At 71.2% G+C, this 57671-nt stretch carries 48 protein-coding genes and 1 tRNA gene (2 of these 49 only partly in view); 2 read left to right on the top strand and 47 right to left on the bottom strand.

The features are described 5' to 3' along the window. On the top strand, nucleotides 1-263 hold the final stretch of the coding sequence (locus RKD05_RS15915) for a zinc-binding dehydrogenase (RefSeq protein ID WP_424711315.1). 826 nt of this gene lie to the left of the window's left edge; the window shows 263 of its 1089 coding nt (coding positions 827-1089); its start codon lies off the left edge, out of view; it ends in the stop codon at nucleotides 261-263. A 52-nt stretch (nucleotides 264-315) separates the two neighbouring features. Here the strand turns inward: RKD05_RS15915 and RKD05_RS15910 are convergent, their stop codons facing one another. The 5 genes from RKD05_RS15910 to polA all read right to left on the bottom strand — a co-directional run bounded on the left by RKD05_RS15910 (nucleotide 316) and on the right by polA (nucleotide 7989). Next, nucleotides 316-1083 carry an SGNH/GDSL hydrolase family protein gene (locus RKD05_RS15910; RefSeq protein ID WP_424711314.1) on the bottom strand — a complete coding sequence of 256 codons (768 nt, stop codon included), beginning with the start codon at nucleotides 1081-1083 and terminating at the stop codon, nucleotides 316-318. 41 nt (nucleotides 1084-1124) lie between these two features. Further along, complete coding sequence (locus RKD05_RS15905) at nucleotides 1125-2465, bottom strand: MFS transporter (protein ID WP_424711313.1); 1341 nt, start codon at nucleotides 2463-2465, stop codon at nucleotides 1125-1127. Beyond that, complete coding sequence (locus RKD05_RS15900; protein ID WP_424711311.1) at nucleotides 2462-3520, bottom strand: LLM class flavin-dependent oxidoreductase; 1059 nt, start codon at nucleotides 3518-3520, stop codon at nucleotides 2462-2464. Before RKD05_RS15900 ends, RKD05_RS15905 begins: the two co-directional genes overlap by 4 nt. 106 nt (nucleotides 3521-3626) lie before the next feature. Then, entirely contained in the window at nucleotides 3627-5303 is a 1677-nt protein-coding gene (locus tag RKD05_RS15895) for a DUF885 domain-containing protein (RefSeq protein ID WP_063258680.1), read from the bottom strand. A 46-nt stretch (nucleotides 5304-5349) separates the two neighbouring features. Further along, nucleotides 5350-7989 carry a DNA polymerase I gene (gene polA / locus RKD05_RS15890; RefSeq protein ID WP_424711310.1) on the bottom strand — a complete coding sequence of 880 codons (2640 nt, stop codon included), beginning with the start codon at nucleotides 7987-7989 and terminating at the stop codon, nucleotides 5350-5352. A gap of 59 nt (nucleotides 7990-8048) precedes the next feature. On the opposite strand from polA, the gene RKD05_RS15885 reads away from it, so the two are divergent. Then, complete coding sequence (locus tag RKD05_RS15885; protein WP_424711308.1) at nucleotides 8049-8483, top strand: hotdog fold thioesterase; 435 nt, start codon at nucleotides 8049-8051, stop codon at nucleotides 8481-8483. Between the two features lie 64 nt (nucleotides 8484-8547). Here the strand turns inward: RKD05_RS15885 and RKD05_RS15880 are convergent, their stop codons facing one another. The 42 genes from RKD05_RS15880 to alaS form a co-directional block, all read right to left on the bottom strand. Next, a complete protein-coding gene (locus RKD05_RS15880; protein WP_022877510.1) occupies nucleotides 8548-9168 on the bottom strand; it encodes an ANTAR domain-containing response regulator in 621 nt (206 codons plus the stop codon). Nucleotides 9169-9291: 123 nt separating this feature from the next. Next, nucleotides 9292-9374: transfer RNA gene (locus RKD05_RS15875), tRNA-Leu, on the bottom strand. Nucleotides 9375-9446: 72 nt separating this feature from the next. Continuing rightward, entirely contained in the window at nucleotides 9447-10892 is a 1446-nt protein-coding gene (pyk, locus tag RKD05_RS15870; RefSeq protein WP_424711306.1) for a pyruvate kinase, read from the bottom strand. Nucleotides 10893-10947: 55 nt separating this feature from the next. Beyond that, nucleotides 10948-12414: a glutamate synthase subunit beta gene (locus RKD05_RS15865; RefSeq protein ID WP_424711304.1), complete on the bottom strand. Its 1467-nt coding sequence runs from the start codon at nucleotides 12412-12414 to the stop codon at nucleotides 10948-10950. Further along, a complete protein-coding gene (gene gltB, locus RKD05_RS15860; protein ID WP_424711303.1) occupies nucleotides 12407-16984 on the bottom strand; it encodes a glutamate synthase large subunit in 4578 nt (1525 codons plus the stop codon). Before gltB ends, RKD05_RS15865 begins: the two co-directional genes overlap by 8 nt. 52 nt (nucleotides 16985-17036) lie before the next feature. Beyond that, complete coding sequence (gene lgt, locus RKD05_RS15855; protein ID WP_022877506.1) at nucleotides 17037-18041, bottom strand: prolipoprotein diacylglyceryl transferase; 1005 nt, start codon at nucleotides 18039-18041, stop codon at nucleotides 17037-17039. 10 nt (nucleotides 18042-18051) lie between these two features. Then, nucleotides 18052-18843: a tryptophan synthase subunit alpha gene (gene trpA / locus RKD05_RS15850; RefSeq protein WP_424711302.1), complete on the bottom strand. Its 792-nt coding sequence runs from the start codon at nucleotides 18841-18843 to the stop codon at nucleotides 18052-18054. Continuing rightward, complete coding sequence (gene trpB / locus RKD05_RS15845) at nucleotides 18840-20174, bottom strand: tryptophan synthase subunit beta (RefSeq protein ID WP_424711301.1); 1335 nt, start codon at nucleotides 20172-20174, stop codon at nucleotides 18840-18842. The genes trpA and trpB overlap by 4 nt, the downstream gene beginning before the upstream one ends. Then, entirely contained in the window at nucleotides 20171-20947 is a 777-nt protein-coding gene (gene trpC / locus RKD05_RS15840; protein ID WP_424711300.1) for an indole-3-glycerol phosphate synthase TrpC, read from the bottom strand. The genes trpB and trpC overlap by 4 nt, the downstream gene beginning before the upstream one ends. A gap of 2 nt (nucleotides 20948-20949) precedes the next feature. After that, on the bottom strand, nucleotides 20950-21180 hold the full coding sequence (locus tag RKD05_RS15835; RefSeq protein ID WP_424711299.1) for a DUF6704 family protein: 231 nt from the start codon (nucleotides 21178-21180) through the stop codon (nucleotides 20950-20952). A gap of 110 nt (nucleotides 21181-21290) precedes the next feature. Further along, nucleotides 21291-21878 carry a Trp biosynthesis-associated membrane protein gene (locus RKD05_RS15830; protein WP_424711297.1) on the bottom strand — a complete coding sequence of 196 codons (588 nt, stop codon included), beginning with the start codon at nucleotides 21876-21878 and terminating at the stop codon, nucleotides 21291-21293. After that, nucleotides 21878-22225: a phosphoribosyl-AMP cyclohydrolase gene (gene hisI, locus RKD05_RS15825; protein ID WP_022877499.1), complete on the bottom strand. Its 348-nt coding sequence runs from the start codon at nucleotides 22223-22225 to the stop codon at nucleotides 21878-21880. Before hisI ends, RKD05_RS15830 begins: the two co-directional genes overlap by 1 nt. Beyond that, nucleotides 22222-22986 carry an imidazole glycerol phosphate synthase subunit HisF gene (gene hisF / locus RKD05_RS15820; RefSeq protein WP_424711295.1) on the bottom strand — a complete coding sequence of 255 codons (765 nt, stop codon included), beginning with the start codon at nucleotides 22984-22986 and terminating at the stop codon, nucleotides 22222-22224. Before hisF ends, hisI begins: the two co-directional genes overlap by 4 nt. Beyond that, on the bottom strand, nucleotides 22986-23828 hold the full coding sequence (gene hisG / locus RKD05_RS15815; protein WP_022877497.1) for an ATP phosphoribosyltransferase: 843 nt from the start codon (nucleotides 23826-23828) through the stop codon (nucleotides 22986-22988). The genes hisF and hisG overlap by 1 nt, the downstream gene beginning before the upstream one ends. A 46-nt stretch (nucleotides 23829-23874) precedes the next feature. Next, nucleotides 23875-24138, bottom strand: coding sequence for a phosphoribosyl-ATP diphosphatase (locus RKD05_RS15810; RefSeq protein WP_022877496.1), 264 nt, complete (start codon nucleotides 24136-24138; stop codon nucleotides 23875-23877). 332 nt (nucleotides 24139-24470) lie between these two features. Continuing rightward, a complete protein-coding gene (rpe, locus tag RKD05_RS15805) occupies nucleotides 24471-25130 on the bottom strand; it encodes a ribulose-phosphate 3-epimerase (RefSeq protein WP_063258695.1) in 660 nt (219 codons plus the stop codon). A gap of 45 nt (nucleotides 25131-25175) precedes the next feature. After that, nucleotides 25176-26597 (bottom strand): RsmB/NOP family class I SAM-dependent RNA methyltransferase, encoded by a 1422-nt coding sequence (locus tag RKD05_RS15800; protein ID WP_424711874.1) that lies wholly within the window; start codon nucleotides 26595-26597, stop codon nucleotides 25176-25178. A 2-nt stretch (nucleotides 26598-26599) separates the two neighbouring features. After that, nucleotides 26600-27517, bottom strand: coding sequence for a methionyl-tRNA formyltransferase (fmt, locus tag RKD05_RS15795; protein WP_424711294.1), 918 nt, complete (start codon nucleotides 27515-27517; stop codon nucleotides 26600-26602). Nucleotides 27518-27577: 60 nt separating this feature from the next. Further along, a complete protein-coding gene (locus RKD05_RS15790; protein ID WP_424711293.1) occupies nucleotides 27578-29560 on the bottom strand; it encodes a primosomal protein N' in 1983 nt (660 codons plus the stop codon). A 132-nt stretch (nucleotides 29561-29692) separates the two neighbouring features. Next, nucleotides 29693-30886, bottom strand: coding sequence for a methionine adenosyltransferase (metK, locus tag RKD05_RS15785; protein ID WP_022877491.1), 1194 nt, complete (start codon nucleotides 30884-30886; stop codon nucleotides 29693-29695). Between the two features lie 106 nt (nucleotides 30887-30992). Further along, on the bottom strand, nucleotides 30993-31247 hold the full coding sequence (gene rpoZ, locus RKD05_RS15780; RefSeq protein WP_055837405.1) for a DNA-directed RNA polymerase subunit omega: 255 nt from the start codon (nucleotides 31245-31247) through the stop codon (nucleotides 30993-30995). Nucleotides 31248-31315: 68 nt separating this feature from the next. After that, on the bottom strand, nucleotides 31316-32230 hold the full coding sequence (gene gmk, locus RKD05_RS15775; protein WP_424711292.1) for a guanylate kinase: 915 nt from the start codon (nucleotides 32228-32230) through the stop codon (nucleotides 31316-31318). Beyond that, nucleotides 32223-33083 carry an orotidine-5'-phosphate decarboxylase gene (gene pyrF / locus RKD05_RS15770; protein ID WP_424711291.1) on the bottom strand — a complete coding sequence of 287 codons (861 nt, stop codon included), beginning with the start codon at nucleotides 33081-33083 and terminating at the stop codon, nucleotides 32223-32225. Before pyrF ends, gmk begins: the two co-directional genes overlap by 8 nt. Beyond that, nucleotides 33080-36367, bottom strand: a complete 3288-nt coding sequence (gene carB, locus RKD05_RS15765; RefSeq protein ID WP_424711290.1) for a carbamoyl-phosphate synthase large subunit — start codon at nucleotides 36365-36367, stop codon at nucleotides 33080-33082. Before carB ends, pyrF begins: the two co-directional genes overlap by 4 nt. Then, a complete protein-coding gene (gene carA, locus RKD05_RS15760) occupies nucleotides 36360-37532 on the bottom strand; it encodes a glutamine-hydrolyzing carbamoyl-phosphate synthase small subunit (protein ID WP_424711288.1) in 1173 nt (390 codons plus the stop codon). The genes carB and carA overlap by 8 nt, the downstream gene beginning before the upstream one ends. Next, entirely contained in the window at nucleotides 37529-38029 is a 501-nt protein-coding gene (locus tag RKD05_RS15755) for a hypothetical protein (protein WP_424711286.1), read from the bottom strand. Before RKD05_RS15755 ends, carA begins: the two co-directional genes overlap by 4 nt. Continuing rightward, nucleotides 38026-39348, bottom strand: coding sequence for a dihydroorotase (locus RKD05_RS15750; protein ID WP_424711284.1), 1323 nt, complete (start codon nucleotides 39346-39348; stop codon nucleotides 38026-38028). The genes RKD05_RS15755 and RKD05_RS15750 overlap by 4 nt, the downstream gene beginning before the upstream one ends. Beyond that, entirely contained in the window at nucleotides 39345-40313 is a 969-nt protein-coding gene (locus tag RKD05_RS15745) for an aspartate carbamoyltransferase catalytic subunit (RefSeq protein ID WP_424711283.1), read from the bottom strand. The genes RKD05_RS15750 and RKD05_RS15745 overlap by 4 nt, the downstream gene beginning before the upstream one ends. Beyond that, nucleotides 40310-40840 carry a bifunctional pyr operon transcriptional regulator/uracil phosphoribosyltransferase PyrR gene (gene pyrR / locus RKD05_RS15740; RefSeq protein ID WP_424711282.1) on the bottom strand — a complete coding sequence of 177 codons (531 nt, stop codon included), beginning with the start codon at nucleotides 40838-40840 and terminating at the stop codon, nucleotides 40310-40312. Before pyrR ends, RKD05_RS15745 begins: the two co-directional genes overlap by 4 nt. 241 nt (nucleotides 40841-41081) lie before the next feature. Further along, nucleotides 41082-43283 (bottom strand): RNA polymerase recycling motor ATPase HelR, encoded by a 2202-nt coding sequence (helR, locus tag RKD05_RS15735; RefSeq protein ID WP_424711281.1) that lies wholly within the window; start codon nucleotides 43281-43283, stop codon nucleotides 41082-41084. 280 nt (nucleotides 43284-43563) lie between these two features. Beyond that, nucleotides 43564-45138 (bottom strand): Rieske 2Fe-2S domain-containing protein, encoded by a 1575-nt coding sequence (locus RKD05_RS15730; protein ID WP_424711280.1) that lies wholly within the window; start codon nucleotides 45136-45138, stop codon nucleotides 43564-43566. A 100-nt stretch (nucleotides 45139-45238) separates the two neighbouring features. After that, a complete protein-coding gene (locus RKD05_RS15725; RefSeq protein WP_424711279.1) occupies nucleotides 45239-48187 on the bottom strand; it encodes a DEAD/DEAH box helicase in 2949 nt (982 codons plus the stop codon). 202 nt (nucleotides 48188-48389) lie between these two features. Further along, nucleotides 48390-48800, bottom strand: a complete 411-nt coding sequence (gene nusB, locus RKD05_RS15720) for a transcription antitermination factor NusB (RefSeq protein WP_424711277.1) — start codon at nucleotides 48798-48800, stop codon at nucleotides 48390-48392. A 2-nt stretch (nucleotides 48801-48802) separates the two neighbouring features. Beyond that, a complete protein-coding gene (efp, locus tag RKD05_RS15715; protein ID WP_424711275.1) occupies nucleotides 48803-49363 on the bottom strand; it encodes an elongation factor P in 561 nt (186 codons plus the stop codon). A gap of 81 nt (nucleotides 49364-49444) precedes the next feature. Continuing rightward, complete coding sequence (locus RKD05_RS15710; RefSeq protein ID WP_424711274.1) at nucleotides 49445-49903, bottom strand: type II 3-dehydroquinate dehydratase; 459 nt, start codon at nucleotides 49901-49903, stop codon at nucleotides 49445-49447. 155 nt (nucleotides 49904-50058) lie between these two features. Then, complete coding sequence (gene aroB, locus RKD05_RS15705) at nucleotides 50059-51135, bottom strand: 3-dehydroquinate synthase (RefSeq protein WP_424711273.1); 1077 nt, start codon at nucleotides 51133-51135, stop codon at nucleotides 50059-50061. After that, the gene (locus RKD05_RS15700) at nucleotides 51132-51668 is read right to left on the bottom strand and encodes a shikimate kinase (RefSeq protein WP_424711272.1); all 537 of its coding nucleotides are present in this window, start codon (nucleotides 51666-51668) and stop codon (nucleotides 51132-51134) included. The genes aroB and RKD05_RS15700 overlap by 4 nt, the downstream gene beginning before the upstream one ends. Beyond that, a complete protein-coding gene (aroC, locus tag RKD05_RS15695; RefSeq protein WP_424711271.1) occupies nucleotides 51655-52881 on the bottom strand; it encodes a chorismate synthase in 1227 nt (408 codons plus the stop codon). The genes RKD05_RS15700 and aroC overlap by 14 nt, the downstream gene beginning before the upstream one ends. Nucleotides 52882-52885: 4 nt before the next feature. Then, on the bottom strand, nucleotides 52886-53722 hold the full coding sequence (locus RKD05_RS15690; protein ID WP_424711270.1) for a shikimate dehydrogenase: 837 nt from the start codon (nucleotides 53720-53722) through the stop codon (nucleotides 52886-52888). Continuing rightward, entirely contained in the window at nucleotides 53716-55314 is a 1599-nt protein-coding gene (mltG, locus tag RKD05_RS15685; protein WP_424711269.1) for an endolytic transglycosylase MltG, read from the bottom strand. Before mltG ends, RKD05_RS15690 begins: the two co-directional genes overlap by 7 nt. 1 nt (nucleotide 55315) lies before the next feature. Continuing rightward, on the bottom strand, nucleotides 55316-55789 hold the full coding sequence (ruvX, locus tag RKD05_RS15680; protein ID WP_022879922.1) for a Holliday junction resolvase RuvX: 474 nt from the start codon (nucleotides 55787-55789) through the stop codon (nucleotides 55316-55318). Continuing rightward, nucleotides 55786-57671 carry the 3' portion of an alanine--tRNA ligase gene (gene alaS / locus RKD05_RS15675; protein WP_424711267.1) on the bottom strand. Its footprint extends 784 nt past the window's final position, so the window shows 1886 of its 2670 coding nt (coding positions 785-2670); the start codon falls outside the window, past its right edge; the stop codon is at nucleotides 55786-55788. Before alaS ends, ruvX begins: the two co-directional genes overlap by 4 nt.

Here is a 57671-nt window from a genome sequence, read left to right as displayed (position 1 = left end):
ACCTGATCGGCGTCATCGACCCGACCTCGCACCTCGACGTCCACCAGGTGGGGCTCATCGGGTCGCAGAAGCGCGTCCAGGGCGTGTACATGGGATCCACGACCGCCAAGCGCGACATCGCGATGTACGCGCGGCTCTATCTCGAGGGGCGTTTCGAGCTCGACGCCCTGCTGTCGAAGGAGATCGCGCTCGACGAGGTCAACGAGGGCTACGAGGCGCTGCACGACCCGAACGTGACGCGCGTCGTCATCACCTCGCTCTGAGGTCGCGGGTCCCGGTGGCGTGTGCCGTCGGGACCCGGTCTCGCGCCGAGAATCAGACCGCGCGCGGCGCCAGCTCCGTCCAGCTCCCGCCGAACTTCGCCGCGCGGCCATCCCCCGAGGACGTGCCGGTCAAGCGGCGCCGCACCCACGGTGCGACGTGCTCGCGGTAGTAGGCCGAGCCCTTCAGCCGCTGGATCTCGGGGAGGTCGCGGAGGTGCCACCACTCCCCCGGCGCCGTGAGCCCGACGGACTCGAGCACGCGGGCCGCGACGCGGTGATGACCGCGAGCGTTCATGTGCAGGCGGTCGACCGACCAGAACTCGGGGCCGGCGAGCTCGCGATCGAACCAGTTGTACGCCGTGATGACATCGGGGCGGTGCTGCAGCCGTGCCTCGACGGCGTGCGACAGGGCGTCGCCGCGCGCCTGGACGACCCGTCCGAGCGGCAGTCCCGCCGATGGGTTGGCGCCCGACAGGACGATGAGCTGCACGCCCTCCTCGTCGCAGCGGCGCACCACGTGGTCGAAGATGGCCACGATCCGCTCGATCCCCGTGCGCGGGCGCAGCATGTCGTTGCCGCCGCCGTTGAACGACAGGTGCGTCGGCTTCAGTGCGAGCGCGGGCTCGAGCTGCTCGTCGACGATCGGCTGCACGAGCTTGCCGCGGATCGCGAGGTTCGCGTACTGGATCGGCTCGCCGATGGCATCCGCCCATCCCTGCGCCGCGAGGTCGGCCCAGCCGCGGACGGTGCCGTCGGGCAGCTCATCGCCGACGCCTTCGGTGAACGAGTCGCCGATCGCGACGTAGCGGACGGATGCCATCCCGCCAGCCTACGCGCGTGACGGGATCGTCAGATCCGGCGTCAGCCCTCGGACAGAGCCCGGCCGCGCTCCTCGCGCAGGAACAGCGCCGCCACGACCGCGACGGCGAAGAACGCCGCGAACACGACGAACAGCAGCGGCGCCCCGCCGAGCCCGAGGAGCGGCGGGACGCTGAGCGGAGCGACGATCGACGCGATCCGGCCGACACCGGCGGCCCAGCCCGCGCCCGTGGCGCGCAGCGGCGTCGGGTACGTCTCGGGGGTCGCGGCGTACAGCGCGCCCCACGCGCCGAGGTTGAAGAAGGACAGCGCCATCCCGGCCGCGATGACCGCGACCTCGCCGGAGGCCGTGCCGAAGAACGCCGCGGCCACGACCGAGCCCGCGAGGAACGTCGCAAGCGTCGCGCGGCGCCCCCACGCCTCGATGAGCCACGCGGCGACGGCGTACCCCGGCAGCTGGGCCAACGTGATGATGAGCGTGAAACCGAACGAGCGCACGAGGTCGTAGCCCTGCGACACGAGGATCGTCGGGATCCAGATGAACGCCCCGTAGTACGAGAAGTTCACGCAGAACCACAGCACCCACAGCGCCGCCGTGCGGCCCCGGAGTGGTGCCGCCCAGAGGGCCGACACCCGCGGGCGCGGCGCGGCGTGGGACGGGCCCGACTCGGTGGGTGCGGGCGTGAACGACACGCGTCCGGCCGCGGCCTCGAAGTCGCGCACGATCGCCGAGGCCTCGGCATCCCTCCCCCGGCTCGACAGCCAGCGCGGCGACTCGGGCAGCCCCCACCGCACGAGGAGAGCGTAGGCCGCGGGAATCGCGCCGAGTGCGAACGCCCACCGCCACCCGTCGGCCGACGAGGGCACGACCAGGTAGCCGATGACCGCGGATGCCGTCCACCCGATGGCCCAGAACGCCTCGAGGAACACGATGATCCGGCCCCGCATGCGCGCGGGCGCGAACTCGCTGACATACGTGGATGCCACGGGCAGCTCGGCGCCGAGGCCCAGACCGACGATGAAGCGCAGGATCAGCAGCGCGACGAGGCCGCCGACCAGCGCGCTCGCGCCCGTGGCCACGCCGTAGATCAGGAGCGTGATCGCGAAGACGCGGCGCCGACCGAAGCGGTCCGCGAGCAGGCCGCCGACGCTCGCGCCGATCGCCATCCCGGCGAAACCGGCCGACGCGATCCACGACGTCTCGCTCGGGGCGAGGTGCCACTGCGCCGCGAGCGCGGCGATGATGAACGAGATGAGCCCGACGTCCATGGCATCCAGGGCCCAGCCGATCCCCGACCCGCCCAGGACCCGCGCGTGACGGCGCGTGAACGGGAGGGCGTCGAGGCGTTCGGCGATGGCCGCGACGTCGGTCGACGTGGTCACCGGATGCCGGCCGTCTCGGTCTCGGCGAGCATCTCGTGCACGAGCGGGAGGACGCGCGTGCCGTAGAGCTCGATGCTCGACATGAGGCGGTCGTGCGAGATCGATCCGCTGGCGAACTTCAGCTGGAAGCGCGTGTTCCCCAGCGCCCGCACGGTCGCGGCGATCTTGCGGGCGACGGTCTCGGGCGAACCGATGTACATCGCCCCCTCGGGGCCGACGTCGTGCTGGAACCGCATGCGGGTGTATTCGGGCCACCCGCGCTCGCGGCCGATCGTGTTGTTGAGCTCGGCGACGCCCTCGTACGCCTCTTCCCACGCCTGCTGGTCGGTCTCGGCCACGTGTCCGGGCGAGTGCACCGAGATGGGCATCTGCGGCTTGCCGAACTCCTCGAGCGAGCGGCGGTACAGGTCGGCGAACGGGCGGAACCGCGCCGACGACCCGCCGATGATCGCGAGCACCAGTCCGTAGCCGTAGCGCGCGGCGCGCACGACCGACTCGGGCGAGCCGCCGACGCCGACCCACGCCTTCAGGCCGTTCTCGGTCTTCGGATACACGTCGGCGTCCTGGAGGGCGGCGCGCGTGCGTCCCTGCCAGCTCACCGGCTTCTCGTCGAGGAGCAGCGAGAACAGCTCCAGCTTCTCCTCGAAGAGCTGCTCGTAGTCGCGGAGGTCGTAACCGAACAGCGGGAAGGACTCGATGAACGACCCGCGCCCGAGGATCACCTCGGCGCGGCCGTTCGAGACGGCATCCAGCGTGGCGAAGCGCTCGAAGACGCGCACCGGGTCGTCCGACGACAGGACGGTGACCGCGGTGCCCAGGTGGATGTTCTTCGTGCGGGACGCGGCGGCCGCGAGCACGATCTCGGGGCTCGTGACCGCGAAGTCCTTGCGGTGGTGCTCCCCCACGCCGAAGAACGACAGGCCCACCTCGTCGGCGAGCACGGCCTGATCCACGACGTTGCGGATCGTCTGCGCGTCGGACTGGAGGCTCCCGTCGGGTCCGCGGGAGATGTCTCCGAAGGTGTCGAGACCGAGCTCGAGCGGGCGATCGTTCATGGCGTCTCCTTGCCGAATCGGAAGCATTCGGATGAATGAACTTTATGCCCCCCGGCCGTATTCCCGAGAATCGGGGCGTCCGCGCGCGCAGACGCCCCGATCCGGATCACGCGGATGCCAGAGCCGCGCGCAGCGTGTCGAGCCCGACGCCGCCGATGCCCAGCGCCTTCGTGTGGAACGCCTTCATCGAGAAGGCGTCGCCCTCGCGCTCGCGGTACTCGTCGCGCACCTGCTCCCAGATGCGCTGCCCGACCTTGTACGCGGGGGCCTGGCCTGGCCAGCCGAGGTACCGGTTGACCTCGAACTTCACGAACTCCTCGGGCATGTTGACGTTGCGCAGCATGAACGCGAGCGCGTAGTCGTGGTCCCAGGTGCCCGCGCCGTCGAGCCGCGGCTTGCCGAGGTGGACGCCGATGTCGAGCACCACGCGCGCGGCGCGCATGCGCTGACCGTCGAGCATACCGAGGCGGTCGGCGGGGTCGTCGAGGAACCCGAGCTGCTCCATGAGGCGCTCGGCGTACAGCGCCCAGCCCTCGGCGTGACCGCTGGTGCCGGCGAGCAGACGCCGCCACGAGTTGAGCTGCCCGCGGTTGTAGACGGCCTGCGCGATCTGCAGGTGGTGGCCCGGGACGCCCTCGTGGTACACGGTGGTGAGCTCGCGCCACGTGTCGAAGCTGTCGACGCCCTCGGGCACCGACCACCACATGCGGCCGGGGCGCGAGAAGTCGTCGGTCGGGCCGGTGTAGTAGATGCCGCCCTCCTTCGTGGGGGCGATCATGCACTCGAGGCGCCGGATCGGCTCGGCGATGTCGAAGTGGGTGCGGCCCAGCTCCTCGACCGCGCGGTCGCTCGTACGCTGCATCCACTCCTGCAGGGCGGCGGTGCCGTGGAGCTTCCGCGACTCGTCCTGCTCCAGGAACGCGACGGCCTCCTCGACCGTGGCGCCGGGGAGGATCTCGTTCGCGATCGACTCCTGCTCGGCGACCATGCGCGCGAGCTCCTCGACGCCCCACTCGTACGTCTCGTCCAGGTCGATCGTCGCGCCGAGGAACTGGCGCGAGTGCAGCGCGTACAGGTCGCGGCCGACCGCGTCGGTCTCGCCCGCGACGGGCGCGAGCTCGGACGACAGGAAGGATGCCAGGGCGTCGTACGCCACGCGCGCGGCACCGGCGTTCTGGTCCAGGTCGCGGGCCAGCGATGCGGGCAGCTGCCCCTCCTCGGGGGCGGCGTCGCCCACGAACTCGGCGAAGAAGCCCGTGTCGGCGGTGTAGCGGGCGATCTGCGTCGCGACCTCGACGACCTGCCGGCGGGCGGGGACCACGCCGCGGGAGATGCCCTCGCGCAGCGTTGCGATGTACCCGTCGATCGCGCCGGGCAGAGCCTTGAGGCGCGTGGAGATCGTCGACCAGTCCTCGACCGTCGCGGTCGGCATGAGGTCGAACGCCTGTCGGAGGTCCTGCGCCGGGGAGGCGATGACGTTGACGTCGCGCAGGTGCGTCTGCGCGGCGTGCAGCTCGAGGTGCAGGTCGAGCTCGCGGCCGAGGTCGAGCTTCGTGACCTCGTCGACCGCGTCGACGGGGGTCGCGTTGTCGAGCGCGGCCTTGGTGGCGCGCGCCTGGTCGGCGAGCTCGTTCGCGCCTTCGGGGCTGTAGTCGCCGAACCGGTCGTTGTACTCCGTGCGTCCGATGTAGGTGGCCAGCGTCGGCACCCGCTCGGCCAGGGTGTCCACCCACGCGTCGGCGATCGTGTCGATCGGCGTGGGGGTGCGTTGTGGATCAGTCATAGGACGAGCCTAGGGAAGCCGGAGGGGGCCTGACCAGCCGTAGCGCTCAGTGGCCCGCTTCGTCCCAGTCCCCGCCCCGGCCGATCTGCACGTCCAGCGGCACCGACAGGTCGGCGGCGTCCGCCATCCGGGCCCGCACGACCGCCTCCACGGCATCCCACTCACCCGGCGCGATCTCGACGACGAGTTCGTCGTGGATCTGCAGCAGTACGCGTGAACGCAGACCCGTGGATGCCAGCTCCTCCCGAATGCGGTACAGCGCGATCTTCATGATGTCGGCGGCGCTGCCCTGGATCGGGGCGTTGAGCGCGGCACGCTCGGCGTTCTCGCGGAGCACGCGGTTCATGCTCGTGAGGTCGGGGAACGGGCGGCGGCGCCCGAAGATCGTCTCGGTGTAGCCGTCCTGCCGCGCCTGCTCGACCGAGCCGCGGAGATAGTCGCGCACCGCGCCGAAGCGGGCGAAGTACTCCAGCATGAGCTGCTTCGCCTCGGACTGCTCGATGCGCAACTGCTTCGACAGGCCGAACGCCGACAGGCCGTAGACGAGGCCGTACGACATGGCCTTGACCTTGGTGCGCATGGCCGGAGTGACCTCGGACGGCTCGACGCCGAACACCCGCGCGCCGACGAACCGGTGCAGGTCTTCGCCGGAGTTGAAGGCCTCGATGAGTCCCGGGTCGCCGGACAGGTGCGCCATGATGCGCATCTCGATCTGCGAGTAGTCGGCGGTGAGCAGCGTCTCGTAGCCCTCGCCGACCTCGAACGCCGCGCGGATGCGCCGGCTCTCCTCCGTGCGGATCGGGATGTTCTGCAGGTTCGGGTCGGTGCTCGACAGGCGCCCGGTCTGGCTGCCGGTCTGCACGTACGTCGTGTGGATGCGGCCGTCGGCGCCGATCGCGGCATCCAGCGCGTCGATGATCTGCTTGAGCTTGGTCGCCTCGCGGTGACGAAGGAGCAGATCGAGGAAGGGGTGGTGCGCGTTCTCCTGCAGGTCGGCGAGGGCCGCGGCATCCGTGGTGTACCCGCTCTTGGTCTTGCGGGTCTTCGGCAGCTGCAGCTCGTCGAACAGCACCTCTTGCAGCTGCTTGGGCGACCCGAGGTTGACCTCGTGCCCGATCGACGCGTACGCCTGCTGCGCGAGGTCGTCGGCGCGCGCCGCGAGCTCGCCGGAGAACCGCGCGAGCTTCTCGTGCGACACGGCGACACCCGCGAGCTCCATGTCGGCGAGGGCGCCGAGCGTCGGCAGCTCGATGTCGGTGAGCACACCCGCGACGCTCTCGGGCAGATCGCCGCGCTGCGCCTCGGACACACGGCGCACGTACCACGACAGCTGACCCGGGGTCGCGCCCTCGGTCTCGGGGACGAGCTGCGTCGGGTCGGCCTCGGGCAGCTTCTCGCCCAGGTAGCGGTCGACGAGGTCGGACAGCGTCTTGTCGGGGAAGCTCGGTCGCACCAGCCACCCGGTGAGGATCACGTCGTCGACGATCCCCCCGACCTCGACACCCGCCCGCGCGAGCGCCTTGAGTTGCGGTTTCGCCGCCGCGAACGCCTTCGGTGCATCGGATGCCAGCCACCCGGCGAGGGCGTCGCGCACTGCGTCCGTCCACGCGGCCTCGGCCGCGGCGTCGGCGGTCGCGAGACCGATGCGGGAGGGCTCCTGGCCGAACAGGTCGACCGTGACGCCGACCGTGCCGGTGACCGCGGCCGCCCACGCGGCGATCGCGTCCGCGTCGAGGACGGCGGGGGTGGGGGCCTGAGCCGTCGGCAGCGCAGGTTCGGCCGCCACGGAGGGATCGGCGCCGAAGGCGTCGAACACGCGCGGCAGCAGCGTGCGGAACTCGAGCCGGGCGAAGATGTCGCGCACGGCCTGCGCGTCGATGGGCTGCACGACCAGGTCGGTCGGCTCCTTGTCGAGCTCGACGTCCCGCAGCAGGCGGTTCAGGGTGCGGTTGCGCTTGACGTCGTCGAGGTGCTCGCGCAGGTTGTTGCCCGCGACGCCGGTGATCTTGTCGGCGTTCTCGAGCAGCGCCTCGAGCGAGCCCCACTGGGTGAGCCACTTCACGGCGGTCTTCTCCCCCACCTTCGGCACGCCGGGGAGGTTGTCGCTCGTCTCGCCCACGAGGGCCGCGATCTCGGGGTACTGCGCCGGCGGCAGGCCGTACTTCTCGATGACCGCGTCGGTGTCGTAGCGCTTGAGCTGAGACACCCCCTGCACGTTCGGGTAGAGCAGCGTGATCTCGTCGTTGACGAGCTGGATCGTGTCGCGGTCGCCGGAGCACACGAGCACCGAGAACCCCGCGGCGGACGCCTCGGTGGCGAGCGTCGCCAGGATGTCGTCGGCCTCGACGCCTTCCTTCATGAGGACGGGCACGTTGAGCGCGCGCAGGCAGTCCTGCAGCAGCGGGATCTGCCCCTTGAACTCGGCGGGGGATTCGCTGCGGTTGGCCTTGTACTCGCTGTATTCCGCGGTGCGGAACGACTGCCGCGACGTGTCGAACGCGACCGCGAGGTGCGTCGGCTTCTCGGCCTTCACCAGGTTCACGAACATCGACAGGAAGCCGTAGATGCCGTTGGTGTGTTGCCCGTCCTTCGTGGAGAAGTTGTCGACGGGAAGGGCGTAGAACGCCCGGTAGGCCAGCGAGTGGCCGTCGACGACGAGGAGAGTAGGCTTTTCGGCATCCGTCACTCGTCCAGCGTAACGAGTGCCACCGACACTCCCCCGGCTCCGGCCCACCGAAGGCGATGATGACCTCCACGACACCCGACATCACTCCCGGCCTCGAATGGGTGAAGCAGCGCGGAATGGGCGCCCTCGCCGAGAAGATGGGCATCGAGTGGGTCGAGTTCTCGATCGATCGCTGCGTGGCGACGATGCCGGTCGAGGGCAACACGCAGCCCGTCGGCCTGCTCCACGGCGGGGCCTACGTCGTGCTGGGCGAGTCGCTCGGCTCGATGGCCGCGAACCTGCACGCCGGCGCCGGTCGCCTGGCGGTGGGAATCGACATCAACGCCACCCACACCCGCTCGGCGACCTCGGGTCGCGTGACGGGCGTGTGCACCCCGATCCACCTGGGCCGTTCGCTCACCGTCCACGAGATCGCCGTGTCCGACGAGCAGGGACGCCGCTGCTCCACGATCCGGATCACGAACATGATCAAGGACGCCCCGACCTCGGCCTGAAAATCGGCCTGAAAAGAAGAATGGATGCCACCGGAGTGGCATCCATTCTCGAAGACTCGGGCGGTCAGCCCTTCTTGGGAGCCAGCTGCTCGATGATGGCCTTCGCCACGTCCTGCATGGTGAGACGGCGGTCCATGGACGCCTTCTGGATCCAGCGGAACGCCTCCGGCTCAGACAGGCCCATCTTCTCGTTGAGCAGGCCCTTCGCGCGGTCGACGAGCTTGCGGGTCTCGAAACGCTCGACCATGTCGGCGACCTCGGCCTCGAGCGTGATGATCTGCTCGTAGCGGGCCAGCGCGATCTCGATCGCGGGCAGCAGGTCGTTCGGCGTGAACGGCTTGACGACGTACGCGAGCGCGCCGGCCTCGCTCGCCCGCTCGACGAGCTCCTTCTGGCTGAACGCCGTCAGCAGCACGACCGGCGCGATGTGGTTCTTGCTGAGCTTCTCAGCGGCGCTGATGCCGTCGAGCTGCGGCATCTTGACGTCCATGATGACGAGGTCGGGACGCAGCTCGGTGGCGAGCTGGACGGCGGTCTCGCCGTCACCCGCCTCGCCGACGACGTCGAAGCCGTTGTCGCGGAGGATTTCGACGATGTCGAGGCGGATGAGCGATTCGTCCTCCGCCACGACGACACGACGAGGGGCGGTGGGTGCGCTCACCGGCGCGGCTTCGTGATCTGTCACGGTTCCATCCTATGGCTGTGTCAGGGAGGAACACCGGAACGGTGCCTCGAACTGCGGTGCCCTGGGGGCACCGCGGGGGAAAAGGATATCGGGTCGACTCCCTCGAGAGCCGACCCGTCATCGTGCCGGTGGTGGGACTCGAACCCACACGCCCTTGCGGACAGAGCATTTTGAGTGCCCCGCGTCTGCCATTCCGCCACACCGGCAGGTGCTGCGTCCCAACCTATCGGCGGGAACGACGACGCGCGCCGGACGACCCGGCGCGCGTCGCCGAAGGGTCAGTTGTCCCGGTAGCCCGGGGCCGCGCCGTGCACGGCGTCACCCACGCGGTGCACGCGCAGGTCGTTCGTCGAACCGACGATTCCGGGAGGGGAACCCGAGATGACGACGACCTTGTCGCCGACCTTCGCGAGGTCGTTCGACAGGAGGTAGTCGTCGACCTGCAGGAACATCTTGTCGGTGTGCGACACGTGCTCGACGAGGGTCGAGCGCACGCCCCACGTCAGCGCCAGACGACGGCGGATGCCGGGCTCGGGCGTGAACGCGATCATCGGGATCGTGGAGCGCAGACGCGACATGCGGCGGGCCGAGTCACCGGACTCGGTGAACACGCAGAGGTACTTCGCCTCGACGAAGTCGGCGACCTCGACGGCGGCGAGCGTGATCGCCCCGCCCTGGGTGCGCGGCTTGTTGGTGAGCGGCGCGATGCGCTCCAGGCCGTGCTCCTCGGTGGACTGCACGATGCGGGCCATCGTCTCGACGACGACGACCGGGTACGCGCCGACGCTCGTCTCGCCCGAGAGCATGACCGCGTCCGCACCGTCGAGGACGGCGTTGGCGACGTCGCTGGTCTCGGCGCGCGTGGGCACCGGGTTGGTGATCATCGACTCGAGCATCTGGGTGGCCACGATGACGGGCTTCGCCATGCGACGCGACAGCTCGACCGCGCGCTTCTGCACGATCGGCACCGCCTCCAGGGGCAGCTCGACGCCGAGGTCACCGCGGGCGACCATGATGCCGTCGAACGCGTCGATGATCTCCTCGAGGTTGTCGACCGCCTGCGGCTTCTCGATCTTGGCGATGACCGGGATGTACCGGCCCTCCTCGCCCATGATCTCGTGCACGCGCTCGATGTCCTTGGCATCCCGGACGAACGACAGGGCGATCAGGTCGGCTCCGGCGCGCAGGCCCCAGCGGAGGTCCGCCTCGTCCTTCTCGCTCAGAGCGGGGACGTTCACGGCCACACCGGGCAGGTTGATGCCCTTGTTGTTCGACACCGGGCCGCCGACGATGACCTTGGTGGTCACGACGGTGCCGTCGGTCTCGACGACCTCGACGCGGACCTTGCCGTCGTCGATGAGGAGGAAGTCGCCGGGCTTGACGTCCTGGGGCAGGCCCTTGAACGTCGTGCCGACGATCTCCTTGGTGCCGAGGATGTCCTCGATCGTGATCTTGAAGATGTCGCCGGGAGCGAGGTCGTGCGGACCGTTCTCGAACTTGCCGAGACGGATCTTCGGACCCTGCAGGTCGACGAGGGCGGCGACCGGGCGGCCGGCGTCCTCTGCCGCCTTGCGCACGTTGGCGAAGTTGGCGTCGTGCACGGAATAGTCTCCGTGGCTCAGGTTCAGTCGGGCGACGTCCACCCCGGCGTCGATGATGGCGCGAACCATCTCATACGACGACGTGGCGGGGCCGAGGGTTGCGACGATCTTGGCGCGTCTCATCCGTTTTCAAGCTCCGTGAGGATATTCGGGAAGTGGCCGATCGGCCCTTGCCAGCTTAGGCGGGCAGGAGGCCGATGGCGACATCGGTGGGCTTGACCGGTGCCGGCAGCACCGTCTCGCCCATGAGGAACGTGTCGACCTCGGCGGCCGCGGCGCGTCCCTCGGCGATCGCCCACACGATGAGCGACTGTCCGCGGCCGGCATCACCGGCGACGAACACGCCCGGAGCGGTCGTGGCGTAGGTCGCGTCGCGCTCGACGTTGCCGCGGTTCGTGAACTGCGCGCCGAGCTGCTCCTCGAGGTGCTCGCGCTCGGGGCCGGTGAAGCCCATCGCGATGAGTACCAGGTCGGCGGGGATCTCGCGCTCGGTGCCGCTCTTGGGGACGCGGCGTCCGTCGACGTATTCGGTCTCGGCCACGCGCAGCGCGCGCACCTCGCCCGCCTCGTTGCCGAGGAACTCCACGGTCGACGCGAGGAACGTGCGCTCCCCACCCTCCTCGTGCGCCGAGGCGACCTCGAACAGGTTCGGCATCATCGGCCACGGCTGGTCCATCGGACGCTCCGTGGGCGGCTGCTTGCCGATCGCGAGGTTCGTCACGCTCAGCGCGCCGTGACGGTGTGCCGTGCCGATGCAGTCCGCGCCGGTGTCGCCACCGCCGATGACGACGACGTGCTTGCCGTGCGCCGTGATCTGCTGCGGGACCTGGTCGCCCGCGACCGCCTTGTTGCTCTCGACGAGGTACTCCATGGCGAAGTGCACGCCGTCGAGGTCGCGGCCCGGGATCGGGAGGTCGCGCGGAACGGTGGAGCCGGTGGCCACCACGACGGCGTCGTAGCGGGCGCGCAGCTCGCTCCACGAGATGTCCTTGCCGATCTCGACGCCCGCGCGGAAGCGGGTGCCCTCGGCCTGCATCTGGCGCAGACGCAGCTCGAGGTGGCGCTTCTCCATCTTGAAGTCGGGGATGCCGTAGCGCAGGAGCCCGCCGATGCGGTCGTCGCGCTCGTACACGGCGACCGTGTGGCCGGCACGCGTGAGCTGCTGTGCCGCGGCGAGACCGGCGGGACCGGAACCCACGACGGCCACCGTCTTACCCGTCAGACGCTCCGGCGGCTCGGGCTCGACCCAGCCGTTGCCGAACGCCTCGTCGATGATCGAGACCTCGACCTGCTTGATCGTCACGGCGGGCTGGTTGATGCCCAGCACGCACGAGCTCTCGCACGGCGCCGGGCACAGGCGGCCGGTGAACTCCGGGAAGTTGTTCGTCGCGTGCAGACGCTCGATCGCGGAGCGGCCCTCGCCGCGCCACGTGAGGTCGTTCCACTCCGGGATCAGGTTGCCGAGCGGGCAGCCCTTGTGGCAGAACGGGATGCCGCAGTCCATGCAACGACCGGCCTGGCGGCGGATGACGGCCGAATCGCCCGGCTCGTACACCTCTTTCCAGTCCATGATCCGCACGGGCACGGGGCGCCGCTTGGGGAGCTCGCGCTCCGTGACCTTGAGAAAGCCCTTCGGGTCAGCCACCCGTCACCTCCAGAATGCGCGTCCAGACGACGTCGCCGTCGGGGTCAAGCCCCTCGGCGACCGCCTCCTGGCGGGTCTGCATGACCGCGGCGTAGTCGCGCGGCAGCACCCGGACGAAGTTCTCCACCTCGGTCTCGAAGTCCGCGAGCAGACGACGGGCCAGCGTGGAGTCGGTCTCGGCGACGTGCTTCTCGAGCAGGTCGCGCAGGATCTCGGCATCCCCCGAACCGAGGGGGCCGAGTTCGAGTTCACCGGATGCCACGGCCTCACGGTTCACCAGGTCGGTGTCGAGCTTGTAGACGTACGCCTGTCCGCCGGACATGCCCGCGCCGAGGTTGCGGCCGGTCGCACCGAGGATCACGGCGAGACCACCGGTCATGTACTCGAGCGCGTGGTCGCCCACGCCCTCGACGACCGCGGTCGCCCCGGAGTTGCGGACGAGGAACCGCTCCCCCACGACGCCGTTCAGGAACATCTGTCCCTGCGTGGCGCCGTAGCCGATGACGTTTCCGGCGATGACGTTCTCGGACGCCTCGAACGTCGAGCCGCGCGGCGGGCGGACGACGATCTTGCCGCCCGAGAGCCCCTTGCCGACGTAGTCGTTGGAGTCGCCCTCGAGGCGCAGCGTGATGCCGGCCGGCATGAACGCGCCGAACGACTGCCCGGCCGAACCCGTGAGCCGCACGTCGATCGCACCCTCGGGCAGACCGTGCTCGCCGTGCGCCTTGGTGACGTGGTGGCCGAGCATCGTTCCGACCGCGCGGGCGGTGTTGCGCACGGGCAGCTCGATCGTGATCTGACCGCCGTGCGCGACGACGTCCTGCGCGCGCTCGATGAGCTGCACGTCGAAGTGCTCGTCGAGCTCGTGGTTCTGGTTGCGGCCGTGGCGGCGCGGCTCGTCCTCGGCGAAGTGAGGGCCTTCGAGGATCGGGGCGAGGTTGAGACCCCGCGCCTTCCAGTGCTCCACGGCGCCGTTGACGTCGAGGAGCTCGCTGCGGCCGACGATCTCGTCGATCGAGCGGTACCCGAGGGCGGCGAGGTACTCGCGCACCTCCTGCGCGATGAACTCCATGAAGTTCACGACGTACTCGGCCTTGCCGTTGAAGCGCTGGCGCAGGACCGGGTTCTGCGTCGCGACGCCCACCGGGCACGTGTCGAGGTGGCAGACGCGCATCATGATGCAGCCCGAGACCACGAGCGGAGCCGTGGCGAAGCCGAACTCCTCGGCGCCCAGGAGCGCGCCGATGATGACGTCGCGGCCGGTCTTCATCTGACCGTCGACCTGCACCACGACGCGGTCGCGCATGCCGTTGAGCATGAGCGTCTGCTGCGTCTCGGCCAGGCCCAGCTCCCACGGCGTGCCGGCGTGCTTGAGCGAGTTCATCGGGCTCGCGCCCGTGCCGCCGTCCTGTCCGGAGACCAGGATGACGTCGCTCAGAGCCTTCGCCACACCCGCCGCGACCGCGCCGATGCCCGACTGGCTCACGAGCTTGGTGTGGATGCGGGCCGACGGGTTCGCGCGCTTCAGGTCGAAGATCAGCTGCTTGAGGTCTTCGATCGAGTAGATGTCGTGGTGCGGCGGCGGCGAGATGAGCCCGACGCCCGCGGTCGCGTGACGCGTCCGCGCCACCCACGGGTACACCTTGGTCGGCGGCAGCTGACCGCCCTCGCCGGGCTTGGCACCCTGGGCGAGCTTGATCTGGATGTCGTCGGCCTCGGTGAGGTACAGGCTCGTCACACCGAATCGACCGGATGCCACCTGCTTGATGGCGCTGCGGCGCTCGGGGTCGAGCAGACGGTCGACGTCCTCGCCGCCCTCGCCCGTGTTCGACTTGCCGCCGATGCGGTTCATCGCGATGGCGAGCGTCTCGTGCGCCTCCTGCGAGATGGAGCCGTAGCTCATCGCACCCGTGGAGAAGCGCTTCACGATCGCCGAGACCGGCTCGACCTCGTCGATCGGGACGGGCGGGCGCTGACCGGTGCGCAGCGAGAACAGACCGCGGAGCGTCTTCAGCTCGTGGGCCTGGTCGTCGATGAGCTTCGTGTACTCCCGGAAGATGTCGTACCGGCGCGCGCGCGTGGCGTGCTGCAGGCGGAACACCGTGTCGGGGTTGAAGAGGTGCGGAGCCCCGTCGCGGCGCCACTGGTACTCGCCGCCGGTCCACAGACGCTCGTGCGCGCGGGCCGCGGCGTCCTCGGGATACGCGTACTCGTGACGCGCGGCGTTCTCGGCCGCGATGACGTCGAGTCCCACGCCGCCGAGCTTGGTCTCGGTGCCCGTGAAGTAGGCATCCACGAATTCCCGCGAAAGACCGACGGCCTCGAAGACCTGCGCACCCGCGTACGACGACACGGTCGAGATGCCCATCTTCGACATGATCTTCAGCACGCCCTTGCCGAGCGCGTAGATCAGGTTCTTGACGGCCTTCTCGGGCGTGACGCCGGTGATGAAGCCGGCGCGAACGAGGTACTCGACCGTCTCCATGGCCAGGTACGGGTTCACGGCGGAGGCGCCGTAACCGATGAGGGTGGCGATGTGGTGCACCTCGCGCACGTCACCGGCCTCGACCACGAGACCGACCTTCATGCGGGTCTCGTTGCGGATGAGGTGGTGGTGCACGGCCGCGAGCATCAGCAGCGACGGGATGGGCGCCAGGTCTTTGTTCGAGTCGCGGTCGCTGAGCACGATGAACTCGGCGCCGTCCTCGATCGCGTGGTCGACCTCGGAGCACATCTGCGCGATGCGCTTCTGCATGCCCTTGTGGCCGGCCTCGACGCGGTACAGGCCGCGGACCGTCACCGACGAACGCCCCGGCAGGGCGGTGTCGATGTGCTGGATCTTCGCGAGCTCGTCGTTGTCGATCACCGGGAAGTCGAGCGTCACGGTGCGAGTGTGCTCGGGACCCCAGTCGAGGAGGTTGCGCTCGGGACCGAGGCCCAGCGACAGCGACGTGACGACCTCTTCGCGGATCGAGTCCAGCGGCGGGTTGGTGACCTGCGCGAACTGCTGCGTGAAGTAGTCGAAGAGCAGGCGCGGGCGGTCGCTCAGCACGGCGACGGGCGCGTCGCTCCCCATGGCGCCGAGCGGCTCGGTTCCGTTCTGGCCCATCGGGGTGAGGAGCATGCGCACCTCTTCTTCGGTGTAGCCGAAGGTGCGCTGGCGGCGCGTGATCGAGGCGATCGGGTGCACGATGTGCTCGCGCTCCGGCAGCTCGGAGAGCCGCACGCGACCGGCATCCAGCCATTCCTGCCAGGGCTGCAGGGACGCGAGCTGCGCCTTGATCTCCTCGTCCTCGACGATGCGGCGCTCGGCCGTGTCGACGAGGAACATGCGCCCGGGCTGGAGGCGGCCGCGACGCTTGATGCGCTCGGGCGCGAAGTCGAGCACGCCGGTCTCGGAGCCGATCACGACGAGGCCGTCAGTGGTCTCGGTCCAGCGTCCGGGGCGGAGGCCGTTGCGGTCGAGGGTCGCACCGACGAGCGTGCCGTCGGTGAAGATCAGCGCGGCCGGGCCGTCCCACGGCTCCATCTGCATGGAGTGGTAGTCGTAGAACGCGCGCAGATCGGGGTCGATCGTCGCCTGCTTCTCGTACGCCTCGGGGACCATCATCATGATCGCGTGCGGGAGGCTGCGACCGGTGAGGGTCAGCAGCTCGAGAACTTCGTCGAAGGATGCCGAGTCGCTCGCGCCATCGGTGCAGATGGGCAGAAGCGGGCGGACGTCGCCGATCAGCTCGGACTCGAGCTGCGACTGGCGCGCGCGCATCCAGTTGCGGTTGCCCTTCACGGTGTTGATCTCGCCGTTGTGCGCGAGCATGCGCAGCGGCTGCGCGAGCGGCCATGACGGGAACGTATTGGTCGAGTACCGCGAGTGCACGACCGCGAGCTCCGAGGCGAAGCGCTCGTCCTGCAGGTCGGGGTAGAACGGCTCGAGCTGCAGCGTCGTGACCATGCCCTTGTACCCGAGGGTGCGGCTGGACAGCGACACGAAGTACGCGTCGAGCTCGTGACGCGCGCGCTTGCGCAGCCGGTAGACGCGACGGTCCAGGGCGATGCCCGAGAGCGCCGGCTGGTCGCCGACCGCGGGGTGCGACACGAACAGCTGCTCGAACGCGGGACGCGCCTCGAACGCGAGCTTGCCGAGGTTCTCGGGCTCGGTCGGAACCTCGCGCCAGCCGAGGACCGTGAGGTTCTCGGCCGCGGCGAGCTTCTCGATGCCGGCCTTCTGCGCCGCGCGCTCCTCGTGACCGAGCGGCAGGAAGACGAGACCCGCGGCGTACTCCCCCACCGGCGGCAGGTCGAAGTCGACCACCGCGCGCAGGAACGCGTCGGGCATCTGCGTGAGGATGCCCGCGCCGTCACCGGTACCGGCATCCGATCCGATGGCCCCGCGGTGCTCGAGGTTGCGGAGCGCCGTCAGCGCCAGGTCGATGATGTCGTGCCCGGGCTCGCCACGGAGCGTCGCGACCATGGCGAGGCCACAGGCGTCCTTCTCGAACGACGGGTCGTACATGCCCTGCCGGGCGGGGAAAGCGCCGCCGACGGCGCCGGAACGGGAGCTCGAAGCCATACCAACCGTCCTCACGTTGATGCTGCGAATGGGACGACGTCGGCCCAGGGAGTTACTTCGTGGCGGGGCTGCTTGTGGCGCTGGTGCCGACGGTGTCGTTCGTCGCGGGCGGCTCGCTCACGTCGACGAAGTCAGTGGGGTCGGTCGAGTCTACAGCCCCGGGAGCCTTGCCCTCGCGCCCCGGCTGGTACGGCGAAGGCTCGAGACCCTTGTGGCGACGCGACTGCACGACGAAGATCACGATGCCGAGGATGACGCCGAAGATCGCCGCCCACACGTTGGTGCGCAGGCCCAGGATGATGTCGCTGGGGTCGATACGGATGGATTCCCAGACGATGCGGCCCGCGCTGTACCAGACGAGGTACACCGCGAACTGCTTGCCCCACTGCAGCGTGAAGCGCTTGCCGACCCACAGGATGACCGCGGCGCCGAGCAGGTTCCAGATGACCTCATAGAGGAAAGTCGGCTGGAAAAGAGTGCCGGCTGGCAGTCCGACGGGGATCGCCGAGTTCGGCGTGGCGATCTCGAGGCCCCACGGGAGGTCGGTCGGCTGGCCGAAGAGCTCCTGGTTGAACCAGTTGCCGAAGCGTCCCATCGCCTGCGCGATGATGAGGCCCGGGGCCAGCGCGTCCGCGAAGGTCCAGAACCGGATGCCGGTCCACTTGCAGCCGAGGTACGCGCCCAGGGCGCCACCGATCAGCGCGCCGTAGATGGCGATGCCACCCTCCCAGATGGCCCACACCGAGCCGGGCTGGAACGGGTTCCACGGGTTGGATCCGGGACCGAAGTAGAAGCCCAGGTGCGTGAGCACGTGGTAGATCCGGGCGAAGACGATCGCGATGGGCACCGCCAGCAGGCAGATATCGATGACGACCCACTTCTCGGCCCCACGACGCGTCAGACGCGCGTTCGTGAGGAACACGGCCACGATGATGCCCGCGACGATGCACAGGGCGTAGAAGTGGATGCGCAGGGGTCCGAGATCGAAGTACGAGATCGATGGGCTCGGGATGCTGGCGAGCACGCCGGAGGCCGCGCTCGAGAGGGCGAACGTCATGCAGACGAGTCTAGGCGCGACGCGCCGTGCCCGCCGACAGCTCTCGAGCGAGCGAGCGGAGCGCCTCGACGCCGCCGTCGCGCAGCGCCTTCACGAGCGCCGTGCCGACGATCGCGCCGTCCGCGTACTCGATGACCCCGGCCACCTGCTCGGCGTTCGAGATGCCGATGCCCACGCACGCGCGCGCGGCTCCGCGGGAGCGGAGACGCTCCACGAGGCCGCGGGCCGCGGCATCCAGCTGCGCCCGCTCCCCCGTGATGCCCATCGTCGAGACCGTGTACACGAAGCCGGTCGAGGCGTTCACGATCATGTCGAGGCGCTCGTCGGTGGAGGTCGGTGCCGCGAGGAACACCCGGTCGAGGCCGGTGCGCTCGCTCACGGCGATCCACGCCGACGCCGCGTCGGGCGTGATGTCGGGCGTGATGAGACCGGCACCGCCCGCGGCGATCAGGTCGTCGGCATAGCGCTCGACGCCGTACTGCTCGACGAGGTTCCAGTACGTCATCACGAGCACCGGCACGTCGGTGCGCGAGGTGATCTCGCGGATGATCGTGAACAGGTCGCGCATGCGGAAGCCGTTGGCCAGCGCCGTCTGCGTGGCCTCCTGGATGACGAGGCCGTCCATCACGGGGTCGCTGTAGGGCGGACCGAGCTCGATCACGTCGACGCCGGACTCCGCCAGGGCGACGGCCGCTTCGATGCTCGTCGCGACGTCGGGGAACCCCGCGGGCAGGTAGCCGACGAGGGCACCGCGTCCGGCTGCGTGGGCGGCGTCGATCGCCGCGGAGACGCGCGAGGTCACAGCTCGACCCCCGCGCCGCTCGCGGCGTCCGGAGCCGGGGTGACGTCCACCGGCGAACCAGAGGCGGATGCCACGGCCTCGGCGCCCGCGGTCTGGGCCGGACGGCCCTCTGGCGCGGGGGCGTGCTCGGCGTCGTACAGGTCGAAGTAGCGGGCGGCGGTGTCCATGTCCTTGTCACCGCGACCGGAGAGGTTCACCGCGATGATGGCATCCGGACCCAGCTCCTTGCCGATGCGGAGGGCACCGGCCAGGGCGTGGGCCGACTCGATCGCCGGGATGATCCCCTCGGTGCGCGACAGGAGCCGCAGGGCCTGCATGGCCTCGTCGTCGGTCGCGGGGATGTACTGCGCGCGGCCGATATCGGCGAGCCACGCGTGCTCGGGACCGACGCCCGGGTAGTCGAGACCCGCGGAGATCGAATGGGACTCGGTGGTCTGGCCGTCCTCGTCCTGCAGCACGTACGTACGCGCGCCGTGCAGCACGCCCGGACGACCGCGCTCGATCGAGGCCGCGTGCTTCGGGGTGTCGACGCCGTCACCGGCCGCCTCGACGCCGTAGAGAGCGACGCCTTCGTCGTCGAGGAACGCGTCGAACATGCCGATCGCGTTCGACCCGCCGCCGACGCACGCGAACACGGCGTCGGGGAGGCGGCCGAGGCGCTCGAGGAACTCCGCGCGCGTCTCTTCGCCGATGATCTTCTGGAAGTCGCGCACCATCGCCGGGAACGGGTGCGGACCCGCGGCGGTGCCGAAGATGTAGTTGGTCGTCTCGACCGTGGACACCCAGTCGCGGTACGCCTCGTTGATCGCGTCCTTGAGAGTGCGCGACCCCGTGGTGACGGGGACGACCTCGGCGCCGAGGAGACGCATGCGCGCGACGTTGAGCGCCTGGCGCTCGGTGTCGACCTCGCCCATGTAGATGACGCAGTCGAGACCGAAGAGGGCCGCCGCCGTCGCGGTCGCGACGCCGTGCTGTCCGGCACCGGTCTCGGCGATCACGCGCGTCTTGCCGAGGCGCTTGGTGAGCAGAGCCTGGCCCAGCACGTTGTTGATCTTGTGCGAGCCGGTGTGGTTGAGGTCTTCCCGCTTGAGGAAGACGCGCGCGCCGCCGGCGTGCTCGGCGAAACGCGGAACCTCGGTGAGCACCGAGGGGCGGCCGGCGTAGTCGTGCAGCAGGGCGGTCAGCTCGGCGTGGAACTCGGGGTCGGCCATCGCCGACTCCCAGACCGCGGTGAGCTCGTCGATCGCGGCGATGAGCGATTCGGGCATGTAGCGGCCGCCGAAGTCGCCGAAGAACGGCCCCTTCTGGTCGCGCAGGCTGACGGTTGTCATGCAGTCTCCTGGAGGAACGCGCGGAGGGTCGCGACGGGGTCGCCGGTCACCAGCGCTTCGCCGACGAGGACGACGTCGGCACCGGCGGCGCGGTAGTGCGCGACGTCGGCGGGGGCGAGGACGGCAGACTCGGCGATCTTCACGGCATCCGCGGGGAAGCGGTCGGCGAGGGAGCCGAACAGGTCGCGATCGAGTTCGAACGTCGAGAGGTTGCGGGCATTGACCCCGATGAGCTTCGCGCCGAGGTCGGTCGCACGCTCGAGTTCCTCGGCGGAGTGCGTCTCGACGAGCGCCGCCATCCCGAGGTCGGTCGCGAGTGCGTAGAGCTCGGTCAGCGTCTTCTGGTCGAGCGCTGCGACGATCAGCAGCACCAGGTCGGCACCCGAGGCGCGGGCCTCGAGCACCTGATACGGCGTCGCGAGGAAGTCTTTGCGCAAGACCGGCACCGACACAGCGGCGCGGACGGCCTCGAGATCGGCGAGGCTGCCCTTGAACTTGCGGCCCTCGGTCAGCACCGAGATCGCGGAGGCCCCGCCCTCTTCGTACAGGCGCGCCTGGTAGGCGGGGTCGGGGATCGACGCGAGGTCGCCGCGCGACGGACTCGCGCGCTTCACCTCGGCGATGATCTTCACGCGGTCGGCGGGGGCGAGCATCGCGAGCGCGTCCCGCGCGGGGGTCTGCGCGAGAGCATCTCGTTCGACCGCCGCGAGCGGACGCGTCTGGGCGCGCTGCTCGGCATCCTCCACCGCTCCGGCCGTGAGATCGGCCAGCACGGTCAGTGCGCCTTCGACTGGTACTTGTCGCCGTTGGCGCCGTAACCGGCCTTCGTCATGGCCCAGCCGACGATCGCGCCCACGAGGAGGAGACCGACCGAGGCCCACACGAGAACCGGGAGGTCGAACCAGAAGAACACCGTGCCCAGCGTGATGGCGAGCAGCATGATGATCACGGCCGTCCAGGCAGCCGGCGAGTGTCCGTGGCCGGGGTCGCCGATGGGGTTGCTCATGGATCTCCTTCGAGTCGCGCGCGGGCGCGGGGAACAGCGTCCTGTCAGTCTATCGAAGCGCGGCGGGGTGGCCGGTGCGGATGGCTCGACGTCGCACGAAGCGACCCTCGTCAGGCCGTGGGGTCGGCGCCGCGGGACAGGTCGTCCCACGAGTCGATCGCGTCGTGCGGACGGGAGGCATCCGCGGGTGCGTCGGTGGCGGTGCGGTACTTGCGGCCCGCACTCCCCTGCCATCGCCGGGCCGTCACGAGCGTGAAGATCGCGGCGGCGGCGAGGAGCAGCTCGCCCAGCAGCGTGACGGCGGGCCAGGGGGTCAGCGACATCGACGAGACGAGGTCGGCGATGGCATCCATTCCGGAGATGCCGGTCGCCTCGGTGACCGTCGCCGCGGTCGCGGACACCGGCATGATCAGAAGGACCTGGGCGGTCGCGACCCCCACGATCCCCGCGATCGCGAGGGCGATGACGCCCAGCACGTACCGCAGGACGCGGCCGACGATCGACAGGGCGGCACCGAGCGCGAGGGCGGCGAGGCTCAACGGGGTGAGCACGGGCACGGCATCCGCTCCGGGGACCGCGAGCGTCTGCTGCGCGCCGTCGGCGAGGGTCACGTCGATCCAGGTCTGGGTCGACGAGATCACGCCCAGGGCGCCGGCCAGGAGCATCCCGACGACGGAGAGCGAACGCGCTCGACGCATCAGGACTGCCCGACGACGGGCTCGAGATCGGTGGAGTCGAAGCACGTGTGGTCGCCGGTGTGGCACGCCGCGCCCACCTGGTCGACCTCGATGAGGAGGGTGTCGCCGTCGCAGTCGAGGCGCGCGCCCTTGACGATCTGGATGTGCCCGGACGTGTCGCCCTTGCGCCAGTACTCCTGGCGCGAGCGCGACCAGAACGTCACACGGCCGGTGGTGAGGGTGCGGCGGAGGGCCTCGGCATCCATCCACCCGACCATGAGCACCTCGCGCGAGTCGAATTGCTGCACGACCGCGGTCGCGAGTCCTTGGGCGTCGTACTTCACGCGGTCGAACGCTTCGACGTTCATCGGCGCACCTCGATTCCTTCGGCCGCCATCGCGTCCTTGACCTGGCCGACCGTGAGCTGGCCGGAGTGGAACACGGATGCCGCGAGCACCGCGTCGGCGCCGGCGGCGACGGCCGGGGCGAAGTGTTCCAGCGCGCCGGCACCGCCGGAGGCGATCACGGGCACCGCGACGACCTGGCGCATGAGGCCGACGAGTTCGAGGTCGAAACCCTGCTTCGTGCCGTCGGCGTCGATCGAGTTGACGAGCAGCTCACCGGCTCCGCGTTCGACGGCCTCGCGCGCCCAGTCGAGGGCGTCGAGGGTCGTCTCGGTGCGGCCGCCGTGGGTCGTCACGACGAACCCGGAGGGAGTGGATGCCGCCCGCTTCACGTCCAGCGACAGCACGATCACCTGCGCGCCGAAGCGGTCCGCGATCTCGTCGATCAGGTCGGGGCGGGCGATCGCGGCGGAGTTCACGCCGATCTTGTCGGCGCCGACGGAGAGCAGGCGCGCCACGTCCTCGGTGGAACGCACTCCCCCGCCGACCGTGAGCGGGATGAACACCTGCTCCGCGGTGCGGCGGACGACGTCGTACGTCGTGGCGCGCTCGTCGACCGTGGCCGTGACGTCGAGGAACGTGATCTCGTCGGCGCCCTGGTCGAAGTAGAGCTTCGCGAGCTCGACGGGGTCGCCCATGTCGCGCAGATCGAGGAAGTTCACGCCCTTCACGACGCGGCCGGCGGCGACGTCGAGGCACGGGATGACGCGGCGGGCGAGCGTCATCAGAGCCTCGCGGCGAGGATCTCGGTGACCAGGATCGCCCGGGCGCCGATCGCGTACAGCTCGTCCATGACGCGGTTGACGTCGCGGCGGGGGCTCATCACGCGCACGGCGACCCACTCGGGGTCGCGGAGCGGCGAGATCGTCGGCGACTCCAGGCCGGGCGCGACGGCGATCGCCTGCTCGACGAGGGCTGCGGGCAGGTCGTAGTCGATGAGCACGTACTTCCGCGCGGCGAGGACACCGCGCAGGCGCCGGAGCAGCGTCTCGGTCCCCTCGACCTCGTTCGGGCCGGAGATCAGGACCGCGTCCGATTCGAGCAGCACGGGGCCGAAGATCTCGAGCCCCGCCTGGCGCAATGTCGTGCCGGTCGAGACGACGTCGGCCACGGCATCCGCCACGCCCAACTGCACCGCGGACTCGACGGCGCCGTCCAGCGGCACGATGTCGACGGCAACGCCGCGCTCGTCGAGGAACGCGTCGACGAGGCCCGGGTACGCCGTCGCGACGCGGAGGCCCTGCAGGTCTTCGACGTCGGTGAAACGGCCGGGGCGGCCGGCGAAGCGGAACGTGGACCCCGCGAAGCCGAGCGACTCGATCTCGCGGGCGCCGGGCATCCGGGCGTCCAGCAGCAGGTCGCGGCCGGTGATGCCGACGTCGAGGGCTCCGGAGCCGACGTACGTCGCGATGTCACGGGGACGCAGGTAGAAGAACTCGACCTCGTTGACGGGGTCGACGGTGTACAGGTCTTTCGAGTCGCGACGTCCGGTGTACCCGGCCTCCGAGAGCATCTCGGCGGCGGTCTCGGCGAGCGACCCCTTGTTCGGCACGGCGATTCGCAGCATGACGGGGGCTTTCGTGGTTCGTGAGCGAGAGGTGGGAGGGAGCGGCTCAGAGATGTCGGTAGACGTCTGCGAGCGTCAGGCCCTTCGCGAGCATGAGCGTCTGGAGGTGGTAGAGCAGCTGCGAGATCTCCTCGGCTGCGGCCTCGTCGGACTCGTACTCCGCGGCCATCCACACCTCGGCGGCTTCCTCGACGATCTTCTTGCCGATGGCGTGCACGCCGGCATCGAGCTGAGCCACCGTTCCGGAGCCGGCGGGGCGCTCGACGGCCTTGGCGCTGAGCTCGGCGAACAGGTCGTCGAAGGTCTTCACCTGTCTAGGGTATCGGCTCGGCGGTGCCCCGGCCGCCGGGTCGGGCTGGTGCGGTGCGGGTGGGCCGGTGCGGGTGCTGCCTGCGGCACGGTGCTGCGTGCGGCCTGGCGCGGCGGGGCGCGCTGCGGCGTGCGGAGGCACCGGCCGGGGCGGCGGCGCGGTGCGCGGGTCTGCGCGGTGCACGGCATCCACGGGAAGAAACGGGACGGCGAGGCGTTTCCTGCCACCGATCGCGTTTATCGCGAGGGTGAGGGCGCAGCCGGGGGCGGAACGGGGCGGGGGCCGCCGCAGACCCGGGTCGGGGCGCGCGGCGCCGGCGCGCGCCGGCCGGGTCAGTGCGTGTGGCGGGCCGCGGCGGAGCGCAGCGACTGGATCGCGCGGTCGGGGTCGTCGGCGCCGAACACCGCGGAGCCGGCGACGAACGTGTCGGCCCCGGCCTCGGCGGCCTGCGCGATCGTGGACTCGCCGATGCCGCCGTCGACCTGCAGCCACACGTTCGATCCGCGGCGGCGGGCCTCGTCGGCGAGGCTGCGCAGCTTCGGCATGGTCTCGGGCATGAACGACTGGCCGCCGAAGCCCGGCTCCACGGTCATGACGAGGATCTGATCGAACTCGTTCAGCACCTCGAACAGGTTCTCCACGGGGGTCGCCGGCTTCACGGCCACGCCGGCGCGCGCGCCGATCGAGCGGAGCGTCCGGGCGAGCGCGACGGGCGACGCCGCAGCCTCGAGATGGAAGGTGACGGATGCCGCGCCCAGCTCGGCGTATTCCGGAGCCCAGCGATCGGGGTCGTCGATCATCAGGTGCACGTCGAGCGGTACGGGGCTCGTCTCCTGGATGCGGCCCACCATCTGCGGACCGAAGGTGAGGTTCGGCACGAAGTGGTTGTCCATGACGTCGACGTGCACGAAGTCCGCCCCGGCGATGCGAGCGAGCTCCGCCTGCATGTTCACGAAGTCGGCGGCGAGGATGCTCGGATTGATGCGGGGCACGGTTCCATTATCGGCGCCCGGTCCGCCACACCCTCGTGTGAGGGGTCAGAAACTGTCGCTCGGGTCGCGCACAGGCGACAGATCTTGACCCCTCACGCGTGAGGAGACCCGTCGCAGGAGGGCGATCGACATCGCGTCGGTGCCGTGGCGGTGGGGCCAGAGCTGGGCGCGGAGCGAGCCGTCCGACTGCGCGGGCAGGTCGATGTCCGAGCCGGCGATGTCGCGCACGACGGCGCGGGCATCGAGTTCCTCGACGGCGTCGCCGAACTCGCGGCGCACCTCGGCGAGCACACCGGAGGTCTCGGCCAGGTGCGGCGAGCACGTCACGTACGCCAGCACCCCGCCCGGCTTCAGCGCGCCGAGCCCCGCCCGCACGAGCTCGAGCTGCAGCGCCGTGAGATCCGGCACGTCGGCCGGGGTCTTCCGCCACCGCGCCTCGGGACGCCGGCGCAGCGCGCCGATCCCCGTGCACGGCGCGTCGACGAGGATCCGGTCGTACTCCCCCGGCGTGCGGGCGGCGCGGTCGCGGCCGTCCTCCTCGGTCACCTCGACCTCGAGCGGGACGGATGCCACGGCCCGGCGCACGAGCGCGGCCCGGTGCGGCGAGATCTCATTGGCATCCAGCCGGGCGCCCCCGGCGAGGGCCTCCGCGGCGAGCAGCGCCGTCTTGCCGCCCGGTCCAGCGCACAGGTCGAGCCATCGCTCCCCCGCCTCGACGGGCCGGAAGCGACTGAGGGCGAGAGCGGCGAGCTGCGACCCCTCGTCCTGCACGCGGATGCGACCGTCGGACGCCCGGATGAGCACCTCGGGGTCTCCCCCGCGGGTCGTGAACGCCGTCGGCGCGTACCGGGCGGGACGGGCGTCGCCGGGGATCTCGGCCAGCCCCGGCAGGGCGATCATCGCCACCCGCGGGGCGTCGTTGTCAGCGGCGAGGAGGGCGTCGAGCTCGTCGCCGCGCCCCTCGGCGGTGAGGGCGCGACGGAACGCGCGGACGATCCACACGGGGTGCGCGCTCGTCAGTCCGAGGCGTTCGTCATCGCTGCGGGCGGACGCGGTGATGCGGTCCATCCAGTGCCCGGGCGTCTCGCGCGACACCCGCCGCAGGACGGCGTTCGCGAATCCCGCGGCCCCGCGACCGCCGCCGTGGCGACGGGCGAGTTCGACGGATTCGTTCACCGCGGCGTGCGAGGCCACGCGCGTCGACAGCAGCTGGTGCACGCCGAGCCGCAGCGCGTCGAGCACGGGCGGGTCGATGCGGTCCACGGTCCGATCCGCCGCCGCGGCGATGATCGCGTCGTACGTTCCGCGCCGTCGCAGCGTGCCGTACGTCAACTCGGTCGCGAGCCCGGCGTCCTTGGCATCCAGTCTCGCCCGCTCGATCGCGTGCGGCAGGGACAGGTTCGCGTACGCCTCGTCGGCGGAGACCGCCCGCAGCACGTCGTACGCGACGGCGCGCGCTCCCTGCACGCTCACGAGCCCAGCACCGGGTTCTCGACGCGCAAGCCCCGGAACCAGTCACCGGCGGGCATCGCCCCCTTGCCCGCGGGCTGCACGGTCTCGAGCCGCAGCGGGGAGCTCGCCGTCCCCACCAGAATCTCCCGACCGGATGCCACGACCCGACCCGGCGGAATCGGATCCGCCGTGCTCGCCCCGGCGCGCAGCACCTTGAGCCGCGCGCCGTCGAACGTCGTGTGGGCGCCGGGTTCGGGCGTGACACCGGCGATCCGCGCGCGGAGGGTCTCGGCATCCAGGGAGAAGTCCAGGGCGCCGTCGTCGAGGGTCAGCTTCGGGGCGAGCGTCGGCTCACCCTGCTGCGGGACCGCGACCGCGGAACCGTCGGCGATGCCGTCCACGACGCGGGCGAGCAGCGGGGCGCCGATCTCGGCGAGGGCGTCGAGCACGTCGCCCGCGGTGGCGTTCCACGGCACTTCGTATCGCTCCTCGGCGAAGACGTCGCCGGCATCCAGAGCGGCCACGAGCTGGAACACGCTCGCGCCGGTCTCGCGGTCCCCCGCGATGAGCGCCCGCTGCACGGGGGCGGCGCCGCGCCAGCGCGGGAGGAGCGAGAAGTGCAGGTTGATCCAGCCGTGCGCGGGGGCCGACAGCAGCGGCTCGCGGACGAGTCCGCCGTACGCGACGATCACGCCGAGTTCGGGTTCGAGCGCGGTGATGCGGGCGGTGGCCCCGGCATCCAGTCGGTCGGTCTTGATCGTCGGGATGCCGAGATCCTCCGCCGCCTGGGCGACCGGGGACGGCGTCAGGACGCGTTTGCGGCCGAGGGGCGCGTCGGAACGGGTGACGACGGCGGCGATCTCGTGCGGCCCCTCCGCCAAGGCGCGGAGGGAGGGGACGGCGACGGCGGGGGTGCCGGCGAAGACGAGGCGCATGGTTCTCCTCACGCTTCGGATGCGGGTGGGTGGGACCGGGCTGCTGGGGGCAGGAGGCGCTCAGAGGTCGGGCTCGGGGAGGTCGAGCCGCACTCTGAGTGTATTCCGGGGCCTCGGGCCCTTGTCCTTAGAGGACTTCCGGGCGCGGAGGGCGTCGGCGATGACCCCCGCGCGGAGGGCGTCGGCGACGGCACGACCGTGCGCATAGTCGAACCGCACGAGCGCGCGGGACGTCGGGGTGTCGGGGGCCGTCGACGTGTCGACCGGACCGAGGACGGCGAGGGCGTCGAGGTCGGGCACCGCCTCGCGGAGTTCGGCGAGGAGGGTGTCGACGCTCCGGGCGTGTCCGTCGACGCTCGCGACGCGTACGGCCGGGGGCATGCGCAGCGGTGCGCGGTCGGCCAGCTCGGCGCGGGCGTAGGCCGGCTGCGTCCACGTCGCGAGCGCCCGGGCCACCGGACCCGCGACGCCCACGAGATGCACCGGCGCGCCGGGGGCCGCAAGGGCCGCGGCGTTCGACCACCACCGCAGGCAGTGCTCGCCGACGCGCAGCGCTTCGTTCTGCAGCATGCGGTCGCCGTCGAGCAGGATCACCGCGCGATATCCGCCGCGGGCGATCGGTTCGGCCCCGCGCGTCGCGATGACCAGGGCCGGGGTGGCATCCACCTCCGCCACCGGATGCGCGCCGTCCGCGATGATCACGCGCGTGTTCGGGAACGCGCGGCCCAGCTCGTCGGCCGTGCGCTCGCTGCCCGAGGACGCCATGCGGAGCTTCACCGAGCCGCAGTGCCCGCACGTCCACGCGTGGGCGTTCCGGCCGCACCACGCGCACACCGGAACCGCGCCGGGGCGGGCCGCGCGGAGCGGCCCCGCGCAGTGCGTGCAGCGGGCGGGGCGACGGCAGTCCGCGCACACGAGCGACGGCGCATATCCGGGGCGCGCGACCTGCACGAGCACGGGGCCCTGCGTCAGCGCCTCGCGCGCCGCCGCGAACGCCGACGACGGCACGCGCGCGGTCCGCGACTCCCCCTCGCGCGTCGCGCTCAGCACGACCCGCGGACTCTGCCGCCGCGCCGGCGCCGACTCCCGCACGTACCCCACCTCGACCAGCCGCTGCACGTCGGTCGAGCGGGTGTGGCCCGCGAAGAGGAGCGCCGAACCCTCCAGCTCCTGGCGCACCAGCGCCGCATCGCGCGCGTGCACGCCCGGCGCGAGCGGCTCGGCGAGCAGCGAATCGCCGTCGTCCCACAGCGCGACCAGGCCCGTGTCGTGGGCGGGGGCGTAGACCGCCGAGCGGCGGCCCACCACGATCACCGGCACGGGCGCGAGCGTGCGCAGATACTGCGCGTACCGCGCCGGACCGGACTGATCGGCGTCGTCGCGCACGACCGCCTCGGCCGGCACCAGGTCGGCCAGCGCCGCCATGAGCTGCGCCTGATCGCGGTAGTCCGGGACGACGAGCACGGCGCTCCTCCCCCGCGCGAGCATGTGCACCGCGGCGGCGGCCAGGAGATCGGCCCACGCACCCCTCGGGAGAGCACCGGTCGTGTGCGGAGGGGCGTCGACCGCGAGGCGCTCGCCGCCGTCGAGCGCTTCGACGAGACCCACGTACGGCTTCAGCGCCGCGTCCGCTCGCGCGAGCGACTCCGCCGGAACCACCGGCGTCTCGGGGACCGGGGCGGCGAGCCAGGCCTTCTCCGCCCGCACCATGCGCTTGGGCACGGCGAGCCGCAGGACGTCGCTCACCGAGCCCGCGGCGCGGTCCGCGACCTTGCGCGCGAGGGTGAAGAGGCGCTCCGGCAGCACCGGCATCGTCGAGACGACGCTCTCGACCGACGACAGCGGACGCTCGCTGCCGTCGTCGGCCACGACCTCGACCACGAAGGCATCCATCATCCGACCCGCCGACCGCAGCGGCACCTTCACCCGCACCCCGGGGACGACGTCGGCGACCAGGGGATGCGGAATGGCGTAGTCGAACAGGCGGTCGAGCTGCGGGACCGGCGAGTCGAGCTGCACCCGCGCGACGCGGCGGGCGCTCACGCGGCGGCTCCGCGCGCACCTCGCCGCACACGGCGGAGCGCTCCGCGCGTGTCGCGCCGCGCGCGGCGGAGCGGATCACGGGATGCCAGGGCAGCGGCGACGCGGTGCACGCCCGGCTCGGGCGCCCCCACGTCAGAGTCCGGCGGCGGTGCGCAGCGCGTCGACGCGGTCGGTGCGCTCCCACGTGAAGTCGGGCAGCTCGCGGCCGAAGTGACCGTACGCGGCCGTCTGCGCGTAGATCGGGCGGAGCAGGTCGAGCTGGTCGATGATCGCCTTGGGACGCAGGTCGAACACCTCGCGGATGGCCTTCACGATCGTCTCGTCGGCGACGTGCGCCGTGCCGAACGACTCGACGTACAGGCCGACGGGGTTCGCCTTGCCGATCGCGTACGCGACCTGCACCTCGAGGCGGTCGGCGAGACCGGCCGCGACGGCGTTCTTCGCGACCCAGCGCATCGCGTACGCCGCCGAGCGGTCGACCTTGGACGGGTCTTTGCCGCTGAAGGCGCCGCCGCCGTGGCGCGAGGCCCCGCCGTAGGTGTCGATGATGATCTTGCGGCCGGTGAGGCCCGCGTCGCCCTTGGGGCCGCCGATCACGAACGGACCCGCCGGGTTGATGTAGTACTGCACGTCGGGGAGCTCGAGGCCCGTGTCGCGCAGCACCGGGTCGATGACCTCGGCCTGCACGAGGGCGCGCAGCTCCTCCTGCGATATGTCGGGGTGGTGCTGCGTCGACAGCACGACGGAGTCGACCGTGCGCGGCGTGTGCCCGTCGTACCCCAGCGTGACCTGCGTCTTGCCGTCGGGGCGGAGGAACGGCAGCGTGCCGTCTTTCCGGACGGATGCCAGGCGCTCGGCGATGCGGTGCGCGGTCCAGGCCGCCATCGGCATGAGCTGCGGCGTCTCGTTCGTGGCGAAGCCGAACATGATGCCCTGGTCGCCCGCGCCCTGCAGGTCGCGCGGGTCGACCGAGCCGCGCTCGCGCTGCTCGAACGCCTTGTTGACGCCCGCGGCGATGTCGGACGACTGCGCGCCGATCGACACGCTGACGCCGCACGAATCGCCGTCGAAGCCGGTTTCGCTGGAGGTGTACCCGATGCGGTTGACGACGTCGCGCACGATCGCGGGGATCTCGACGTAGGCGCTCGTGGACACCTCGCCCGCGACGTGCACCAGGCCCGTGGTCACGAGGGTCTCGACGGCGACGCGCCCGGACGGGTCCTCGGTGAGGATGGCATCCAGGATGCTGTCGGAGATCTGGTCGCAGATCTTGTCGGGGTGTCCTTCCGTGACGGACTCGGACGTGAACAGGCGCAGGTCGGTCAAAGCGACTCCCGGTCGGTTTCGGGCTGGGGACGGGCACAAGTATGCCCCGGACGGCGGACAGCCGCCCGGGGCATCGTCACATCTGTGAACGGATCACACCTGTGGATTATTCGGCGGCGCGAAGGCGCAGCTTGTCCTCGTGGATCTCGTGCAGAGCGATCGTGAGCGGCTTGTCCTCGACGGTGGAGTCGACGAGCGGGCCCACGTTGTCGAAGAGGTTGCCCTCGTGCAGATCGGAGTAGTAGTCGTTGATCTGGCGCGCACGCTTGGACGCGTAGATCACGAGCTGGTACTTCGAGTCGACCTTGTCGAGCAGCGCGTCGATGGGCGGGTCGATGATGCCCTTGTCACGTCCGGCCATGGGGAACCTCCTGGTTCGGCGGGATGGGGTGGATGCGGCGCCCGTCGGCGCCGAAGCATCCTCGTATTCTATCCGACGTCGGGGCGACGTGCGGCGAGGGCCACGACCTCGGCCGCGGCGCGCGCGACCTCGTCGTTGACGACCCGGTAGTCGAACTCGTTCTGCGCCGCGAGTTCGGTGCGGGCGGTGCGGAGGCGCCGCGCCCGTTCCTCGGCATCCTCGGTCCCGCGGCCGACGAGGCGCTGGACGAGCTCGTCCCAGCTCGGCGGCAGCAGGAACACGAGCGTTGCGGAGGGATCCGCGGCGCGCACCTGGCGGGCGCCCTGCAGGTCGATCTCGAGCAGCGCCGTGCCGCCGTCGGCGAGGACGCGCTCGATGGGCTCGCGGGGCGTGCCGTAGCGGTGCGTGTTGTGGACCGTCGCCCACTCCAGCAGCTCCCCCTCCGCGACGAGCCGGTCGAACTCGGCGTCGTCCACGAAGTAGTAGTGCTCACCGTCGACTTCACCCGGGCGCGGTGCGCGCGTGGTCGCCGAGACCGACAGGTGGATCTCGGGGAAGTGCTCCTTGATGTACGCGGCGACCGTGCCCTTGCCGACGGCCGTGGGACCGGCGAGCACGACGAGGCGGCTGCGCCCGTCGCGCGGACCCGGCTCGGGCCACCGCGCGTCGAGGTAGCCGCGGAGGGCGTCGCGCTGGCGGGAACCGAGACCCCCGAGGCGCTTCACCGGCGAGATGCCGAGAGAGGCGAGGATGCGATCGCGCTTGCTCTCGCCGATCGCGGGGATCGCGGTCAGGAACTCGGTCACGCGCATCGCGCCGGCCGCCGAGAGCGGGTCTGCGAGCCCGCGGCGCAGCAGCTCCTGCGGGGTGATCACACGGGTGGACACGTCGCGCTTGAGCGCGGCGCGCTCGCGGCGGGCGGCGACGGCGCGGCGGGAGGCCGCGGCGCGATCGACCTCGGGCGGACGACGGGAATCAACCATTCAGGGCCTCCCGGTACAGGTCGGCGCGGGCGGTGATCCGGTCGGCGAGGCGGGCCGGTCCGACGGCGAGGACGCTGCGGCTCTCGTTCGCGACGACCGCCTTCGCGACGTACCCGAACAGGCGGCGGAGGTCGGCGGGATCGGCTCCCTGCGCCCCGAAGCCTGGCGCGAGGATCGGCATCCCGGCCAGCGTCACATCTCCGAGGCCGAACGCGGCCCGGTCGACGGTGGCGCCGACGACGACGCCGATCGAGCCCAGCGCACCGGGCGCGCCGATGTTCGCCTCGTTGACGTCGTGGGCGACGCGCGCGGCGACGTACTCGTGGTCGCCGACGGCGAGGGCGTCGTCGACGATCGCGCTCTGCACGGGCCGCGCCTCGGGGTTGCTCGTGGCGGTGAGGACGAACGCACCCTTGCCGTGGCGCACCGCGAACGAGAGGGTCGCTCGCAGTGAATCGGCGCCGAGGTAGGGCGTGAGGGTCACGGCATCCGCCTCCAGGGGCGCACCGGGCTCGAGCCACGCCGAGGCGTAGCCCTCCATCGTCGTTCCGATGTCACCGCGCTTCGCGTCGGCGATCACGATCAGACCCGCGGCGCGTGCCGCGGCCATCACGTCCTCCAGTGCGGCGAAACCCTTCGAGCCGTAACGCTCGTAGAAGGCGACCTGCGGCTTCACGATGCCGACCCGCTCCGCGGCGGCCTCGACCACCCGCAGGCCGAACTCCCGCGCGCCCTCGGGCGTGGCATCCAGCCCCCACGCCGACAGCAGTGCGGCGTGGGGGTCGATGCCGACGCACAGGGAACCTCGGGTCTCGAGGGCTGCCGCCAGGCGCTGGCCGAACGTCTCGCTCACAGGCGACCCGCGCGGTCGACGGCGTACTCCTGGAGGCTGCGGACCGCGAAGCCGTCCTTCATCGCGCCGAGCGCGCTCACGGCGGCACCGAGCACGGCCATCGTCGTGAACAGCGCCTTGTCGGCGGCGACCGCCGCGGCACGGATCTCGTAACCGTCCGCGCGGGCCGTTCCCCCGCTCGGCGTGTTGACGATCATGTCGATCTTGCCGTCGTTGATGAGGTCGACCACGTTCTGCTCGCCCGAACCCTGCGTCTCCGAGTACTTCTCGACGACCTGGACCCGGATGCCGTTGCGGGCGAGGATCTCGGCCGTGCCCTGGGTGGCCATGAGCTCGAAGCCGAGCTCCTGCAGCCGGTGGGCGGGGAGGATGACCGCGCGCTTGTCGGCGTCGGCGACGGAGATGAACACCGTGCCAGAGGTCGGCATGCCGCCGTACGCGGCCTCCTGCGACTTCGCGAACGCCGTCGGGAAGTCGCGGTCGATGCCCATGACCTCACCGGTCGAGCGCATCTCTGGTCCGAGCACCGAGTCGACGGTGCGGCCGTCGGCCGTGCGGAACCGCTTGAACGGCAGCACGGCCTCCTTGACGGCGACCGGGGCGTCCAGCGGCACGCGCGAGCCGTCGCTCTCGGGCAGCAGGCCCTCGGCGATGAGCTCGGCGATCGTGCTGCCGGCCATGATGCGGCTGGCGGCCTTGGCGAGCGGGATGCCGAGCGCCTTGGATACGAACGGCACGGTGCGGCTCGCGCGGGGGTTCGCCTCGATGACGTAGAGCACGCCGGCCGAGATCGCGAACTGCACGTTCAAGAGGCCCCGGACGCCGACGCCCCGCGCGATCGCGAGCGTCGCCTCCCGCACGCGGTCGACCTCGGTGCGGCCGAGGCTCACGGGCGGCAGGGTGCAGGACGAGTCGCCGGAGTGGATGCCGGCCTCCTCGAGGTGCTCCATGACGCCGCCGATGTACAGGTCGGTGCCGTCGAACAGCGCGTCGACGTCGAGCTCGATCGCGTCGTCGAGGAAGCGGTCGACCAGGAGCGGGAGGCCGGGGCCGATGATCGCCTGGTCGGCGACGCGGACGAAGTAGTCGCGCAGCGCCTCGGTCGAGTACACGATCTCCATGCCGCGGCCGCCGAGCACGAAGCTCGGGCGCACGAGCACCGGGTAGCCGATCTCCTCGGCGACCTGGACGGCCCCCTCGACGTCGATCGCGGTGCCGTTGCGGGGCGCGACGAGACCGGCGTCGTCGAGCAGGCGCGAGAACAGCTCGCGCTCCTCGGCGAGGTCGATCGCCTCGGGGCTGGTGCCGAGGATCGTGTAGCCGGCGGCCTCGATGCCCTTGGCCAGGCCGAGCGGCGTCTGTCCGCCGAGCTGGCAGACGACCCCGAGGATCTGGCCGGACCGGCTCTCGGCGTGCAGCACCTCGAGCACGTCCTCGAGCGTCAGCGGCTCGAAGTACAGGCGGTCGCTGGTGTCGTAGTCGGTCGACACGGTCTCGGGGTTGCAGTTGACCATGATCGTCTCGTACCCGGCATCCGACAGCGCGAAGGAGGCGTGCACGCACGAGTAGTCGAACTCGACTCCCTGGCCGATGCGGTTCGGGCCCGAACCGATGATGACGACCTTGGTGCGGTCGGACGGCGTGACCTCGGTCTCCCAGTCGTAGCTGGAGTAGTGGTACGGCGTGAGCGCCGGGAACTCCCCCGCGCACGTGTCGACCGTCTTGTACACCGGACGCACGTCGAGCGCGTACCGGATGCCGCGCACCTCGGCCTCGTCGAGACCCCGCAGCTGCGCGATCTGGACGTCGCTGAAGCCGTGCTCCTTCGCGAGGCGGAGGGTGTCGGCATCCAGTTCGCCGGCCGTGCGGATGATCTCGGCGACCTCGTTGATGAGGACGATCTGGTCGATGAACCAGGGGTCCATCGCGGTCGCCTCGAACGCCTGCTCGGGCGTCGCACCGAGGCGCAGCGCCTGCTGCAGCACGACGATACGGCCGTCGGTCGGCGTCTTCGAGATCTCGAGGAGCTCCTCGACCGACCGCGACTCCTCGCCCCAGTGGAAGCTGGAGCCGCGCTTCTCGAGCGAGCGCAGCGCCTTCTGCAGGGCCGTGGTGTAGTTGCGGCCGATCGCCATCGCCTCGCCCACCGACTTCATGGTGGTGGTGAGGGTCGTGTCGGCGGCGGGGAACTTCTCGAAGTTGAAGCGCGGCACCTTCACCACGACGTAGTCGAGCGTGGGCTCGAAGCTCGCCGGGGTCACCTTCGTGATGTCGTTCGGGATCTCGTCGAGGCGGTAGCCGATCGCGAGCTTCGCGGCGATCTTCGCGATCGGGAAGCCCGTGGCCTTCGACGCGAGCGCCGAGGAGCGCGAGACGCGCGGGTTCATCTCGATGACGATGATGCGACCGGTCGCCGGGTCGACGGCGAACTGGATGTTGCAGCCGCCGGTGTCGACGCCGACCGCGCGGATGATGTCGATGCCGATGTCACGCATCTTCTGGTACTCGCGGTCGGTGAGGGTGAGCGCCGGGGCGACGGTGATCGAGTCACCGGTGTGCACACCCACGGGGTCGACGTTCTCGATCGAGCAGACCACCACGGTGTTGTCGTGGGTGTCGCGCATGAGCTCGAGCTCGTATTCCTTCCAGCCGAGGATCGACTCCTCGAGCAGGACCTCGTGCGTCGGCGAGTCGTGCAGACCCGCACCGCCGATGCGGCGGAGGTCGGTTTCGTCGTACGCGAAGCCGGAGCCGAGACCGCCCATCGTGAACGAGGGGCGGACGACCAGCGGGTAGCCCAGCTTCTCGGCGCCGGCGAGCAGCTCGTCCATCGAGTGGCAGATCACCGAGTCGGCGACGTCCGCGCCGGACTCGATCACGAGCTCCTTGAAGATCTGACGGTCCTCGCCCTTGCGGATGGCGTCGACCTTCGCGCCGATGAGCTCCACCCCGTACTTGACCAGGATGCCGCGGTCGTGGAGCGCCATGGCCGCGTTCAGGGCCGTCTGGCCACCGAGCGTGGGGAGGATGGCATCCGGCTTCTCCTTGGCGATGATCGTCTCGATCACCTCGGGGGTGATCGGCTCGATGTACGTCGCGTCGGCGAAGTCGGGGTCGGTCATGATCGTCGCCGGGTTGGAGTTGACGAGGATCACGCGCACGCCCTCCTCGCGGAGGACGCGGCACGCCTGGGTGCCGGAGTAGTCGAACTCGCAGGCCTGACCGATGACGATCGGGCCGGAGCCGATGACGAGGACGGAGCGGATGTCGTCGCGCTTAGGCATTCTTCTTCGTCTCCTGAGTCGCGAGCACCATGTCGCGGAAGCGGTCGAACAGGTAGTTGGCGTCGTGGGGACCGGCGGCGGCCTCGGGGTGGTACTGCACGCTGAACGCCGGGATGTCGAGGGCGCGCAGGCCCTCGACCACGTTGTCGTTGAGGCCGATGTGGCTCACCTCGACGCGGCCGTAGCCGTGCGGGCTGTCGACGACCGCGTCCAGCGGCGCCTCGACGGCGAAACCGTGGTTCTGCGACGTGATCTCGACGCGGCCGGTGGTCTTGTCGAGCACCGGCTGGTTGATGCCGCGATGGCCGAACGGCAGCTTGTACGTGCCGAAGCCGAGGGCGCGGCCGAGCAGCTGGTTGCCGAAGCAGATGCCGAAGAACGGCAGGCCCTCGTCGAGCACCGCACGGAGCAGCTCGACGTGCTGGTCGCTCGCGGCCGGGTCGCCCGGGCCGTTGGAGTAGAACGCCGCGACCGGCTCGATCGCGCGGATCTCGTCGATCGTCGCCGACTGCGGGAACACGTGCACGTCGAACCCGCGGGCGGCGAGGTTGTCGATCGTGGACTGCTTGACGCCCAGATCGAGCACCGCCAGGTTGCCGATGCGCTCGGCGGTCGCCGGGGTGACCTCGACCTCGGTGACCGACACCTCGGCGGACAGGTTGCGGCCGGCCATGCCGGGGGCGGCGAGCACCCGGCGCAGCTGCTCGTCCTCATCGAGGTTCACCGCGTCGCCCGAGAAGACGCCACCGCGCATGCTGCCCGACGAACGGATGCGGCGCGTGAGCGCGCGGGTGTCGATGCCGGAGATGCCGACGATGCCGTCCTCGACGAGGGCATCGTCGAGCGAACGGTTGGCGCGCCAGTTCGACACGACGCGCGAGGGGTCGCGCACCACGTAGCCGGCGACCCAGATGCGGCGGGACTCGGGGTCTTCGTCGTTCACACCCGTGTTGCCGATGTGCGGGGCGGTCTGCAGCACGATCTGACCGGCGTACGAGGGGTCGGTGAGGGTCTCCTGGTAGCCGGTCATGCCGGTGGCGAAGACGACCTCGCCGAAGGTCTCACCGCGGGCGCCGTACGCGCGGCCGGGGTAACGGGTGCCGTCTTCCAGCACCAGGACGGCGGGTTCGCGCGAGATGCGCGGAGGGGAGATCAGGGCGGTCATGCGTCGCTTCCTGTCGAGATGAGCGGACGGATGGCGTCGGCGAGGGATCGGGCCGAGGCATCCTGGGGTCGGAGGTAGGTGTCGACGACGGTGTCGTCGTCGATGCGCCAGCTGACGCGCGTCAGGCCGTCGCGCTCCACCACGCGGTCGATGGCGACCGTGGCAAGGGCAGCGTCGACGAGGCGGTCACGGGTGAGCGCGATGCGAGGCTGGCCCGGCAGGTCGAGGGCGATCCCGGCCGAGGTGACCGTGACGTCCACGCGGGAGCGGAACGCGAGGCCGCGGATCGCGAGGCGCTCCAGGGGCTCGTCGTGCCGTGTGGTCGCGACGTACAGACCCGGGAACACACCCGTCTCCACGGCGCCGTCGGGAAGCTCTCCCACCGGGGCGGAGTAGCGCGCATCGCGCCGCGTTCGTCGGAGCCAGGCCAGGGCGAAGACCGCCAGCAGGACGACGGCGACACCCGCCATCACCAGCAGGGCGCCCTCGCGCGTCACGCGAGCACCCCCGGCGCCTCGAGCACCGCACCGTCGACGACGGTCGGGATGCCGGAGCGCACGGTCCAGCGGATCTCGCCCGGCAGCTCGCGACCGAGGTACGGCGAGTTCTTGCTGCGACCGCGGAGGTCGCCGAGCCCGAATGTGCGCGCGGGGCGCGGGTCGTACAGCGTGAAGCTCGCGGGGGTGCCGGCGGTGAGCGGAGTGCCGTGGCCGTCGAGACGACCGATGCGGGCGGGCGTGCGCGACATGACGCGGGCGACGTCGATCCACTCCAGCAGCCCGGTCTCGACCATGGCCTGGTGGACGACGCGCAGCGCGCTCTCGAGACCCACCATGCCGTTCGCGGCGGCGGCCCACTCGCACGACTTCGCCTCGGCGGGGTGCGGCGCGTGGTCGGTCGCGACGATGTCGATCGTGCCGTCGGCCAGACCCTCGCGCACCGCGAGCACGTCCTCCTCGCGGCGCAGCGGCGGGTTCACCTTGAACCGCGCGTCGTAGTCGCGCACGAGCTCGTCGGTGAGCAGCAGGTGGTGCGGCGTCACCTCGGCGGTGACGTTCACGCCGCGCTTCTTGGCCCAGCGGATGATGTCGACCGACCCGGCCGTCGACAGGTGGCACACGTGCAGGCGCGAGCCCACGTGCTCGGCGAGCAGCACGTCGCGCGCGATGATCGACTCCTCGGCGACCGCCGGCCACCCGGCGAGCCCCAGCTCGGCGGAGACGGCGCCCTCGTTCATCTGCGCGCCCTCGGTCAGCCGCGGATCCTGCGCGTGCTGCGCGATCACGCCGTCGAATGCCTTCACGTACTCGAGCGCTCGCCGCATGATGAGCGGGTCGAAGACGCAGAAGCCGTCGTCGCTGAAGACGCGGACGCGGGCGCGCGAGTCGGCCATCGCGCCGAGCTCGGCGAGACGCTCGCCCTTCTGCTCGACCGTCACGGCGCCGATCGGCTGCACGTGGACGTAGCCCGCGGCCTCACCGAGCGCGAGCTCCTGCTCGACGACTCCGGCCGTGTCGGCGACGGGCGACGTGTTCGGCATCGCGAAGACGGTGGTGAAACCGCCGGCCGCGGCGGCGCGGGAACCGGTGGCGACGGTCTCGGATGCCTCGTACCCGGGCTCGCGCAGGTGCACGTGCAGGTCGACGAGTCCGGGGAGGGCGATGAGCCCGTCGGCATCCACGACCGTCGCGCCGGCGTGCGAGAGGCCGGTTCCGGTCTCGGCGATGACGCCGTCGCGGACGAGGAGGTCGGTGGCATCCCGGCCTTCGATCCGCGCGCCGCGCACCAGCAGGGTGTGGGAGGGGGCGTGGCTCATCGAAGGTCCTCTTTCTCGGAGTCGGTCCGCGCGCCCGCCAGCAGCAGGTACAGCACGGCCATGCGCACGGAGACGCCGTTCGCGACTTGCTCGAGAACCGTCGAGCGCGGCGAGTCGGCGGCTTCGGCGGAGATCTCCAGACCGCGATTCATCGGGCCGGGGTGTAGAACGATGCTACCGTCCGGCAGCGCGTCCAGGCGCCGCGCGTCGAGACCGTACCGGCGGGAATACTCCCGTTCAGTCGGGAAATACGCGGCACTCATCCGCTCGAGCTGGATGCGGAGCATCATGAGGGCGTCGGGACCGGCCGCGATCCCGCGGTCCAGGTCGTACTCGACCTCGACCGGCCAGCCGCTGACGTCCTGCGGGACCAGCGTCGGCGGCGCGACGAGCGTCACGTGGGCGCCGAGCGTGTGCAGCAGCCACACGTTCGACCGCGCGACGCGCGAGTGCAGCACGTCGCCGACGATCGTGACCCGGATGCCGTCCAGCCCACGGCCGCGGCTGTCGTCGCCGAAAAGGCGCTTGCGGATCGTGAACGCGTCGAGCAGCGCCTGCGTCGGGTGCTCGTGCGTCCCGTCGCCGGCGTTCACCACGCCCGCGGTGATCCAGCCGCTGGTGGCGAGGGTGCGCGGAGCCCCGGACGCGCCGTGGCGGATGACGACGGCATCCGCCCCCATCGCCTGGAGGGTCTGCGCGGTGTCCTGCAGCGACTCGCCCTTGCTGACGCTCGAGCCCTTCGCGGAGAAGTTGATGACGTCGGCGCTCAGGCGCTTCGCGGCGGCCTCGAACGAGATGCGGGTGCGGGTGGAGTCCTCGAAGAAGAGGTTCACCACGGTCTTGCCGCGGAGCGTGGGCAGCTTCTTGACCTCACGGCGCTGCGTGTCGGCCATGTCCTCGGCGACGTCGAGGATCTCGAGCGCTTCGGCGCGCGTGAGGTGCTGGGTGTCGAGGAGGTGCCTCATGATTCGATCGTCACCTCTTCGATGCCGTCGACCTCGGCGAGGCGTACGTTCACGCGCTCGTCGCGGGCCGACGGGAGGTTCTTGCCGACGAAGTCGGGGCGGATGGGCAGCTCGCGGTGGCCGCGGTCGATCAGCGTCGCCAGCCGAACGGCGGCGGGGCGGCCGATGTCCTGCAGAGCGTCGAGCGCGGCTCGGATGCTGCGGCCCGAGAACAGCACATCGTCGACCAGAACGACGACCTTGCCGTCGATGCCACCCGCGGGGATGCGCGTCGTGTGCGGCGCCCGCGTGGGGTTGCGGTGCAGATCGTCGCGGTACATCGTCACGTCGAGCGCGCCGACCGGAACGGCCGCTCCCCCGAACTCGCTGATCAGCGGAGCGATGCGATCGGCGAGGGTGACACCGCGGGTCGGGATCCCGAGGAGGACGAGTCCTTCCGGTCCTTTGTTGGACTCCAGGATCTCGTGCGAGATGCGCGTCAAAGCGCGGGCGATGTCGGCATCGTGCATGACGGTGCGCGTACTCATCCGCTGCTCCCTTCTCCGCCTCACAGGACGGGGTTAAAGGTTGCCGTGGTTCTTCCTCGAGTGTAGCGGGTGTGTATGACGGATGCCGTGTGCGCCGGGCTGTGCAGGAGGGGTGGCGCGGACGTGTGGCGACGCAGCAGCCCGCGCGACGGGAGGAGATTCGGCGGGCGGAGGACGGATGCCGCGGTCTCGGTCCTCCCCTGCCCGAATCTCCTCCGCTCACCGCCGCAGCCGTCGTCGGCTACTTCAGCACCACGAGCCGCTGCGTCGCGCGCGTCATCGCGACGTACCGATCCACCGCGCCCGTGATCCCGTCGCCGAAGCGAGAGGGCTCGACGAGGACGACGAGGTCGAACTCCAGCCCCTTCACCCGCTGCGGGTCGAGCGACGAGACCCGCTCGCGCGGCACGAAGTCCGCGGCACCGATCACCACTGCCGTCCCCTCGGCGCTTCCCCGCTCCCACGCGGCGACGATCTCGGCGAGATCGGAGCGCGCGCCGTACTCCACGGGGACGCCCGTCCGCCGGATGGACTCCGGCACGTTCGCGTCGGGCAGCACGGCGCGGATCACCGGGGCCGCGGCATCCATCACCTCCCCCGGGGTGCGGTAGTTCACGTGCAGCGTCGCGATCCGCACGCGCTCGACGCCCACCCGCGCGAGCCGGTCCTCCCACGACTCGGTGAAGCCGTGGCGCGCCTGCGCGCGGTCGCCCACGATCGTGAGGCTCCCGGACGGGCAGCGCCGCAGCAGCATGCGCCACTGCGCGTCGGTGAGTTCCTGCGCTTCGTCGACGATGACGTGGGCGAACGGGCCCGCGAAGGGATCGAGGGCGGATGCCGCGTGGCTCTCGAGCGTTCGCCGGAGGTCCTGCCCGCGCAGCATCGACATCACCCGCATGTCGCCGTCGTCGGCGGCGATGAGGTCGGTCACGACGTCGGACATGATCCGCCGCTCCTCTGCCGCCTCCCGCCGTGCCCGACGCTCCGCGGCTTCCCGGCGCGGATCGCCCACCTCCTGACGGGCCGCGTCGAGCAGTGGCAGGTCCGACTCGGTCCAGGCCTCCGGCACGCCGCGATCGACGAGCGCCGCGAGGTCGTCGGCCGCCAGCCACGGCGCGCACCGGCGGAGCAGGGCCGCGTTCGTGAGCAGCCCGCGGAGCACGGCATCCGGATCGAGAAGCGGCCACGCGCCGTCGAACAGCGCTCGAAGGTCGTCGTCGTTCTCGAGCGCTTCGCGGGGGGATTCGTCCTCGTCCCAGCCGGAGCCGTAGGCGTCGAAGTCGTCGCGCGAGCGGGATGCCTCGCCCCACCCCTCGTCCCACGCGTCGGTCGCGCCGCCGCGCAGCTCGTCGTCGACGCGTTCTTCGAGCAGCGTGAGCAGCCGCTCCCACGCGCGCGTCCGCAGCTCGTTGTGGGCGACGACACCTATGCCGTCGAAGACCTCGGCCCATTCGGCCGCGTCGACGACGACGGTGCCCCACGCGGTGTCCACGGGTGTGCTCCGCGTCGGCGGGCGCTGCCACCGCCGCACGGCGGCCTCGACCGCGTCGATCATGCGGCCGTCGCCGAGCACGCGGCGAAGGCGCGGATCGGGCTCGGGGTTCACGCGTGCCTCTCCGGCGAGGTCGTTCACCGCGCACACGAGGGCGCCCTCCTCGCCGAGGCCGGGCAGGACGTCGTCCACGTAGTCGACGTACGGGCGATGCGGGCCGACGAAGAGCAGCCCTTCGCTCTCCCCCTGCATCCGCGGGTCCGAGTAGAGCAGGTACGCGGCGCGGTGCAGTGCGACGACGGTCTTCCCCGTCCCCGGGCCGCCGTCGACGACGAGCGCACCGCGGGCGTGCGCGCGGATGATGGCATCCTGATCCGTCTGGATCGTCGCGAGCACGTCGCGCATCTTGGGCGATCGACTGGCGCCCAGGCTCGCGATGAACGCCGACTGTTCGTCGAGCGCCGCCCCGGCATCCGGGCCGTCGCCGAACACCTCGTCCCAGAAGTCGACGATGCGTCCCGCGCGCCAGCGGTAGCGCCGGCGGCTGCGGAGCCCCTCCGGGTGCGCGGCCGTCGCCGCGAAGAAGGGACGGGATGCCGGGGCCCGCCAGTCCAGCAGGAGCCGTTCGCCCGTGGCATCCACCATCCCGAACCGGCCGACGTACGTCACGGTGCCGGTCTCGTCGACCATCCGCCCGATGCACGCGTCGAGGCCGAAGCGGCGCAGGACGCGGAGCCGTGTCGACAGCTGCTGCACCTCGAGGTCGCGTTCGAGGGCGCGTTGGCCGCCCGCGTGCTCCCGACGCAGCGCGGCGAGTCGGAGCTCGACCCGCTCCCCCTCGGCGGCGAGGGCGGCCGCGATCGCGGCGAACCGCTGCTCGTCGTCGCCGATGAGCGCGGCCTTGTCGTGCAGTCGCTCGGGCAGAGCGAACGGGCTGGTGTTCGTGTGCATCGCCGGTGTCCCCTTCGTGCGCCGAATGCGCGCGGGACCTGCGATTTTGCATCACAGAGGGGGCCTTGCGGCAAGCCCGGGGTCGGGCGCGATAATGGAAGGGGAAGGGGAACCCGTTTCTGCCCTCTCCTGACGCCCCCCCCGCGACGGGAGGAGATCCGGGCGGCGGAGGATGGATGCCGCGGATGCGGTCCTCCCCCGGCGGAATCTCCTCCGCTCACGTGGGCGTCGCTGCGCCCCGGCGGCGCGACGTTGGGTGCCTCGGCGTTGCCGCGGCGGCTCAGCCCGCCGCGACCTCCGCGGCCTTCTCCTTCGCGAGGCCCGACGGCGTCGAACGGATCGGGTGACCCGTCGTCGTCAGGCAGCGGCCGGAGGCGAGGTCCCATTTCCAGTCGTGCAGCGAGCAGGTGAGGACGCCGTCCTCGATCTTGCCGGTCTTGGTGAGGTCGGCGCGCAGGTGCGGGCACCGGCGCTGGACGGTCCAGCCGTCGATCTCGGCATCCTCGGTCTGGTCGGACTGCTCGGCGTACCAGTTCTCGACGTACTCGATGCGGTCACGCGACAGGCACTTGAGGAACGTCGTGAGGAACTCGTTGAACTTGCCCGACCGGCCCACCTCGAACTGCATCGACAGGAAGATCGAGTTCGACCAGTCGATCTCGTGATCGCGGATGTTCGTCGACACGAGGTCGGCGGGGATCGTGTACCAGTAGATGCACTCCTCGCCGGCGTACTCGCGGAGCTTCGCCTTCGGGAAGTCCACGACCATGTCGAGCTCGCCGATGCGGAAACGCACCATGCCGCCCACGCCGTTGCGGATCGTGCGGGCGCGACGCAGCAGCGGCTCCCACCACTCCTTCAGCGCCGCGAGCATCTCGGCCGGCGGGATGATCTCGGCACGGGATGCCTCTTCCGCCCGGATCTCGGCCTGGCGGCTGTCGCGCTGCTCGGCGAGGTAGTCCCACTTGTCGCCGAAGATGCGGTCGATCTCGGCATCCGTGAAGAGAGTCTGCGTGACGGTCACGTCGGAGCCCTGCACCTCGACCTCGGTGCCGGGGAGGAACAAGTGGCCCTGCTGATCGGGGCGCAGCTCCTTCATGTGGGCGAGGAACTCTCGCTGGTCGGTGAAGATCGAGTCGTTCTCGAGGCCCGTGCCGTTGTAGCGGAACAGGGCCTCGCGCAGGAACATCGGCGGGCCCGCCATGGGGAAGACGTGGGCGGCATCCACCTTCTCGATGTAGTACATCGCGCGCTTGTTCTGCGCGTCGCGCTTGAGCTGCGCGAAGTTCTGCTTGGCGTCCTGGGGCAGGTCGTAGACCATGGGCCACCAGATCGCGCCCGAAACCTGGGTGAAGTACGCGTCGGGCTTGCCGAAGTCGAAGAGCTTCTCGAGGTCGAGGGGGTGCGAGTCGTTCTGGTTCAGGATGGATGCCGTGCCGTCATCGACCGACAGCGAGGAGTCGCCGATGGGGCCGTCCGAGGGGGCGCGGAGCGGGGTGACCATGAGCTTGAGGTCGCCGAACTGCAGCGGCACCCCCGCCTCGGTGCGGACGAGGTTCGTGTAGCCGAGGGCGATGAGGTCCTGCTCGAGGTCGTCGGTGGGGTACTCGGGCAGCAGGACCCGGATGTCCTTCGAGACGCAGCGCTCGAGCATCGCCGGGTCGAAGTGATCGCGGTGCCGGTGCGAGATGTAGAGGAAATCGGCCTTGCCGTACCGCTCCCAGTCGAGCGCGCGGTTGTCGGGGAACGGGAACCACGAGCCGAAGAAGCTCGGGCCGATCACGGGGTCGCAGAGGATGCTGCCGCCCGCGGTCTCGATGAACATTCCCGCGTGGCCGAGGCCGGTGATCTTCATATCGCTCCTGTCCGTGAGAACTTATCGAGTCTACGCGGGGGTCTGCTGTGCGCCGGGTGGGCGCGGCGGCTTCGCGTGCCGGCGGCGCCGCGCCGGTGTGTCAGCCGCCGAGGATCCCCCGGATGTCGTCGGCATCCAGCGCGTTCGCGAACGCCTCGCCGTCGTCGAGCACCGCGCGCGAAAGGGCGGCCTTGCGCTGTTGCAGCTCCAGCACCTTCTCCTCGACGGTGCCCGCGGCGATGAGGCGATAGACGAAGACGCTGTTCGTCTGCCCGATGCGGTGGGTGCGGTCGATGGCCTGCGCCTCGGCGGCGGGGTTCCACCACGGGTCGAGGAGGAACACGTACTCCGCCTCTACGAGCGTCAGGCCGAAGCCGCCGGCCTTGAGGCTGATGAGGAACACGGGGGCGTCTCCCCCGCGGAACCCCTCGACGACCTCGCCGCGCCGGGAGGTCGAGCCGTCGAGGTGCGCGTAGGCGAGGCCGGCGGCATCCAGCCGTTCCGCCGCGAGATCGAGGAACGACGTGAACTGACTGAAGACCAGCGCACGATGACCCTCGGATGCCACCTCGACCAGACGTTCGAGCAGGACGTCGAGCTTCGCCGATCCCAGGTGCGCGTCGCGCTCGTCGATGAGGCCGGGCGCGAGCGCGAGCATGCGCAGCAGCGTGATCGAGCGGAACACGATGAACCGCTGCCGGTCGAGGTCGTCGAGGAGCCCCAACACCTTCTGCCGCTCGCGCTGCAGCACGCGGTCGTACAGCTCGCGGTGCGCGGGCGTGAGGGGGACGGCGATCGTCTGTTCCTGCTTCGGCGGCAGGTCGGCGGCCACGACGTCCTTCGTGCGGCGCAGCAGGAACGGTCGCACGCGCGAGCGCAGGCGAGCGAGGCTGCCGCGGCGGTGCGCCTCGGCCGCGGCGACCGACAGCTCGGTCGGGGCGTCGGACGGCAGCTGCTCGATCGCGCGGACGTACTCCTCGCGGAATCGCCGCGCCGACGGGTACAACCCCGGCGCCACGAGCGCCAGCAGCGCCCACAGGTCGTCGAGGCCGTTCTCGATCGGGGTGCCGGTGACCGCGAAGACCGAGTCGGCGCGCAGCGCGGCGACGGCGCGGTGGATGCGTGTCGCCGGGTTCTTCACGAACTGGGCTTCGTCGAGCACCACCCCAGCCCACGCGGGAACGCCGAACTCGGCGTCATCCGTGCGCACGACGCCGTACGGTGCGACCACGAGGTCGGCGCCGTCGGCAAGCTGCGCGATCGTCCGCGTGCGCCGCACGGAGGTCGCCTCGACCGTCACGACGCGCAGGTCGGGCGCAAAGCGGGCCGCCTCCGCGCCCCACGTCGGCAGCACCGACGTCGGCGCGACGACGAGCCACGGCCGCCGCTCCCCCGTCGCGCGCGCATGCGCGATGAGCGCGAGGATCTGCACGGTCTTCCCGAGACCCATGTCGTCGGCGAGGATGCCACCGAGCCGGTGCGCGCGCAGCAGCGCGAGCCACGCGAGACCGTCGCGCTGGTACGGGCGGAGCTCGGCGCGGAACCCGGGTGGCGTCTCGACGGCGGGAACGGATGCCACGTCCCGCAGCGCGCGGGCAAGGTCGCGCCACTCGACCGCGGCGGTGGACTCGTCGGCCAGGTCCTCGAAATCGCTCCACAGCGCCAGGTGGCGGCGCGGGATGCGCGGGCCCGTCTCCCACTCGTCGAGCTCGGCGGCCTCCTCGAGCAGATCCCGGAGGCGTTGCAGCGACGGATGCGCGAGGGAGAACCACGCCCCATCAGAGAGCTTGATGCGCGTGCGGCCGCGTGACAGCGCGCTGAAGAGCGTGCCGAACGGGATCGTGCGTCCGTCGATCACGACGACGATGCCGAGGTCGAACCAGTCGCGGTCGGGCGACGGCACCGCGGTGATCGTGAGCGACGGGTCGCCGCGCAACTCGCGGAACGCCGGCACGGGTCCCCGCGTGATCACGCGGACGTCGTCGAGGAGGTCGAGGGCAGGCAGCACGCGCGTCGCGAACGCGGCGGCGTCGGCGTCGCGCAGCAGCTCCCTGGCCTTGACCGGCAGATCGGCGCGCTCTGCCCAGGTCGTTTCGACCCTGCCCGCGATCTCGCCCTCGGCGCGGGAGTCGCGCTCGTCGTCGGCCGGCGTTCCGTAGGCCGCGCGGATGCCGCCCGGGTACACCCAGTCGAGCGCGTACTCGACGGACTCGTCGTCGCGGTACACCACGGTGACCTCAAGCGTCGGTCGAGGAGGCGGAGGCGCCGGGACGCCCGGCGCCACGGCGAGCGGAACTCGCCGCGCGAGCCGCGGGTAGGCGTCGGCGAGGAACTCCCCCGCGTCCTCGGCCGGCACGACGACCGGCCCGTCGCTCAGCAGGGCCGGCAGGGGGTCGGGCAGCGCGACGGGGCTCAGGACCAGCGGGATCGGGTCGCGGTCGACCTCGAACGAGAAGATCCCCGCCGTGCCGAGGGGCCGCACGTGCGTGGCTTCCACGGTCCGTCCGTCGATCTCGATGGCCGCCGCGAGACGCAGTCCGCCGCCGGCCGCGGTGTCGACCGACACGCGCGCCGTCGCCTCCGACGCGAGGTGCACGCTCTGCTGGGGGTGCATCGGGACGATCGGGATGCCGAGCCCCGCCGCCGCGCGCAGGTGGGGCCACAGCAGGGGCGACGCGATCGAGTCGAGGGCGACGGTGTCGCTCGCCGCGACGAACGGTCCGGTCGTGCGCATCGCCTGCGCGAGGGCGTGGAGTTCGGCGAACCAGCCGACGTGCGACGGGTCGAAGCGGCCGGTGGATCGACGTACCGCGTCCCACGTGGCATCCGCTCGGATCCAGGTCTCGCGCGCACCGCGCACGAGCGGCCGGGCGACGAGTTGGAGCTCGTCCTGCCGCCGCGCGAGCATGCGGGGCGTCACCGGGTCGATGGACCGGGCTTCCCACCGCCCGGGGTCGTACGCCTCGCGCTGGCGCAGCTCGATGCCGAGCGCCAGCGCGTCGAAGCCGGGGCGCTCGGCGTCGGGCAGGAGGCCGCGCCAGGTGCTCATGCGGTGATCCTGACAGGGGGCACCGACATGGGCACCGTGCGCTGCTTCAGCGTCCAAGACACGCGGATGCGACGCCGCCCTATCCGCGTGTCTTGGACACTCAACGCGCCCGAAGCGTCCTCCACGCGCCACGACCCCACCCGCACACGCGACGACGCGACCCGCGAGGAACGCGGGTCGCGTCGGAACACGTCGGCGGGGATCAGGACGAGCGGGCGATCCGGGCGAGGACGCCGTGCACGAACGAGCCGGAGTCGTCGGTCGAGAACTCCTTCGCGAGCTCCACGGCCTCGTCGATCGCGACGGCGGTGGGCACCTCGTCGTTGTACAGGATCTCCCACGCACCGATGCGCAGCAGGGCGCGGTCGACGGCGGGCATGCGCTGCAGCGACCAGTCCTTCGCGAACGTCGTGATCTGCTCGTCGATCGCCTCGAGGTTGTCGATCACGCCGTCGACGATGTCGCGGGCGTACAGCCACGACGCCTGACGGTCGGGCTCGGACGCGGCGCGCTTGGCCTCGACCGCGAGCATGACCGGGAGTTCCTCACCGCGGACGTCGGCCTGGAACAGGATGTCGAGGGCGCGCTTGCGCGCCTTGCTACGGGCGCTCAAGGTCAGCTGATGCGGCCGAGGTACTCGCCCGTGCGAGTGTCGACCTTGATCTTGGTGCCGGTCTCGAGGAACAGCGGGACCTGCATCTCGTAGCCGGTCTCGACGGTGGCGGGCTTGGTGCCGGCCGAGGAGCGGTCGCCCTGCAGACCCGGCTCCGTGTAGGTGACCTCGAGCACGACGGACGGCGGGAGCTCGATGTACAGCGGGTTGCCGTTGTTCAGCGCGATCTGCACCTGCTGGTTCTCGAGCAGGAAGTTGGCCGCGTCGCCCACGGTCGCCGCGCCGACGGTGATCTGGTCGTAGTCGGCGACGTCCATGAAGACGAAGCCTTCGCCGTCGTTGTACAAGTAGGTGAAGTCGCGGCGGTCGACGTTCTCGATGTCGACCTTGGCGCCGGCGTTGAACGTGCGGTCGACGACCTTGCCGCTCATGACGTTCTTGAGCTTCGTGCGGACGAACGCGCCGCCCTTGCCCGGCTTGACGTGCTGGAACTCCACCACGCTCCAGAGCTGACCGTCGATGTTGAGGACGACGCCGTTCTTGATGTCTGCGGTGGATGCCATGAGGTTCGATGTTCCGTTTCGTGAGTCGGTGGGGCGTCGCGTCGGCGCTCGCCCAGCGATCCAGTCTACGCGATGGGTCGCTCAGCCGTCGGCGCGGCCGCTGATGACGTCGACGAGCAGGTCGACGGCCCGCGCGTACCCGGGGACGCCCTCGCCGATCACGTGGACGGCGGCGACGTCCTCGATGTACGAGAAGTGCCGGAAGCTCTCGCGCTCCTTGATGTTCGAGATGTGCACCTCGGCGACCGGAAGAGCCACGGATGCCAGGGCGTCGCGCAGCGCGACGGACGTGTGTGTGAATCCTCCGGCGTTGATCACGATGCCGGCGCAGTCGAGCCGGGCGGCGTGGATCGCGTCGATGAGCACGCCCTCGTGGTTGCTCTGGATCGCGCGGACCTCGAGACCGTGGCGGCCGGCGGCGTCGGTGGTCACGCGCTCGACGTCCGCGAGGGTGTCGCGCCCGTAGATCTCGGGTTGGCGGGTCCCGAGCAGGTTGAGGTTCGGACCGTTGACGAGGAGAAGGCGACGCGGCGTGCTCACCCCGAGCACGTTATCAGCGCGCTGGGTCGTGGCATCCCCCGTCTCACGTGCGCCGAAGTTCGCAGATTCGCACGTTCCTCGCAGAATCCGGCCGTAATGCTGCGAGATTCGCGGGATTCTGCGAACGAGCGCGTGGCCGACCGGATGCCGGGGCCTTACGCCCCGACCTCCTGGTAGGCCGCGAAGAGCAGCGACTCGTCGGGGGCCTGCAGGACCGTGGGGCGGGCGAGGTCGTCGAGCACGATGAAGCGCAGCATGCTGCCGCGCGACTTCTTGTCGCGCTGCATCGTCGCCTTGAGCGTCTGCCACGCGCCGGCGCGGTAGGTCGTGGGGAGCCCGAGGGACTCGAGCACGTCGCGGTGGCGCTGGGCGACGTCGTCGGACAGGCGGCCGGCCAGACGCGACAGCTCGGCCGCGAACACCATGCCGACCGAGATCGCGGCGCCGTGGCGCCAGCGGTACCGCTCGGCGTGCTCTATCGCGTGGCCGAGCGTGTGTCCGTAGTTCAGGACTTCGCGGAGGCCCGCTTCGCGCAGGTCCTCCCCCACGACCCGCGCCTTCATGTCGATCGCGAGCTCGACGCAGCGGCGGAACGCGTCCCCCCTCGGATCGACGATCCCCGACGGGTCGGCCTCGATGAGATCGAGGATCTCCGGATGCCAGATGAAACCGGCTTTCACGACCTCGGCGAACCCGGCCGTCGCCTCGTTCTTCGATAGCGTGTCGAGCAGGTCGAGGTCGCACACGACGGCGGTGGGCGGCCAGAAGGCACCCACGAGGTTCTTGCCCTCCGCCGTGTTGACGCCCGTCTTGCCGCCGACGGCCGCGTCGACCATCGCGAGCACCGTCGTCGGCACCTGCACCACCGCGACGCCGCGCAGCCATGTCGCTGCGACGAACCCGGCGAGGTCGGTGACGGCTCCGCCGCCGAAGCCGATGACGGCATCCGTCCGCGTGAAATCGGCCTGGCCCATGACCTGCCAGCAGAACGCGGCGACCTCGATGCGCTTGCCCGCCTCGGCATCAGGGATCTCGGCGAGCAGCACCTGCCGGTCGCCGACGAGCTGCGCGCGCAGGGTCTCGGCCTGTGCGGCGAGGGTCGGCGGGTGCACGATGAGCACCTTCTGCGCCGCCGCGGGCAGCTTCTCGCCGAGCGCCGCGAGCAGGCCGCGCCCGATCGTGATGTCGTACCCGGGGTCGCCGGCGACGGTGATGGTCGTGGTGTCGGTCATGGGGTCTCCTGGGCCGGGACGGGGCGCGCCCAGGCCACAATGTCGTCGACCACGCGAGCCAGCGGGCCCGACGACGTGTCGAAGGCGATGTCGGCGGCCGCTTCGTAGATCGGTCGCCGTTCTTCGTAGATGCGGAGCCAGCGCTCCGCCGGGTCCTCGCCGCCCAGCAGCGGACGTTCGTCGCCGTGGATCCGGGATGCCACGACGTGCGGCGCCACGGTCAGCAGCACCACGCGGTGCTGCGTCAGCCGCTCGCGGGTGACCGGGTCGAGCACCGCTCCCCCGCCGAGCGCGACGACACCGCCCCTCCCGAGGGCTTCGGCCACGGCATCCCGTTCCACCGCGCGGAAGTGCGCTTCGCCGTGGGCGAGGAAGAGGTCGCGGATCGGACCGTGGTCGCGCACGACGATCTTGTCGGTGTCGCTGAACGTCTCGCCGAGGGCGCGCGCGACGCGGCGACCGACGCTCGTCTTGCCCGCGCCCATCGGTCCGATGAGCACGAGCGCGCCGGCGCCGGCCTCAGCCGAGGTCATGCGCGAGCAACGCCGCGTCGGAGGCGTCGGTGGTGCGCAGCGTCTCGGGCAGGTGCGCGAGGTACGTCTCGAGGTTGCGGCGCGTCTCGGCGACGTTGTCGCCGCCGAACTTCTCCAGCACCGCGTCGGCGAGCGTGATCGCGACCATCGCCTCCGCCACGACACCCGCGGCCGGGACCGCGCACACGTCGGAGCGCTGGTGGTGCGCGGCGGCCGTGTCGCCCGTGGCGACGTCGACGGTGCGGAGCGCGTGCGGGATCGTGGCGATGGGCTTCATGCCCGCGCGCACCCGCAGCACGGTGCCGGTCGACATGCCGCCCTCGGTGCCGCCCGCGCGGTCGGACGAGCGGGTGATGCCGTCCTCCGTCGCGAACAGCTCGTCGTGCGCCTGCGACCCGCGACGGGTCGTGGTGAGGAAGCCGTCGCCGACCTCGACGCCCTTGATCGCCTGGATGCTCATCAGGGCCTGGGCGAGCTTGGCATCCAGTCGACGATCCCACTGCACGTGCGAGCCGAGCCCCGGCGGGAGGCCGTACGCGAGCACCTCGACGATGCCGCCGAGCGTGTCACCGGCCTTCTTCGCGTCGTCGACCTCGGCGACCATCGCCGCGGAGGTCTCGGGGTCGAAGCAGCGCAGCGGATCGGCGTCGAGGAGGTCGACGTCGTCGGGCGTCGGCAGCGCCGCGCCCTCGGGCACGCGGACGGGACCGATCGAGAGCGTGTGGCTGACGAGGCGGATGCCGAGCTCGCCGAGGAACGCGCGGGCGACGGCGCCGAGCGCGACGCGGGCCGCGGTCTCGCGGGCGGACGCGCGCTCGAGGATCGGCCGCGCCTCGTCGAAGCCGTACTTCTGCATGCCGACGAGGTCGGCGTGGCCCGGGCGAGGGCGCGTGAGGGCGGCGCCGCGACCGCGTGAACGGTCGGACAGCTCGACCGGCTCGGGGTTCATGACCTCGACCCACTTCGGCCACTCGGTGTTGCCGATGCGCAGCGCGATGGGGCTGCCGATCGTGAAGCCGTGCACGATGCCGGTCGAGAGCGTGAGCTCGTCCTCCTCGAACTTCATCCGCGAGCCGCGGCCGTAGCCGAGCTTGCGCCGAGCGAGGTCCGCGCGGATCTGCGCGGGCGAGATCGGGACGCCGGCCGGCATCCCCTCCATGAGGGCGACCAGTTCGGGGCCGTGGGATTCCCCGGCCGTGAGCACGCGAAGCATGCCCCTATCCTCCCACGAGCGCGGCGCGCATCGCGGCGAGCACCGCGTCCTCCCGCTCGAGCGGGACGGAGGGGTCGCCGCCCACGAACACGCGCACCTGCAGCAGGGCCTGGTGCAGCAGCATGGGCAGGCCGTTGATCGCCGCGTTCCCCGCCGCGAGCCACTGCTCGGCGAGCGACGTCGGCCAGTTGCCGTACACGACGTCGACGAGCAGTCCGCCGTTCTCCGCGAGGGGACGGATGCCAGGACCGGCGTCGACCTTCCCGGGCAGGGCTCCGATGGTGACGTCGACGGGCTCGGGCGTGGCCTGCGCATCGAACGACGACCGGACGACCTCGACCCCCAGGGAGGCACCGAGGTCGCGCAGCGGCTCGACGGCCTCGGGGCGCCGGGCCACGACCTCGACGCGCGGGGCGCCGAGTTCGGCGAGCGACAGCACCGCCGACGTCGCCGTCGCGCCGGCCCCGAGGATGCGGGCAGCCCGGGGCCGGGCGACGCCCGCCTCGCGCAGCGCGCGCGCCAGTCCCCCGACGTCGGTGTTGAAGCCGCGCGGACCGTCGTCGGCCAGCAGGTACGTGTTGACCGCGCCCGTGCGGCGCGCCGCGTCGTCGAGCGCCACCGCCGATCGCGCGGCGACGTTCTTCAGCGGCATCGTGAGCGAGAGGCCCCGCCACGTGGCATCCAGGTTCTCCAGCGCCGCGGGGAACCCCGCCTCGGTGACGCGCTGACGCCCGTACTCCCACGGCAGACCCAGCTCGCGGTACGCCGCCGCGTGCAGCGCCGGCGACCGCGAGTGGTCGATCGGGTCTCCCCAGACGGCGAGCCGGGTGCCGGTCAACATCCGCTGTTCGGGTTCGCGCGGCACCAGTCGCGGAACTGCTGGACGGCCTTCTCCTGATCGGCGTACGTGGTCGAGAACACCGTCTCGCCCGTGTCGAGGTTCACCGTCGTGAAGTAGTACCAGGTTCCGTCGACGGGGTGCATGGCCGCGTCGATGGCGAGGTCGCCGGCGTTCGCGATCGGACCGATGGGCAGGCCCGGGTGGATGTAGGTGTTCCACGGGTTGTCGTTGGTGAGGGCGTTCTCCGACGACGACGAACTGCCCGCGCCGATCTCCCCGACGCCGTACTGCGCCGTCGAGTCCATTTGGAGCAGACCGTGGGTCTCGTCGTTGTCGGGCTGGAGGCGGTTCTCGATCACGCGCGAGACCTTGTAGAAGTCGTCGGAGTTGCGCGCTTCGCGCTCAATGATCGAGGCGATGATCAGGATCCGCTCGCGATCGGCCTCGGGAACGCCGGCCTGATCGAGCGACTGCACCGTGCGCTGCACCATCTTCTGGATGACCTGCGTCGCGGTGACCCCGTCGTCGAAGTCGTACGTCGCCGGGAAGATCCAGCCCTCGAGCGTGGATGCCGGCACCCCGTACTGCGACGGGTCGGCGACCGCCGCCTCGAAGTCGGCGCGCGGGATCGTGAGCTGCTCGGACATCGCGTCGAGCGACTGGTTGAGCGTCAGACCCTCGCGGAGCTGGACCGTGTGGTTCAGGCGACTCGCCGGGTCGCGCAGCGCGGTGAGCACCGCCGGAGACGACATCTGCTGCTGCAGCTTGTACACGCCCGGCTGGAACGTGAACGCGACGCCGTTCTGCACCATGTACTTGTACAGCGAGTCGGACTGCTTCGTGATCCCGGCCTCGAACAGCTTCGGCGAGACCGACTCGCCGGTGTCGCCCGAGACGATGGTGACCCGGGCTTCGCCGGTGGCCATGCCCTCGGCGTAGTCCGTGGGTTCGCCGGTGCCGAGGAACTCGCGCACGCGGTCGCCGTAGGTGTTCCACAGGGCGAAGCCGCCGCCGACCAGTCCGCCGATGATCACGAGCACGACCGCGAGGGCGATCCAGCCGGCCACGCGGCGGCGCCGCTTCGGCGGCGCGGCCCACTGCACGTCGTCCGAGTGGGCGCGACCGGAGAAGAGGTCATCGAGCGACCCGGATGCGACGCCTCGGTCACCGGCGGCGGCGGTCGCAACGCCGACGGTCGCGGTCTGTCGCTGCGGACCGGGTTCGGGCTGGCGCCGCGGCGTGGGCTGCCACGCCGCGACGGGCTCGGGCCGCCGTTCCTCGGCCGGCTCGGGCTGCCGCTCCTCAGCCGGGGCGCCGATCGGCGTGGTCTGCGCCGCGGCCCGTGGGGCGGGCACCGGTGCCGTCGGCGGCGTGGGGGCGACGCCGCTCTGCGTCTCGGGGGTCTGGGGAGTCTCTCCCGTTTGGGCGCGCCGGGCCTCGCGGGCCGCGCGGCGCGAGGGTGGCGGCGCCTCCGGCCCGGGGCCCCCGGCGGTCGCGTCGCCGCGGGCCGTGGCATCCGTCGCTCCGGATCGGGGGTCGGGAAGCCGGCCGTACAGCTCGGCGAACGGGTCGGTGGGGTCGTTTTCGGGCATGTCAGGCGGGCTCCTGTCCCGGTGCTACAGCGGGTCCGGCCGGGTCACCGGACCTTCGCTCGACGTCGAGCGCCTGCTGCAGCAGCACCACAGCGGCGACTTGGTCCACAATGCTACGAGACTCGCGCTGGGAACGCCCGGCCTGCCTGAGCACATCGTGCGCGGAGACGGTGCTGAGCCGCTCGTCCACGAGACGGACCGGGACGCTCAACGCCGCCGCCAGCTGACCGGCGAAGGCCCGGGCGTCGGTCGTGGACGGGGTGTCCTCGCCGCGCAGGTTCAGCGGCAGACCCACCAGGACCTCGAACGCCTCGTACTCCTCCGCGAGGGCGACGATGCGGCGCACCGGCTCGCCCTTCCGCGGCACGGTCTCGACGGGAACCGCGAGCAGACCGTCGGGATCCGACCGGGCGACGCCGACGCGTGCGCGTCCGACGTCGATCCCCAGCCGGATGCCTCGGCGGAAGTCCGTCACGCGGTGGTCGCCCGCACATCCGCGACGATGCCCTCGAGCGCCTGCGGCAGGGCCGCGGCATCCGTTCCGCCGCCCTGCGCGACGTCGGGACGTCCGCCGCCGCCGCCGCCGAGGACGCCGGCCGCGCTCTTGGCCAGGGCGCCGGCGGTGAGGCCGCGCTCGCGCGCGGCGTCGTTCGTCACGACGACGACCGTCGCGCGGCCGCCCGCGACACTGCCGAGGGCGACGACCGCGGGGTCGGAGCCGAGCCGGTCGCGCACCTGCAGCGCGAGCGAGCGCACGTCGTCGGCCGACGCGCCCTCCCCCAGCGACTGCGCGACGACACGGACCGTGCCCACGGCGACCGCGGATTCCACCAGCTGCGGCAGGCGGTCGGACAGTGCCCGCGCCTCGAACGCGGCGATCTTCTTCTCGGCGGCCTTGAGGCTCGCGGCGAGTTCGGCGATGCGGGTCGTGAGCTGCTCGCGGGGGGTCTTGAGCGACGTCGTCAGCTGCGACACGATGGCGCGTTCGGCGGCCAGGTCGCGGAACGCGTCGAGACCGACGAGCGCCTCGACGCGGCGGTTCGACGCGCCGACCGACGACTCACCGACGAGGTTGACCAGGCCGATCTCGGCGCTGCGCGCGACGTGCGTGCCACCGCAGAGCTCGCGCGACCACGGACCGCCGATGTCGACCATGCGCACGGTGTCGCCGTACTTCTCGCCGAACAGCGCCATCGCGCCCGCGGCCTTGGCCTCATCGAGCGACAGCACGCGCGTGGTGACCTCGAGGTTGTCGCGGACGGCGTTGTTGGCGATGTCCTCGATCTCGGTACGGGTCTCGGGCGAGAGCGCCGCGCCCCAGCTGAAGTCGAAGCGCATGTAGCCGGCGCGGTTCAGCGAACCGGTCTGCGTCGCCGTCTTGCCGAGGGTGTCGCGGATGGCCGCGTGCACGAGGTGCGTCGCGGAGTGCGCCTGCTGCGCCGAGTGGCGGTTGAGGGCGTCGACCACCGTGGTCGCGGGGGCGTCGACCGACACCTCGCCGCTGGTGACCTCGACCGTGTGGCTGATGAGGCCCGGCACGGGACGCTGCACGTCGAGCACCTCGAGCTCGTAGCCGGGACCGACGATGACGCCCTTGTCGGCGACCTGGCCACCCGACTCGGCGTACAGCGCGGTCTCGGCGAGGACGACCTCAGCGATCTGGCCCTGCGACGCTCGGTCGGTGCTGCGGCCGTCGACCAGGATGCCGAGGACCTTGGACTCCGTCTCGAGGTCGGTGTAGCCGGTGAACACCGTCTCGCCGAGCGCGCGGAACTCGCGGTACACGCTCTGGTCGGCGATCGCGCCCTTGCGGGAGCGGGCGTCGGCCTTCGCGCGGGCGCGCTGCTCCTGCATGAGCGTGTCGAACGCGCCGCGGTCGACCGTGAGACCGGCTTCCTCGGCGATCTCGAGGGTGAGGTCGATCGGGAAGCCGTACGTGTCGTGGAGCAGGAACGCCTCGGAGCCCGACAGCGTCGTGGCGCCGCCCTGCTTGGCATCCGCCACGGACTGGTCGAGGATCGCGGAGCCCGCCGCGAGTGTGCGGAGGAACGTCTGCTCCTCGGCGATCGCGTACGCGGACAGGCGCGGGTAGTCGGTCGCGACCTCGGGGTACGACTCCTTCATCGCGTCGCGCGAGGCGGCGAACAGCTCGGGGAACGTCGGTCCCTCGACGCCGAGCAGACGCATCGAGCGGATCGCGCGGCGCATGATGCGGCGGAGGATGTAGCCGCGGCCCTCGTTCGACGGGGTCACGCCGTCGGCGAGCAGCATGAGCGATGAGCGGACGTGGTCGGCGACGATGCGCAGGCGCACGTCGTCCTCGTGCGACTCGGCGCCGTACGACTTGCCCGCGAGCT

This window comes from Microbacterium sp. SLBN-111, from assembly GCF_049739645.1.
In the GTDB taxonomy this organism is placed as follows: domain Bacteria; phylum Actinomycetota; class Actinomycetes; order Actinomycetales; family Microbacteriaceae; genus Microbacterium.
The sequence above is the reverse complement of the archived record's forward strand: the minus strand, read 5'-3'. Positions and strand labels throughout refer to the sequence as shown.

Excerpts from the sequence above, each read along its gene's own strand:
- RKD05_RS15910 (WP_424711314.1), bottom strand. The coding sequence starts at position 1,083 with ATGGCATCCGTCCGCTACGTCGCGATCGGCGACTCGTTCACCGAAGGC.
- RKD05_RS15900 (WP_424711311.1), bottom strand. The coding sequence starts at position 3,520 with ATGAACGATCGCCCGCTCGAGCTCGGTCTCGACACCTTCGGAGACATC.
- RKD05_RS15895 (WP_063258680.1), bottom strand. The coding sequence starts at position 5,303 with ATGACTGATCCACAACGCACCCCCACGCCGATCGACACGATCGCCGAC.
- RKD05_RS15885 (WP_424711308.1), top strand. The coding sequence starts at position 8,049 with ATGACCTCCACGACACCCGACATCACTCCCGGCCTCGAATGGGTGAAG.
- pyk (WP_424711306.1), bottom strand. The coding sequence starts at position 10,892 with ATGAGACGCGCCAAGATCGTCGCAACCCTCGGCCCCGCCACGTCGTCG.
- gltB (WP_424711303.1), bottom strand. The coding sequence starts at position 16,984 with ATGGCTTCGAGCTCCCGTTCCGGCGCCGTCGGCGGCGCTTTCCCCGCC.
- lgt (WP_022877506.1), bottom strand. The coding sequence starts at position 18,041 with ATGACGTTCGCCCTCTCGAGCGCGGCCTCCGGCGTGCTCGCCAGCATC.
- trpB (WP_424711301.1), bottom strand. The coding sequence starts at position 20,174 with ATGACAACCGTCAGCCTGCGCGACCAGAAGGGGCCGTTCTTCGGCGAC.
- RKD05_RS15835 (WP_424711299.1), bottom strand. The coding sequence starts at position 21,180 with ATGAGCAACCCCATCGGCGACCCCGGCCACGGACACTCGCCGGCTGCC.
- RKD05_RS15830 (WP_424711297.1), bottom strand. The coding sequence starts at position 21,878 with ATGCGTCGAGCGCGTTCGCTCTCCGTCGTCGGGATGCTCCTGGCCGGC.
- hisI (WP_022877499.1), bottom strand. The coding sequence starts at position 22,225 with ATGAACGTCGAAGCGTTCGACCGCGTGAAGTACGACGCCCAAGGACTC.
- hisF (WP_424711295.1), bottom strand. The coding sequence starts at position 22,986 with ATGACGCTCGCCCGCCGCGTCATCCCGTGCCTCGACGTCGCCGCCGGC.
- hisG (WP_022877497.1), bottom strand. The coding sequence starts at position 23,828 with ATGCTGCGAATCGCCGTGCCGAACAAGGGGTCGCTCGCCGAGACCGCC.
- fmt (WP_424711294.1), bottom strand. The coding sequence starts at position 27,517 with ATGCGCCTCGTCTTCGCCGGCACCCCCGCCGTCGCCGTCCCCTCCCTC.
- rpoZ (WP_055837405.1), bottom strand. The coding sequence starts at position 31,247 with ATGGCCGGACGTGACAAGGGCATCATCGACCCGCCCATCGACGCGCTG.
- gmk (WP_424711292.1), bottom strand. The coding sequence starts at position 32,230 with ATGGTTGATTCCCGTCGTCCGCCCGAGGTCGATCGCGCCGCGGCCTCC.
- carB (WP_424711290.1), bottom strand. The coding sequence starts at position 36,367 with ATGCCTAAGCGCGACGACATCCGCTCCGTCCTCGTCATCGGCTCCGGC.
- carA (WP_424711288.1), bottom strand. The coding sequence starts at position 37,532 with ATGACCGCCCTGATCTCCCCTCCGCGCATCTCGCGCGAACCCGCCGTC.
- RKD05_RS15750 (WP_424711284.1), bottom strand. The coding sequence starts at position 39,348 with ATGAGCCACGCCCCCTCCCACACCCTGCTGGTGCGCGGCGCGCGGATC.
- RKD05_RS15745 (WP_424711283.1), bottom strand. The coding sequence starts at position 40,313 with ATGAGGCACCTCCTCGACACCCAGCACCTCACGCGCGCCGAAGCGCTC.
- pyrR (WP_424711282.1), bottom strand. The coding sequence starts at position 40,840 with ATGAGTACGCGCACCGTCATGCACGATGCCGACATCGCCCGCGCTTTG.
- helR (WP_424711281.1), bottom strand. The coding sequence starts at position 43,283 with ATGCACACGAACACCAGCCCGTTCGCTCTGCCCGAGCGACTGCACGAC.
- RKD05_RS15730 (WP_424711280.1), bottom strand. The coding sequence starts at position 45,138 with ATGAAGATCACCGGCCTCGGCCACGCGGGAATGTTCATCGAGACCGCG.
- RKD05_RS15725 (WP_424711279.1), bottom strand. The coding sequence starts at position 48,187 with ATGAGCACCTGGCGCGGCCTCCTGCCCGACGCCGAGCGCCCCGGCTTC.
- efp (WP_424711275.1), bottom strand. The coding sequence starts at position 49,363 with ATGGCATCCACCGCAGACATCAAGAACGGCGTCGTCCTCAACATCGAC.
- aroB (WP_424711273.1), bottom strand. The coding sequence starts at position 51,135 with ATGACCGACACCACGACCATCACCGTCGCCGGCGACCCCGGGTACGAC.
- RKD05_RS15700 (WP_424711272.1), bottom strand. The coding sequence starts at position 51,668 with ATGACCTCGGCTGAGGCCGGCGCCGGCGCGCTCGTGCTCATCGGACCG.
- aroC (WP_424711271.1), bottom strand. The coding sequence starts at position 52,881 with ATGCTTCGCGTGCTCACGGCCGGGGAATCCCACGGCCCCGAACTGGTC.
- RKD05_RS15690 (WP_424711270.1), bottom strand. The coding sequence starts at position 53,722 with ATGTTGACCGGCACCCGGCTCGCCGTCTGGGGAGACCCGATCGACCAC.
- mltG (WP_424711269.1), bottom strand. The coding sequence starts at position 55,314 with ATGCCCGAAAACGACCCCACCGACCCGTTCGCCGAGCTGTACGGCCGG.